53 protein-coding genes and 1 pseudogene (2 of these 54 only partly in view) are annotated in these 55,302 nt (G+C 68.5%); 26 read left to right on the top strand and 28 right to left on the bottom strand.

What is annotated here, in order from left to right; translation table 11 throughout:
- Together PO78_RS09910 and ompR are read right to left on the bottom strand one after the other, a co-directional pair.
- A pseudogene (locus tag PO78_RS09910) lies at positions 1–101 on the bottom strand (ATP-binding protein); it reaches 1,316 nt to the left of the window's first position.
- On the bottom strand, positions 101–874 hold the full coding sequence (gene ompR / locus PO78_RS09905) for an osmolarity response regulator transcription factor OmpR (RefSeq protein ID WP_004322133.1): 774 nt from the start codon (positions 872–874) through the stop codon (positions 101–103). Before ompR ends, PO78_RS09910 begins: the two are co-directional and overlap by 1 nt.
- 237 nt (positions 875–1,111) lie before the next feature.
- On the opposite strand from ompR, the gene PO78_RS09900 reads away from it, so the two are divergent.
- From PO78_RS09900 to PO78_RS09885, 4 genes are all read left to right on the top strand, one after another.
- On the top strand, positions 1,112–1,474 hold the full coding sequence (locus tag PO78_RS09900) for a hypothetical protein (RefSeq protein ID WP_012585450.1): 363 nt from the start codon (positions 1,112–1,114) through the stop codon (positions 1,472–1,474).
- A 132-nt stretch (positions 1,475–1,606) separates the two neighbouring features.
- Entirely contained in the window at positions 1,607–2,299 is a 693-nt protein-coding gene (gene tsaB, locus PO78_RS09895; RefSeq protein WP_043743444.1) for a tRNA (adenosine(37)-N6)-threonylcarbamoyltransferase complex dimerization subunit type 1 TsaB, read from the top strand.
- Complete coding sequence (gene rimI, locus PO78_RS09890) at positions 2,299–2,745, top strand: ribosomal protein S18-alanine N-acetyltransferase (protein WP_004322136.1); 447 nt, start codon at positions 2,299–2,301, stop codon at positions 2,743–2,745. The genes tsaB and rimI overlap by 1 nt, the downstream gene beginning before the upstream one ends.
- Positions 2,745–3,659, top strand: coding sequence for a uracil-DNA glycosylase (locus PO78_RS09885; protein ID WP_043743443.1), 915 nt, complete (start codon positions 2,745–2,747; stop codon positions 3,657–3,659). The genes rimI and PO78_RS09885 overlap by 1 nt, the downstream gene beginning before the upstream one ends.
- A 48-nt stretch (positions 3,660–3,707) precedes the next feature.
- Here PO78_RS09885 and lplT read toward each other — a convergent pair whose 3' ends face one another.
- Entirely contained in the window at positions 3,708–4,958 is a 1,251-nt protein-coding gene (lplT, locus tag PO78_RS09880) for a lysophospholipid transporter LplT (protein ID WP_004322141.1), read from the bottom strand.
- A 217-nt stretch (positions 4,959–5,175) separates the two neighbouring features.
- Here lplT and PO78_RS09875 point away from each other — a divergent pair, with 217 nt between their 5' ends.
- Positions 5,176–6,087, top strand: a complete 912-nt coding sequence (locus tag PO78_RS09875) for a LysR family transcriptional regulator (RefSeq protein WP_012585449.1) — start codon at positions 5,176–5,178, stop codon at positions 6,085–6,087.
- A 61-nt stretch (positions 6,088–6,148) separates the two neighbouring features.
- The gene (gene radA, locus PO78_RS09870; protein ID WP_004322149.1) at positions 6,149–7,567 is read left to right on the top strand and encodes a DNA repair protein RadA; all 1,419 of its coding nucleotides are present in this window, start codon (positions 6,149–6,151) and stop codon (positions 7,565–7,567) included.
- A 228-nt stretch (positions 7,568–7,795) separates the two neighbouring features.
- On the opposite strand, the gene PO78_RS09865 is transcribed toward radA, so the two are convergent.
- From PO78_RS09865 to PO78_RS09840, 6 genes are all read right to left on the bottom strand, one after another.
- Positions 7,796–8,239 (bottom strand): hydrogenase maturation protease, encoded by a 444-nt coding sequence (locus PO78_RS09865; RefSeq protein WP_004322151.1) that lies wholly within the window; start codon positions 8,237–8,239, stop codon positions 7,796–7,798.
- A complete protein-coding gene (locus tag PO78_RS09860) occupies positions 8,236–9,702 on the bottom strand; it encodes a Ni/Fe hydrogenase subunit alpha (protein WP_012585448.1) in 1,467 nt (488 codons plus the stop codon). Before PO78_RS09860 ends, PO78_RS09865 begins: the two co-directional genes overlap by 4 nt.
- A gap of 108 nt (positions 9,703–9,810) precedes the next feature.
- On the bottom strand, positions 9,811–10,392 hold the full coding sequence (locus PO78_RS09855) for an NADP oxidoreductase (protein WP_012585447.1): 582 nt from the start codon (positions 10,390–10,392) through the stop codon (positions 9,811–9,813).
- Positions 10,389–11,120 (bottom strand): 2Fe-2S iron-sulfur cluster-binding protein, encoded by a 732-nt coding sequence (locus tag PO78_RS09850; RefSeq protein WP_004302164.1) that lies wholly within the window; start codon positions 11,118–11,120, stop codon positions 10,389–10,391. The genes PO78_RS09855 and PO78_RS09850 overlap by 4 nt, the downstream gene beginning before the upstream one ends.
- A complete protein-coding gene (locus PO78_RS09845) occupies positions 11,117–13,000 on the bottom strand; it encodes an NAD(P)H-dependent oxidoreductase subunit E (RefSeq protein ID WP_004302162.1) in 1,884 nt (627 codons plus the stop codon). The genes PO78_RS09850 and PO78_RS09845 overlap by 4 nt, the downstream gene beginning before the upstream one ends.
- A 154-nt stretch (positions 13,001–13,154) precedes the next feature.
- Positions 13,155–15,629: a glycogen/starch/alpha-glucan phosphorylase gene (locus PO78_RS09840; RefSeq protein ID WP_043743442.1), complete on the bottom strand. Its 2,475-nt coding sequence runs from the start codon at positions 15,627–15,629 to the stop codon at positions 13,155–13,157.
- Positions 15,630–15,898: 269 nt separating this feature from the next.
- Here PO78_RS09840 and PO78_RS09835 point away from each other — a divergent pair, with 269 nt between their 5' ends.
- On the top strand, positions 15,899–16,483 hold the full coding sequence (locus PO78_RS09835; protein ID WP_082047722.1) for a class I SAM-dependent methyltransferase: 585 nt from the start codon (positions 15,899–15,901) through the stop codon (positions 16,481–16,483).
- Positions 16,484–16,696: 213 nt separating this feature from the next.
- On the opposite strand, the gene mnmH is transcribed toward PO78_RS09835, so the two are convergent.
- Positions 16,697–17,749 (bottom strand): tRNA 2-selenouridine(34) synthase MnmH, encoded by a 1,053-nt coding sequence (gene mnmH, locus PO78_RS09830; protein WP_040828618.1) that lies wholly within the window; start codon positions 17,747–17,749, stop codon positions 16,697–16,699.
- A 59-nt stretch (positions 17,750–17,808) separates the two neighbouring features.
- Between mnmH and selD the strand changes: the two genes are divergently transcribed.
- A complete protein-coding gene (gene selD, locus PO78_RS09825) occupies positions 17,809–18,849 on the top strand; it encodes a selenide, water dikinase SelD (RefSeq protein WP_012585443.1) in 1,041 nt (346 codons plus the stop codon).
- 262 nt (positions 18,850–19,111) lie between these two features.
- Here selD and PO78_RS09820 read toward each other — a convergent pair whose 3' ends face one another.
- Positions 19,112–19,747, bottom strand: coding sequence for an arylesterase (locus tag PO78_RS09820; RefSeq protein ID WP_004302151.1), 636 nt, complete (start codon positions 19,745–19,747; stop codon positions 19,112–19,114).
- On the opposite strand from PO78_RS09820, the gene PO78_RS09815 reads away from it, so the two are divergent.
- Positions 19,731–20,435 (top strand): ABC transporter ATP-binding protein, encoded by a 705-nt coding sequence (locus PO78_RS09815; RefSeq protein ID WP_043743441.1) that lies wholly within the window; start codon positions 19,731–19,733, stop codon positions 20,433–20,435. The two genes, PO78_RS09820 and PO78_RS09815, sit on opposite strands and share 17 nt — an antisense overlap.
- Positions 20,436–20,686: 251 nt before the next feature.
- Here the strand turns inward: PO78_RS09815 and serB are convergent, their stop codons facing one another.
- The 4 genes from serB to PO78_RS09795 all read right to left on the bottom strand — a co-directional run bounded on the left by serB (position 20,687) and on the right by PO78_RS09795 (position 23,498).
- A complete protein-coding gene (gene serB / locus PO78_RS09810) occupies positions 20,687–21,532 on the bottom strand; it encodes a phosphoserine phosphatase SerB (protein ID WP_004302146.1) in 846 nt (281 codons plus the stop codon).
- Positions 21,529–22,605: a 3-deoxy-7-phosphoheptulonate synthase gene (locus PO78_RS09805; RefSeq protein WP_004302143.1), complete on the bottom strand. Its 1,077-nt coding sequence runs from the start codon at positions 22,603–22,605 to the stop codon at positions 21,529–21,531. The genes serB and PO78_RS09805 overlap by 4 nt, the downstream gene beginning before the upstream one ends.
- A gap of 142 nt (positions 22,606–22,747) precedes the next feature.
- Positions 22,748–23,131, bottom strand: a complete 384-nt coding sequence (locus PO78_RS09800; protein ID WP_004302141.1) for a cupin domain-containing protein — start codon at positions 23,129–23,131, stop codon at positions 22,748–22,750.
- A 130-nt stretch (positions 23,132–23,261) separates the two neighbouring features.
- Positions 23,262–23,498, bottom strand: a complete 237-nt coding sequence (locus tag PO78_RS09795) for a hypothetical protein (protein WP_004302138.1) — start codon at positions 23,496–23,498, stop codon at positions 23,262–23,264.
- 168 nt (positions 23,499–23,666) lie between these two features.
- On the opposite strand from PO78_RS09795, the gene PO78_RS09790 reads away from it, so the two are divergent.
- From PO78_RS09790 to PO78_RS09770, 5 genes are all read left to right on the top strand, one after another.
- On the top strand, positions 23,667–24,350 hold the full coding sequence (locus PO78_RS09790; protein WP_004302136.1) for an SDR family oxidoreductase: 684 nt from the start codon (positions 23,667–23,669) through the stop codon (positions 24,348–24,350).
- A 362-nt stretch (positions 24,351–24,712) separates the two neighbouring features.
- The gene (locus PO78_RS09785) at positions 24,713–27,727 is read left to right on the top strand and encodes an EAL domain-containing protein (protein WP_197068757.1); all 3,015 of its coding nucleotides are present in this window, start codon (positions 24,713–24,715) and stop codon (positions 27,725–27,727) included.
- The gene (locus PO78_RS09780; RefSeq protein ID WP_004302132.1) at positions 27,727–29,055 is read left to right on the top strand and encodes an ABC transporter substrate-binding protein; all 1,329 of its coding nucleotides are present in this window, start codon (positions 27,727–27,729) and stop codon (positions 29,053–29,055) included. The genes PO78_RS09785 and PO78_RS09780 overlap by 1 nt, the downstream gene beginning before the upstream one ends.
- Positions 29,056–29,172: 117 nt before the next feature.
- A complete protein-coding gene (locus PO78_RS09775; protein WP_004302131.1) occupies positions 29,173–29,772 on the top strand; it encodes a DNA-3-methyladenine glycosylase I in 600 nt (199 codons plus the stop codon).
- A 138-nt stretch (positions 29,773–29,910) separates the two neighbouring features.
- Positions 29,911–31,323: an aminotransferase-like domain-containing protein gene (locus PO78_RS09770; protein ID WP_043743440.1), complete on the top strand. Its 1,413-nt coding sequence runs from the start codon at positions 29,911–29,913 to the stop codon at positions 31,321–31,323.
- On the opposite strand, the gene PO78_RS09765 is transcribed toward PO78_RS09770, so the two are convergent.
- A complete protein-coding gene (locus tag PO78_RS09765) occupies positions 31,318–31,626 on the bottom strand; it encodes a hypothetical protein (RefSeq protein WP_040828613.1) in 309 nt (102 codons plus the stop codon). The genes PO78_RS09770 and PO78_RS09765 overlap by 6 nt on opposite strands.
- A 2-nt stretch (positions 31,627–31,628) precedes the next feature.
- The gene (locus tag PO78_RS09760; protein WP_040828616.1) at positions 31,629–32,222 is read right to left on the bottom strand and encodes a cytochrome c oxidase subunit 3 family protein; all 594 of its coding nucleotides are present in this window, start codon (positions 32,220–32,222) and stop codon (positions 31,629–31,631) included.
- 213 nt (positions 32,223–32,435) lie between these two features.
- Between PO78_RS09760 and ccoG the strand changes: the two genes are divergently transcribed.
- Complete coding sequence (gene ccoG / locus PO78_RS09755; RefSeq protein WP_004302122.1) at positions 32,436–33,833, top strand: cytochrome c oxidase accessory protein CcoG; 1,398 nt, start codon at positions 32,436–32,438, stop codon at positions 33,831–33,833.
- 44 nt (positions 33,834–33,877) lie between these two features.
- Here ccoG and PO78_RS09750 read toward each other — a convergent pair whose 3' ends face one another.
- The 8 genes from PO78_RS09750 to amrB form a co-directional block, all read right to left on the bottom strand.
- Positions 33,878–35,215, bottom strand: a complete 1,338-nt coding sequence (locus tag PO78_RS09750) for a M48 family metalloprotease (RefSeq protein ID WP_004302120.1) — start codon at positions 35,213–35,215, stop codon at positions 33,878–33,880.
- 295 nt (positions 35,216–35,510) lie between these two features.
- Entirely contained in the window at positions 35,511–36,476 is a 966-nt protein-coding gene (corA, locus tag PO78_RS09745; RefSeq protein WP_004302118.1) for a magnesium/cobalt transporter CorA, read from the bottom strand.
- A 29-nt stretch (positions 36,477–36,505) separates the two neighbouring features.
- Positions 36,506–39,979: a transcription-repair coupling factor gene (gene mfd, locus PO78_RS09740; RefSeq protein ID WP_012585425.1), complete on the bottom strand. Its 3,474-nt coding sequence runs from the start codon at positions 39,977–39,979 to the stop codon at positions 36,506–36,508.
- Positions 39,980–40,137: 158 nt separating this feature from the next.
- Entirely contained in the window at positions 40,138–40,770 is a 633-nt protein-coding gene (locus PO78_RS09735) for a putative metalloprotease CJM1_0395 family protein (protein ID WP_043743437.1), read from the bottom strand.
- A 20-nt stretch (positions 40,771–40,790) separates the two neighbouring features.
- On the bottom strand, positions 40,791–41,447 hold the full coding sequence (locus tag PO78_RS09730; protein ID WP_043743435.1) for a phosphoribosyltransferase: 657 nt from the start codon (positions 41,445–41,447) through the stop codon (positions 40,791–40,793).
- 18 nt (positions 41,448–41,465) lie between these two features.
- Positions 41,466–42,590 (bottom strand): AmmeMemoRadiSam system radical SAM enzyme, encoded by a 1,125-nt coding sequence (gene amrS / locus PO78_RS09725; RefSeq protein WP_004302110.1) that lies wholly within the window; start codon positions 42,588–42,590, stop codon positions 41,466–41,468.
- Positions 42,587–43,153 carry an AmmeMemoRadiSam system protein A gene (gene amrA / locus PO78_RS09720; RefSeq protein ID WP_012585423.1) on the bottom strand — a complete coding sequence of 189 codons (567 nt, stop codon included), beginning with the start codon at positions 43,151–43,153 and terminating at the stop codon, positions 42,587–42,589. The genes amrS and amrA overlap by 4 nt, the downstream gene beginning before the upstream one ends.
- Complete coding sequence (gene amrB / locus PO78_RS09715; protein ID WP_004302104.1) at positions 43,140–43,964, bottom strand: AmmeMemoRadiSam system protein B; 825 nt, start codon at positions 43,962–43,964, stop codon at positions 43,140–43,142. Before amrB ends, amrA begins: the two co-directional genes overlap by 14 nt.
- Positions 43,965–44,093: 129 nt before the next feature.
- On the opposite strand from amrB, the gene ispD reads away from it, so the two are divergent.
- The 3 genes from ispD to thpR are packed head-to-tail and all read left to right on the top strand — an operon-like array spanning position 44,094 to position 45,848.
- Positions 44,094–44,804, top strand: a complete 711-nt coding sequence (gene ispD, locus PO78_RS09710; RefSeq protein ID WP_187283002.1) for a 2-C-methyl-D-erythritol 4-phosphate cytidylyltransferase — start codon at positions 44,094–44,096, stop codon at positions 44,802–44,804.
- Entirely contained in the window at positions 44,801–45,295 is a 495-nt protein-coding gene (ispF, locus tag PO78_RS09705; RefSeq protein WP_004302101.1) for a 2-C-methyl-D-erythritol 2,4-cyclodiphosphate synthase, read from the top strand. Before ispD ends, ispF begins: the two co-directional genes overlap by 4 nt.
- On the top strand, positions 45,288–45,848 hold the full coding sequence (gene thpR / locus PO78_RS09700; RefSeq protein ID WP_004302100.1) for an RNA 2',3'-cyclic phosphodiesterase: 561 nt from the start codon (positions 45,288–45,290) through the stop codon (positions 45,846–45,848). The genes ispF and thpR overlap by 8 nt, the downstream gene beginning before the upstream one ends.
- A gap of 231 nt (positions 45,849–46,079) precedes the next feature.
- Here the strand turns inward: thpR and PO78_RS09695 are convergent, their stop codons facing one another.
- The 3 genes from PO78_RS09695 to PO78_RS09685 all read right to left on the bottom strand — a co-directional run bounded on the left by PO78_RS09695 (position 46,080) and on the right by PO78_RS09685 (position 47,966).
- Positions 46,080–46,520 (bottom strand): host attachment protein, encoded by a 441-nt coding sequence (locus tag PO78_RS09695; RefSeq protein WP_004302099.1) that lies wholly within the window; start codon positions 46,518–46,520, stop codon positions 46,080–46,082.
- A gap of 206 nt (positions 46,521–46,726) precedes the next feature.
- On the bottom strand, positions 46,727–47,191 hold the full coding sequence (locus tag PO78_RS09690; protein WP_004302098.1) for a flavodoxin family protein: 465 nt from the start codon (positions 47,189–47,191) through the stop codon (positions 46,727–46,729).
- A 1-nt stretch (position 47,192) separates the two neighbouring features.
- Positions 47,193–47,966 (bottom strand): zinc-dependent peptidase, encoded by a 774-nt coding sequence (locus PO78_RS09685; protein WP_004302097.1) that lies wholly within the window; start codon positions 47,964–47,966, stop codon positions 47,193–47,195.
- A gap of 203 nt (positions 47,967–48,169) precedes the next feature.
- Here PO78_RS09685 and cysE point away from each other — a divergent pair, with 203 nt between their 5' ends.
- The 8 genes from cysE to hscA all read left to right on the top strand — a co-directional run.
- Positions 48,170–48,937 (top strand): serine O-acetyltransferase, encoded by a 768-nt coding sequence (cysE, locus tag PO78_RS09680; RefSeq protein WP_004302095.1) that lies wholly within the window; start codon positions 48,170–48,172, stop codon positions 48,935–48,937.
- A 206-nt stretch (positions 48,938–49,143) separates the two neighbouring features.
- A complete protein-coding gene (gene iscR / locus PO78_RS09675) occupies positions 49,144–49,626 on the top strand; it encodes a Fe-S cluster assembly transcriptional regulator IscR (RefSeq protein ID WP_004302094.1) in 483 nt (160 codons plus the stop codon).
- Positions 49,627–49,634: 8 nt separating this feature from the next.
- Positions 49,635–50,798 carry a cysteine desulfurase family protein gene (locus PO78_RS09670; protein WP_012585421.1) on the top strand — a complete coding sequence of 388 codons (1,164 nt, stop codon included), beginning with the start codon at positions 49,635–49,637 and terminating at the stop codon, positions 50,796–50,798.
- Between the two features lie 57 nt (positions 50,799–50,855).
- Positions 50,856–52,067: an IscS subfamily cysteine desulfurase gene (locus tag PO78_RS09665; RefSeq protein WP_004315116.1), complete on the top strand. Its 1,212-nt coding sequence runs from the start codon at positions 50,856–50,858 to the stop codon at positions 52,065–52,067.
- Positions 52,068–52,133: 66 nt separating this feature from the next.
- Complete coding sequence (gene iscU, locus PO78_RS09660; protein WP_004315115.1) at positions 52,134–52,517, top strand: Fe-S cluster assembly scaffold IscU; 384 nt, start codon at positions 52,134–52,136, stop codon at positions 52,515–52,517.
- Between the two features lie 26 nt (positions 52,518–52,543).
- Positions 52,544–52,867 carry an iron-sulfur cluster assembly protein IscA gene (iscA, locus tag PO78_RS09655; RefSeq protein ID WP_004315114.1) on the top strand — a complete coding sequence of 108 codons (324 nt, stop codon included), beginning with the start codon at positions 52,544–52,546 and terminating at the stop codon, positions 52,865–52,867.
- Between the two features lie 10 nt (positions 52,868–52,877).
- Positions 52,878–53,411, top strand: a complete 534-nt coding sequence (gene hscB, locus PO78_RS09650; protein ID WP_004315113.1) for a Fe-S protein assembly co-chaperone HscB — start codon at positions 52,878–52,880, stop codon at positions 53,409–53,411.
- Positions 53,412–53,438: 27 nt separating this feature from the next.
- Positions 53,439–55,302 carry the 5' portion of a Fe-S protein assembly chaperone HscA gene (gene hscA, locus PO78_RS09645; RefSeq protein ID WP_012585420.1) on the top strand. It continues 5 nt past the right edge of the window, so only the first 1,864 of its 1,869 coding nucleotides appear in the window; it begins with the start codon at positions 53,439–53,441; its stop codon lies beyond the right edge, outside the window.

Here is a 55,302-nt window from a genome sequence, read left to right as displayed (position 1 = left end):
ATCAGCAGCAGCGCGACGAGCAGGAAGGTCTGCCAGAGCAGGGTGCTCGGCAGCAGGCGGGGCCGCGCCGGCCCGCCCGCTGCCTCGACCGTGCCCGCCATCAGTCCTCGCCGCCGGCCGGGGTGTCCGGCTGCCCGCCGTTGTCCTCGCCGCCCTTTTGCTCATCGGGCACGAAGACGTAGCCGAAACCCCACACGGTCTGGATGTAGCGCGGCTTGGCGGGATCGTCCTCGACCAGCTTGCGCAGGCGCGAGACCTGGACGTCGATCGCCCGGTCGAACACACCGTACTCGCGCCCGCGCGCGAGTTCCATCAACTTGTCGCGGGACAGCGGCTGGCGCGGGTGGGTTAGCAGCACCTTGAGCAGCGAGAATTCGCCGGTGGTGAGCTGAATCTCCTCGCCATCGCGGACAAGCACGCGGGTGCCCAGGTTCACCTTGACCCGGCCAAACGCGACGATCTCGTCCTCGGGGGTGGGCGCGCCCGGCAGGGTGTGGGGCTGGCGACGCATCACCGCCTGGATACGCGCCACCAGCTCACGCGGGTTGAAGGGCTTCGCGACGTAGTCGTCGGCGCCCATCTCCAGCCCGACGATGCGATCCACGTCGTCACCCTTGGCGGTGAGCATGATGACCGGGATCTGGTTCTCGGCCGCGCGCAGCCGGCGACAGATCGACAGCCCGTCCTCGCCGGGCAGCATCAGGTCGAGCACGATCAGGTCGTAATGCTCGCGGTGCAGGGCGCGATCCATCATCGGCGCATCGCCGACGGCCTTCACCGAAAAGCCTTGTTCCTGAAGGTATCGGGACAGCAACTCGCGCAGGCGCGCGTCGTCATCCACCACGAGAATGCGATAGCGGTTTTTCTGGTTCATGAACGGAATGCTAGCCTGACTCGCGGCAGGGTGCCAGCCTTCCCGGGGCCGGTCGCGGGGGGCTCCCGGTAAGCCTTCGTAAGGCGGGGACGGAGAGGCAATATCGGCTTACAAAGCAGTCGCGATCAGGCCCGCGAAGGCTTTGCGCACCGGGCGGTTTGCCGTAAGGTGCGGTCATCGCTTTCCTGCGTCGGTTCCGTGCCTCCTCGAGGCCGTAGGGGCCGACGTCGTGCTCTCATGACCCCTTTCCGCGTTTCCCGCGCCTTCCGGCATCCCGCGCAGCACCTTGCCTGCCGGCCGTGCGTGCGCGCTTACCTCGTTTGCGGCTTGCTGGCGTTCTTCGTCTTCGCGCCCACCACGGCCAGCGCGCAGCTACGCTTCATCGTCGGTGGAGAGGAGCAGGCGCAACGCTTGCGTCCGGCGGGAGCAGAGGACCGGCAGGAATGGCGCGACACCCTGAGCGACCAGCGCAACGAGCGCGAGGGCGCGCGCGAGCGCCGGCGCATGAGCGAGGAGGAGCGCAGCGACCTGCGGCGCCACATGCGCGACGCCGCGCGCGGCGCCTACCGCGAGGAATCGGGGCGCAAGCCGCAGCGCTGAGCACTCGGCAATCCGGCAGTCGGGATACCCGCACCCGCATGCGGTCGCGGTCTTCGTTCGCCCCTGTCGATGCCGCCGCGTGACAACCGCGGCCGCAACGAACCGGCGCGCTCCCGGTAGAATGGCGGCCCCATGAACATCCTCTCCATCGAAACCGCCACCGAACACGGCAGCGTCGCGTTGCTGCATGGTGACGAGCTGCTCGTCCGCCGCATCCAGGGCGCGGCCAATCACTCCGAGGCGGTGCTGCGCGACCTGCGCGAACTCCTTGCCGAGACCGGGCTCGCCGTGGCGCGGCTGGACGCGGTCGCCTTCGGCGCCGGTCCCGGTGCCTTCACCGGGCTGCGGCTGGCTTGCGGTGTCGCGCAAGGCATCGCGCTGGCAGCGGATCTCGGCGTGGCCGTGGTCGGCAGCCTGCAGGCGCTCGCGCTCCAGGTCGGCGCGCCGCGGGTGCTGGCGGCCACCGATGCGCGCATGGGCGAGATCTACTGGGCGAGTTTCGTGACCGACACCGAAGGGGTGCCGCAGCCGCAGGGCATGCCGCGCTGTTGCGCGCCGCTGGATCTCGAGCTGCCCTCCGGCCAGTGGAGCGCTGCCGGGTCGGCCTTCCGCGCCTGGCCGGAGGAACTCGAGGCGCGCACTGCAGGGCGTCTCGTCGCCTGCCAGCCCGACCTTCACCCGCGTGCGGAAGAGATTGCCCGCCTCGGGGCGATCCAGGCGCGCGAAGGCGGGCTGGTGGCCCCCGAGCAGGCCGCGCCGCTCTACGTGCGCGACAAGGTCGCCTTCACCACCGCCGAGCGACTCGCGCGCGGAGGGCGTGCCTGATGCTGGCGCTGGCCTTTGCGCCGATGGGCGAGGGAGACCTCGACTGGGTCGGCGCGCGCGAGGCGGAGCTCCATGCCCATCCCTGGTCGCGCGGCAATTTCGCCGACTCGCTGGCCAGCGGCTACGACGCCTGGATCCTGTCCTGCGACGGTGTCCCTTCCGGCTACGCGGTCGTGATGAACGTGCTCGACGAAGCGCATCTGCTCGACATCGGCATCGTCGGCGAGCTGCAGGGCAGGGGGCTGGGCAAGCGCTTCCTCGACTGGCTGGCCGAAGGGGCGAAGACGCGCGGCGCGCGGGATTTCTACCTCGAGGTGCGGCCTTCCAACGCCGCGGCGCTGCGCCTCTACGCGCGCAGCGGCTTCGTCGAGATCGGTCGCCGGCGCGGGTATTACCCCGCGGCGGGTGGGCGCGAGGACGCGATCGTGATGAGGCGGGCGCTGTGATGTCGCCGCGCCTGTCCTCCCGCCGCGACGCGGTGCTGCGCGAGATGGGGCTCGGCCCGATCTGGCGCCTGCGCACGCGGAAGGCGGAGGTCTCCGAAGCGGATGATGCGGAGCGTGAAGCGGCCGAGCCTGCATCGACCGAAACCGACGCGACCGCCTCGCCCCGGGTCGAGGTGCCGCGTACGCCGAATCCTCCCCCAGCCGCACCGGCCCGGGCTGCCGGACCGCGATCGAGCGTTGCGTTCCAAGCCGGCCCGCACCGTGCCGCGCGCCCCCAGCCCGCGGACGCTTCGACGCCCGCAGCCGTTCGCATTGCGCCTGCGGCGCCGGATCCGGCTCGCGGCGCCCGCATCTCCACGCTCGAATGGGACGCGCTCGAAGCCGAGATCCGCGATTGCAAGGCCTGTGGGCTGTGCGAGCGCCGCAAGCAGGCCGTGCCCGGCGTGGGCGACCGCCAGGCACGCTGGATGCTGGTGGGCGAGGCGCCGGGCGCGGAGGAGGACCAGCGTGGCGAGCCCTTCGTCGGCCAGGCCGGGCGCCTGCTCGACAACATGCTCGCGGCGATCGGGCTGAAGCGCGGAGAAGACGTCTATATCGCAAATGCGGTCAAGTGCCGACCGCCACACAACCGCACTCCAGAACGCGGCGAGATCGCCGCCTGCCAGCCGTATCTCGATCGCCAGATCGCGCTCGTGCAGCCGCAGCTGCTGGTCGCGCTCGGCCGTCCGGCCGCCCAGGCCCTGCTCGATCGCGAGATCGCAATCTCGGCCGCGCGCGGCAAGCGCTTCGAGCGCGCGGGCACTCCGGTCGTGGTCACCTACCATCCGGCCTATCTGCTGCGCAATCCGCAGGACAAGGCCAAGGCATGGGAAGACCTCTGCTTCGCGCGCCGGCTGATCGCCGAGACGGGGTGAAGGCGGTGGCGGGGTGCCGGGCGGGCCGGGGGCGAAGGCCGCCCGGCCTCAGTGCGGGCGATCCTCGAGCAGCGCCACGTTGTCGAATTCGCGCTGGTTGGCTTCGTGGCGGCGCTTCACCAGCAGCATGGTGCCGGCGACAAAGAGCCCGAACAGCACGATCACGGTGTTGATCGACAGGCCGAGCACGATCAGCAGCGCATAGGTGCCGGTCATCATCAGGATCGACAGGTTCTCGTTGAAGTTCTGCACGGCGATCGAGTGCCCGGCGCCCATCAGGATGTGGCCGCGGTGCTGCAGCAGGGCGTTCATCGGCACCACGAAGAAGCCTGCCAGCCCGCCCACGATCACCATCAGCGCCATCGCGACCCAGGCCTCGGTGACGCCGACCATGATCATCACTCCGAGGCCCATGGCGATGCCGAGCGGGATCACGTTCACCGCGCGCCGGAGCGTGATGTAGCGCGCCGCCAGCACCGCGCCGGTGGCCACGCCGAGCGCCACCACGCCCTGCAGCATCGAGGCCTGCGACAGGTTCATGCCCAGGTTGTGCTCGGCCCACTTGATCACGATGAACTGCAGCGTCGCGCCTGCGCCCCAGAACAGCGTGGTGACCGCGAGCGAGATCTGCCCGAGCTTGTCGCGCCAGAGCAGGCGCAGGCAGTGGTTGAAGTCGTGCAGCAGGTAGAGCGGATTGCTCTTGAGCGGCTTGTGGTCCACCCCGGTGTCGGGGATGTACATGTTGAAGATCGCCGCCACCAGGTACAGGGTGCCGACCACCAGCACCGCCGCGCCGAAGGCCGAGCCGGCGCCGGGCAGGCCCAGCCCCATCAGCCAGGTGGAGACGTCGCCACGGATCATGATCCCGCCGATCACGGTGCCGACGATGATCGCCGCCACCGTGAGGCCCTCGATCCAGCCGTTGGCCACCACCAGCAGGCGGTGGGGCAGATACTCGGTGAGGATGCCGTACTTCGCCGGCGAGTAGGCCGCCGCGCCCAGTCCGATCACCGCGTAGGCGAAGAGTGGATGCGTACCCAGGAAAAGCATCAGGCAGCCGCCGATCTTGATCGTGTTGCTGATCAGCATCACTCGCCACTTGGGCATCGAATCGGCGAAGGCGCCGACGAAGGCGGCGAGCGCGACGTAGGAGACGGTGAAGAAGAGCTTGAGCAGCGGCTCGTATTCGGAGGGGGCCGCCATGTCCCGGAGCATGGCGATGGCGATGATCAGCAAGGCGTTGTCGGCCAGCGCGGAGAAGAACTGCGCTGCCATGATGATGTAGAAGCCGAGCGGCATCGTCGGGTCGCGGCGGAAGGTCGAAGCGCGGTTTATATCACGAAGCGGATTGCCCTGTGATGATCTCGCGCAGCGCTTGTGCGAGGGCGCGCAGATGCCCGTATGGCAACGGTTTGAGGCCGCAGCGAGCAGGTTCTCGGGATGAACGCGCAGGGATCCACCTGAATGCGCCGGTTTGTGCTTTAATTCACGTAAATAAAACGTACTTATCCACGCCATGGCAGATCGCAGACTCCAGGTTTTCCACGCGGTTGCGAAGCACGGCTCGTTCACCCGAGCCGCGGAACACCTCCACATGACGCAACCGGCCGTCACCTTCCAGATCAAGCAGCTCGAGGAACACTTCGACACCCGCCTGCTCGATCGCGGGCACGGCAAGATCACGCTCACCGCCGCGGGCGAGCTCGTGCTCGCCTACGCCGAGCGCATCCTCGGTCTGTCGGCCGAGCTCGACTCGCGCGTCTCCGAACTCACCGACGAGCTCGCCGGCCAGCTGCGCATCGGCACCAGCACGACGATCGCCGCCTACTGGCTGCCGCAGGTGCTGGAGAGCTTCAAGCGCCGCTACCCCGGCGTGCTGCCGCGCGTGGTGGTCGGAACCTCCAAGCTCACCGAGGATCGCGTCGCCGCGCGCGATCTCGACCTCGGCCTCATCGAGATCGCCACCGAGCAGCCCAGCATCGAACGCCGCAGCGCCGCGCGCGACGACCTCCTGGTGATCTGCAGCCCCGGCCACCCGCTGGCGAAGTTCAAGGAGCTCACCGCCCGCGACCTGGTCGGCCACCCCTTCATCGACCGCGACCCTGGCAACGGCATCCGCCAGATCGCCGACGAGTTCTTCGAGGCCGCCGGCATCGCCGGCAGCCAGATCACCCTGTGCGCCGAACTCGGCAGCCTCGCCGCGGTCAAGCAGCTCGCGGCCGCGGGCCTCGGCTTCGCGATCGCCTCCGGGCGCGCGATCCGGCGCGACGTGGAAGAGGGCAGGCTGGTGGCGATCCCGCTGCAGCCGCGGCTGCACACCCCGCTCGAGGTCATCCTGCCACGCGACAAGTTCCGCTCGCGCCTGATCAACGCCTTCGCCGACCACGTCTGCGAGGAGTTCGCCCGCATCGCGACCGAGCAGGACTGATTCCCCGCAAGTTTTTGCTCCGGCCGCGGCCGGGGCCCTGACGCAGTTACGGAAGACCCTGATGGCACGGCAGAAATCCGCTTTCGTCTGCACCGAATGCGGTGCGCAGGCCGTGCGCTGGCAAGGCCAGTGCCCGCAGTGCCAGGCCTGGAACACCCTTGTCGAAACCGTGCTCGAGCCCGCAGCGCCGGCTGCGGGCAGCCGCTTCGCCGCGCTCGCCGGCGAGACCAGCCGGCTGCAGCCCCTGTCCGCGCTCGAACCCCGCGAAGAACCCCGCCAGCCCACCGGTCTCGACGAGTTCGACCGCGTGCTCGGTGGCGGCCTGGTCGCCGGCGGCGTGGTGCTGATCGGCGGCGACCCGGGTATCGGAAAATCCACCCTGCTGCTGCAGGCGCTCTCCAACCTGGCCGCGACGAGTGCGTCGGCTGGCAGCGAGGGCGCGACGGGCAAGGGCACCAAGGCGGGCGGCGTCATCTACGTCAGCGGCGAGGAGTCGGGCGAGCAGGTCGCGCTGCGTGCCCAGCGCCTGCAGTTACCGCAGTCGCCCCTGCAGATGCTCGCCGAGATCAACCTCGAACGCATCCTCCACACCCTGCGCGAGGCGCGCCCGCGCGTGGCGGTCATCGACTCGATCCAGACCGTCTATTCCGAGACCCTGCAGTCCGCCCCCGGCTCGGTCGCCCAAGTGCGCGAATGCGCCGCCCAGCTCACCCGCTTTGCCAAGCAGAGCGGAACCAGCCTGATCCTGGTCGGCCACGTCACCAAGGACGGCACGCTCGCCGGCCCGCGCGTGCTCGAGCACATCGTAGACACCGTGCTGTACTTCGAGGGCGACACGCACTCCAGCTTCCGCCTGATCCGCGCCTTCAAGAACCGCTTCGGCGCGGTCAACGAGCTCGGCGTGTTCGCCATGACCGAGCGCGGCCTGCGCGGTGTGTCCAATCCCTCCGCGATCTTCCTGTCGCAGCACTCGCAGCAGGTCGCCGGCAGCTGCGTGCTGATCACCCAGGAGGGCACGCGCCCGCTGCTGGTCGAGGTGCAGGCCTTGGTCGATTCGTCGCAGAGCCCCAACCCGCGCCGGCTGTCGGTGGGCCTGGAGCAGAACCGCCTGGCGATGCTGCTCGCGGTCATGCACCGTCACGCCGGCGTGGTCTGCTTCGACCAGGACGTTTTCGTGAATGCGGTCGGCGGCGTCAAGATCACCGAGCCGGCCGCCGACCTCGCGATCCTGTTCGCGATCGTCTCCTCGCTGCGCGACCGCCCGCTTCGGCGCGGCCTCGCGGTGTTCGGCGAGGTCGGTCTCGCCGGCGAGATCCGGCCCGCACCGCGTGGCCAGGAGCGCCTGAAGGAAGCCGCCAAGCTCGGCTTCGACACCGCCATCGTTCCGCGCGCCAATGCGCCGAAGCATCCGATCGAGGGCCTGAAGGTGATCGCGGTCGAGCGCGTGGAGGAGGCCCTGGAGCAGTTGCGCGGGTTGTAAGCGGGAAGGTAAGTCGCATCCCTGTACGAGCGCCGCCAGGCGCGAATGCAGCGTCGACCGTCCCACCCACGTCGATTCCCCGCACGCAGGAATCGCGGCTCGCGCCGCTCCCACACGACACCCGCAAGCGCGCCGTTTCTTGCAGGAGCGCCGCCAGGCGCGAATGCGGCGTCGGCCGTCCCACCCACGTCGATAATGAGTCCGCCGAGTTCGCGGCTTGCGCCGCTTCTACAGGTCGGGGAGCCAGGCCGTGAAGGCCGCGATGGCGGCGCGCAGGTTGGCGTTGGCGGAGGGGGCTGGCGCGGTGCCGAGCTCCCATGAGTCACCGCGGATGGCGAGCAACCAACTGGGCGGCGCGGGCCGGCCCTCGAGGTCCTCGAACACCTGTAGCACGCTCTGCGGCGAGACCGAGTGGGTGGTGAAGCTGTCGTCGCGGGCCGCTGCGATCGGCTGGAATTCGAAAGGCGGCCGTGCCGTACCGGATGCATCGACGAACAGGATCCGGCTACGGCGACGCAGATCCAGCGCATGCTCGACCTGGAGCTGGAAATCGGTCAGGCACTCGATCCCCGGCAGCTTCATCGCCTCGACCGCCTCCACGAACAGCGGCCCGAGCGCGTCGTCGCCGCGGCTCGGATTTCCCCATCCGAAGACCAGCACCGGCGCGCTCATGCCTTGTATTTCCGGTCCAGCTCCGTGCCCTCGGCATCCACCAGCGTGACCTCCAGCGGCATCTGCCCGAGCGCGTGGGTGGCGCAGGACAGGCAGGGGTCGAAGGCGCGGATGGCGACCTCGATGTGGTTGAGCAGTCCCTCGGTGATCTCCTGGCCGTGGAGGTATTGCTTCGCGACCTCGCGCACCGCCGTGTTCATCGCCTGGTTGTTGTTGGTGGTGGAGACGATCAGGTTGGCCATGGTGACGAGGTCGTCGTCGCCCACCTGGTAGTGGTGGAAGAGGGTGCCGCGCGGGGCCTCGATCACGCCCACACCCTCGCGCCGGCGCTCGCCGCTCGTCATGAGCTCGGTGCCGGAGAGGTCGTCGTCGTGAAGCAGGTCCTTGATGGTCTCGGCGGCGAAGAGCATCTCGATCATGCGCGCCCAGTGGAAGGCCAGGCTGCCGTGCAGCGGCTTGCCGCCGGCGTACGCGACGAGTTCGCGGCGCTCGTGCTCGGCAAACGGCGTGGGGATGCTGTCGCAGTTCTGCACGCGCGCGAGCGGGCCGACCTTGTACCAGCCCGCCTCCGGGCCCATCGACGTGAAGTAGGGAAACTTCATGTAGCTCCAGGGCTTGACCTCCTCGGTGATGAGGCGGTCGTAAGTCTGGTAGTCCACCTGGTCGAAGAGGATCCTGCCGTCGGCGTCCCTGGCGCGCAGCACGCCGTGGTAGAGGTCGAGGCTGCCGTCGGGCGCGACCAGGCCCATGAAGCTCGAGCGCACGGTGCCGAAGTGGTCGTAGAGCGCGCGGTCCTGCTGGTGGAGTTCCTTGATGATGCGCACCGCGTCGCGGCTCCAGGCGATCATCTGGTAGGCATCGGCGAGCAGGAGCTTGCGTTCGTCGGCGCTCAGCGCGCGATTGACGCCCCCCGGTACCGCGCCGGTGCCATGCACGCGCTTGCCGGCGGTGAGGCGGATCACCTCCTGGCCGAACTTGCGCAGCAGGATGCCTTTCTTCGCGATGTCGGGATATTGCTGTGCCACGCCGACGATGTTGCGCCGACCGAGCTCGGAGCCGAAGCCGAACAGCAGGTCGGGCGAGGACAGGTGGAAGAAGTGCAGCGCGTGCGACTGCAGGATCTGGCCGTAGTGCATCAGGCGGCGCATCTTGTCGGCGGTCGGCGTGACGCGTGCGGCGCCGACGACGAGGTCGAGCGCCTTGCTCGCGGCGAGGTGGTGCGACACCGGGCAGATGCCGCACAGGCGCTGCACCATCACCGGCACTTCCCAGTACGGCCGCCCCTGGATGAAGCGCTCGAAGCCGCGGAACTCCACGATGTGCAGGCGCACCTGGTGCACCTTGTTGTCCTCGTCGAGCAGGATGGTGACCTTGCCGTGGCCTTCCACGCGCGAGACGGGGTCGATTGCGATACGGCGCAAGGTATCGCTGGCGACTGTGGCGGTTTCGAGTTGAAAGCTCATTTGGATATCGTCGTCAGTGAGAGGCTCGCGGCTTGCGCCACTCCTGCCGAAAAGCGAGGTGCTCGAGCTTCCTGCAGGAGCGGCGCGAGCCGCGAGCCTTTCGGGGTTTCAGTCATAGTGCAGCAGCCCATGTCCCAGGCTCGGGTCCTTGCCTTCGATCAACTGGGTCAGGAAGGCCCAGATCGCGTCGCCCGATGGCGGGCAGCCAGGCAAGAAGTAATCGATCCTCACCACCTCATGCACCGGATGGACCTGGTTGAGCGGCAGCGGCAGCTCGGGGTCGTCGGGAATGCGGCTGCCCTCGGCGAGACCGTGGCCGGTTCGATAGACCTCCTGCAGGAGGTCGGCGAGCTCGAGGTGATTGCGCTGTGCAGGCAGCCCGCCGTTGACCGCGCACGCGCCGAGCGCGATCAGCACCTTGCAGTTGGCGCGGAATTCGCGCAGCACATGCACGTTCTCGGCGTTGCACACCCCGCCCTCGATGAGGCCGATGTCGCAGGGGCCGCAGTGCTTGATGTCGGTGAGCGGCGAGCGGTCGAACTCGACGAGTTCGAGCAGCGGCAGCAGGCGCTCGTCGATGTCGAGAAAGGACATGTGGCAGCCGAAGCAGCCCGCGAGCGAGACGGTGGCGACCTTGAGCTTGCGTGGCGCGCCGCCAGCGTCGATCTTTGCGATGTCGATGTCCATCATCGAGCCTCCTCGATGCCGGCACCGGCCTTGCCTTCGGGGCTGGTGCTCGCGCTGATCGGCCGGCGGTCGTAGGTCCGCTGCCCGATCGGCACGGCGAAGCCCACCCGTTTACTGAGGATCACGCCCACCGGACAGACCGCGGCGGCGCGGTCGGTGACGGCGAAGTCGGTGTCGGCGAGCCGCCCCGTGTCGCTGTTGACCACCAGGTGCGACTGCGTGCCGCGGCCGGCGAGCGCGAACACGTTCTTGCCGTCGACATCGCGGCTGGCGCGCACGCACAGCTCGCACAGGATGCAGCGGTTGAACTCGAGCAGCACGTCGGGGTGCGAGGCGTCCACCGGGCGATCGGGGTAGAAGTGGTCGAAATGCGGCGTCAGCATGCCCATCTCGTAGGCGGTGGCTTGCAGTGCGCAGTCGCCGCTCTTCTCGCACGAAGGGCAGAAGTGGTTGCCTTCGACGAAGAGCAGCTGCAGCAGCGTGCGGCGCTTGGCGTCGAGCTCTGCCGTGCGGTTCTCCACCTCCTGGCCGGCGGCGGCGCGCACCGTGCAGGACGTGGCGAAGCGCCCGCCGATCTTCACCGTGCACAGCTTGCACGAGCCGTGCGCGGCAAAGTCGGGGTGCCAGCACAGGTGCGGGATGTACTTGCCCGCGGCGGCGGCGGCCTGCATCACGGTCTGGCCGGGGGTGAAGGGGATGTCCTCGCCGTCGAGCAGGAAGGAATCGTTCATGGCTGCAGATCCTTTGCCGAGGCGGCCTCGGCGGAGGAGGGGACGGACTGCGCGGCGCCCGCTGTGGTGGCGCCCTGCGCATGGGGGCGCTCCTCGACCAGGGCCTCGTGGTTGTCGCCGAGGTGGGCGCCGGGGTCGTCGCGGCCGGTCATCCGGCGCGCCTGCGACAGCGCCGCGTCGAGGTCGAAGGCGGGCTCGTAGTCGGGCGAGTGCAGGCGGCGCTCGAAGGCGGGGCGGAACTTGGCCAGCATGTCGTCGATCGCGATCGTCGCCGTGTTGCCCAGGCCGCAGTGGCTGGCGCCCTGCATCAGGCGGTGCATCTTCGCGATCTCGTCGAGGTCGTAGGGCGAGCCGTGGTCGGCGGCGAGCTTGTCCAGCAGGCGGGCGTTGACCGCGGTGCCGACGCGGCAGGGCGTGCAGAAGCCGCAGCTCTCGTGGGCGAAGAAGTGGGCGAAGTTGTGCGCCACCTCGAACATGTCGCGGGAACGGTCGAACACCATGATCGAGCCGCCGGTGGCGACATCCTCGAAGGCGATGCGACGACCGAACTCGTCGGCAGCCAGGCAATGCCCGGCCGCGCCGGCGCTCGTCACCGCCTGCGTGTCGCGCGCGCCGGCGGCCTCGAGCACCTCGGCCACGGTGACACCGAAGGGAAACTCGTAGATGCCCGGGCGCTCGACGTCGCCCGACACCGACAGCAGCTTGGTGCCGGTCGAGGCCGGGGTGCCGATGGCGTGGAACCAGTCGCCGCCGCGCACCGCGATCAGCGCGGCGAGGGCGAGCGTCTCGACGTTGTTCACCGTGGTCGGCTGCCCGCGATAGCCGTTGGTGACCGGGAAGGGCGGGCGGATGCGCGGCTTGCCCGGCTTGCCTTCGAGCGACTCGATCAGCGCGGATTCCTCGCCGCAGATGTAGGCGCCGGCGCCGAGGTGGATCTCGATGTCGAAGGAGAAGCCGCGGCCCAGGATGTTGCGCCCGAGCAGGTTCTGTTCGCGGCGCTGGGCGAGGCGTGTTTCCAGGCGGTCGAGCAGGTAGCGGTATTCGCCGCGCAGGTAGATGAAGCCCTTGTTGGCGCCGATCGCCATGCCGGCGATGCACATGCCGTCGACCACCAGGTCGAAGTAGCTCGACAGCAGCACGCGGTCCTTGAAGGTGCCGGGCTCGCCCTCGTCGGCGTTGCAGATCACGTAGTGCGCGTCGCCCCAGGCGTCGCGGCACGAGCGCCACTTGATGTCGCTGCCGAAACCCGCGCCGCCGCGGCCGCGCAGTCCGGAGCGCTCGATCTCCCACAGCAGCCCGGTGGGGCCGCGCTCGAGCGCCGCGGCGAGCGCCGCACCCGGCGCCAGGCCATGGTCGAGCAGCACGTCGCGGCGGCGGAGCTTGTCCTCGACATGGAACCACTCCGGCGGCCAGTCGCCCACCGGCACCCGGCGGCGGATCAGGTGCGCCATCTCGTCGATGCGCTCGAGCGTGAGGCGGGTGATCGTGCGCCCGTTGGCCAGCAGCGCCGGCCCCTGGTCGCACATGCCGGTGCACGAGGTGGTCGACACTCTCGCCAGGCCGTCCTCCGACACCTTGCCCGGCTGCAGCCAGAGCTTGTCGCACAGCGTCTGCATCAGCGCCTGGTTGCCGAGCATGCGGTCGGTGATGTTGTCGGAGAACAGGATGCGGTATTCGCCCGCCGGCCGGGTGTGCAGGAAGCTGTAGAAGCTCGCGGTGCTCTCGACGCGGGCGCGCGGGATGCCGAGCGCGCCCGCCAGCGCGGAGAGCGTGGCCGGCGGCAGCCAGCCGTCACGGGCCTGGAGCTCGATCAGGATCTGCAGCAACTGCAGCGGATCGCGCCGGTGACGCTCCAGGATGGTTTCGAGTTCTGCCGTCATCGCCGCAAGCTCCCTGTGATTGCGTGCCCCTGCCGCGCGATTATCGCCCGCCGCACTCCGCGACGCTCATGGAAAGCGTGCGCGGGGCCGATGCATTGCACTTATTCGTGCCGATCGCGCCGCGGGCGGCTCCCATGCCGCCGCCCGCGTGCCTTCATAGCCCGCCCGGGCTGCCGATGCGCAGCGGCTCGGTGTGCCAGATCGTGCGCGCGTACTCGGCGATGGTGCGGTCGGACGAGAACGCCCCCATGCCGGCGATGTTGAGCAGGCTGCAGCGGCTCCATTGCAGCGGATCGCGGTAGCGCGCGTCGGCCTGGTCCTGGGCGTCGAGATAGCTGGCGTAGTCGGCCAGCAGCAGGTAGTGGTCGCCCCAGTTCACCAGGGTGTCGAAGATCGCCTGGTATCGCCCCGGCTCGTCCGGGCTGAAGAGGCCCGCCCGGATCGCGTCGAGCGCCGCGGCCAGGCGCGCGTCGCGCTCGTAGTACTGGCGCGGCTGGTAGCCGCCGTTGCGGATCTGCGCGACCTCGGCTGCGGTGTGGCCGAAGATGAAGATGTTGTCCTCGCCGACCTGCTCGCGGATCTCGACGTTGGCGCCGTCCAGCGTGCCGATGGTGAGCGCGCCGTTGAGTGCGAGCTTCATGTTGCCGGTGCCCGAGGCCTCGGTGCCGGCGGTGGAGATCTGCTCGGAGAGGTCTGCGGCCGGAATGATGAGCTCGGCCAGGCTGACGCTGAAGTTGGGCACGAAGACCACCTTGAGGCGCTCGCCGACGCGCGCATCGGCGTTGATGACCGCAGCCACGTCGTTGATGAGGCGGATCACCAGCTTGGCCATGCGATAGGCCGAGGCCGCCTTGCCGGAGAAGATCGCCACCCGCGGCACGTGTTCGCCGTTCGGCTCGGCGAGGATGCGTTGGTAGCGGCTCACCAGGTGCAGCACGTTGAGCAGCTGGCGCTTGTACTCGTGGATGCGCTTGACGTGAACATCGAAGAGCGCGGCCGGATCGACGTGGAGCCCGCAGTGCTGGCCGATCCACTGCGCCAGACGCAGCTTGTTGGCCTGCTTGACCGCGCGCAGCGTGTGCAGGAAGTCGGCGTCGTCGGCGTGCGCGCGCAGGCCCTGGAGCTGCTCGAGGTCGCGCCGCCAGGCTGGACCGATGCGGCTGTCGATCAGCGCCGCCAGCCCTGGGTTGGCGTGCGCCAGCCAGCGCCGCGGCGTCACGCCGTTGGTCTTGTTGTTGAAGCGCTGCGGCCAGGCGCGCGCGAAGTCGGCGAAGATCGACTCGCGCATCAGCGCCGAATGCAGCGCCGAAACGCCATTGACCGAGTGCGAGGCGACGATCGCGAGGTAGGCCATGCGCACGCGGCGCTCGCCCTGTTCATCGATCAGCGACATGCGGCGCATGCGCTCGACGTCGGGCCCGAGCTCGGCGTTGAGCTCGGCGAGGAAGTGCGCGTTGATGTCGAAGATCATGCGCAGGTGGCGCGGCAGCACGCAGCCGAGCATCTCCAGCGGCCAGGTCTCGAGCGCCTCGTGCATCAGGGTGTGGTTGGTGTAGGAGAACACCCGCCGGCACAACGCCCAGGCGCGCGCCCATTCCAGCCCGTGCTCGTCGACCAGCAGGCGCATCAGCTCGGGCACCGCGAGCACCGGGTGGGTGTCGTTGAGGTGGATGCTGACCTTGTCGGGCAGGGCGTCGAAGTCGGTGTGGCCGACAAGGTAGCGGCGCAGGATGTCCTGCAGGCTGGCGGAGACGAAGAAATACTCCTGGCGCAGGCGCAGCTCGCGGCCCTCGAGGGTGGAGTCGTCCGGGTAGAGCACGCGTGAGACGTTCTCGGAGTGGTTCTTGCTCTCCACCGCGCCGAAATAGTTGCCGCGGTTGAAGGCCGACAGGTCGATCTCCTCGGTGGCGCGTGCCGACCACAGGCGCAGGGTGTTGGTCACCTCGGTGCCATAGCCGGGGATGATCGAGTCGTAGGCCATCGCCAGCACGTCGTCGGTGCCCACCCAATGCACGCGCCCGCCATCCTCCTGCAGGTGGCCGCCGAAGCGGATGCGCATGCGGATCTCGGGGCGGGGGAACTCCCACGGGTTGCCGTGCGTGAGCCAGTAGTCGGGCACCTCGACCTGTTGCCCGTCGACGATCTGCTGGCGGAACATGCCGTAGTCGTAGCGGATGCCGTAGCCGAAGCCGGGCACGCCGAGCGTGGCCATGGAGTCGAGAAAGCAGGCGGCGAGGCGACCGAGGCCGCCGTTGCCGAGCGCGGCGTCGGGCTCGAGCTCGGGCAGGCTGTCGGGGTCGATGTCGAGCAAGCGCAGCGCCTCGCGCACCGGGCCGGCGAGTTCGAGGGCGAGCATGGCGTTGCCCAGGCTGCGGCCGATGAGGAACTCCATCGACAGGTAATAGACGCGCTTGACGTCCTGCGCGTAGCTCGCCCGTGTGGTCTTCATCCAGCGCTCGACCAGGTGGTCGCGCACGGTGTAGGCGACTGCGTGCAGCCAGTCTTCCGGCAGCGCCGACTCGGGGTTCTTGCCGATCTGGTACATCAGCTTGTTGGCGATCGCGCGCTTGAGCGACTCGACGTCGGTGCTGGGGCGGTCGTACTGGAGGGTGAACTGGGCAAGATCCATGGTGACGTCGGTGAAGGTCCGGTAATCGGGTGGCGCGGCCGCGGCCGGCGTGGTGACGTGGCGAAATTCGCTAGTTTAGGCCTTTCGCCTGCAATGGCGCTCGATCGCCCGCCCGTGCCTGTGCGTCGGTCCCGGGCATGGGGCGCGCGGGCAGCGCGAGGTGGGAGGGCAAGCCTGCGACGCACGGCATGCCGTGCGTCGCTAGAATGCGGTGGCCACGCCCGGTCTTGCCGCGCCCCCGCGACGAGGCTTGCATCCAAGGAGCCCCCATGTCTTCCGATCCCGTCCCCGAACCCCGCCGTCACCCCAGCCTGCAAGGTGCCGGCGGCGCTCCCTCCGATTGGGTACGGCGCTTCACCGCGCTGCTCGCGGACGGCGCGCGCGTGCTCGACTTCGCCGCGGGGGGCGGCCGGCATGCGCGCTGGCTTGCGGCGCGCGGCTGCAGCGTCACCGCGGTCGATCGGGACGCCGCGGCGCTGGCGACGCTGGATGGGGTGGCGGGGATCGCGACGCGAGTACTCGAGCTCGAGGGTGCGGACTGGCCACTCGGCGGCGAGCGCTTCGACGCCGTGGTGGTCGCCAATTACCTGTATCGGCCGCGCCTGGCGGAGCTTTTCGAGCTGGTGCGCCCGGGCGGCGTGCTGATCTACGAGACCTTCATGCTCGGCAACGAGCGCTTCGGCAAGCCCTCGAACCCCGATTTCCTGCTCCGTCCGCGCGAACTGCTCGACTGCCTTCCGGAGGGCTGGAGCGTGGTGGCCTTCGAGCAGGGCGAGATCGAGCGTCCGGCGATGATCCAGCGCCTGTGCGCGACCCGCGGCGCATCGCCGGGCCGCCTGCCACAATCCGTCTAGGCTTGGCGGCCACCTGGGCGAAGATGCGACGGTGTCCGCCCCTCGGCCGGAGAGATCGCGACCTGCGTCGCCGCAACGGGCCGACCCGATCGCGACTCGCGTCGCTCCCACCGGCCGATGCGGACGTCGGCGCCACAGGGAACGCGCCGGTTCTTCGAGGAAACGCGCGTCCCGATTGGGGTGGCGGGGCTGCTCGGGCTCGCCCCGGACACTTCACTCCGCAGCTTCGGCGAGAATGCGACCGGCCAGCGCGCGCACCCCGGCCGCGCTCAGGTCGGCGCTCTCCACCCGCAGCGCGTCGGCGTAGTGCACGTAGTTGTGATTCTGCGAACGATGGTAAAGCGGGTCGTAGTGCTGGTCGATCAGCTCGGCGAACAGCTCGGGGAGCGCGTGTGCGGCGGCGAGCGATTTCCAGCGCTCGAGCGTCTCGCGGCTCTGGTGCTCGCGCAGGCGGTGCAGCTTGTCCTGCAGCGCGCCCACGTCGTCGCCGAGGTAGGCGTAGTCGCGCACCAGAAACTCGAGGCGGGCCGCGCGCGTGGCGTCGATCAGGATGCAGGGCGCGCGCCGCATCGCCAGGATCAGCGCCTCGGGCACGAAGACCAGGCCGATCTTGCGGCTCTCGGCCTCGACATACACCGGGCGCGCCGGATCGAGCCGGCGCAGGCGATCCCACAGCAGGGTCTCGAAGCGCTTCTGCGCCGGCTGCGGACGGTCGGGCAGGGCGCCGAGCACCGAGCCCTTGTGCGCGGCGAGGTCCTCCAGGTCGAGCACCTGCGCCCCTTGTGCCGCGAGCGCCTCGAGCACGCGCGTCTTCGCGCTGCCGGTCGGGCCGCACACGATGCGCAACGCCAGCGTGGGTACGATGCGCTCGATCTCGGCGATCACCAGGTGGCGGAAGGCCTTGTAGCCGCCCTCGAGCTGGCAGGCGTCCCAGCCCACCATGCGCAGCCAGGTGGTGAAGGAGCCGCTGCGCTGGCCGCCGCGCCAGCAGTAGATGAGGGGGCGCCAGTTCTTGGGCTTGTCCTGCAGCGTGGCGAGCATGTGGCGCGAGATGTTGGCGGCCACCAGCGCGCCGCCGAGGCGGCGGGCGTCGAAGGCCGACTGCTGCTTGTACATCGTGCCGACGACGATGCGCTCGTCGTTGTCGAGCACCGGCAGGTTGATCGCGCCGGGAATGTGGTCTTCGGCGAACTCGGCGGGCGTGCGCGCGTCGATGATCTCGTCAAAGCCGGACAGCTGTGCTACGGTCGCGACGCCTTTTTGCATGATGTTGACACGACGCGCGGCGCCCACTTGCGCCGCGCGTCGCTTTCTCTCCCGGAAACATGAACGAAATCAGACTGACCGAATTCTCCCACGGCGGCGGCTGCGGCTGCAAAATCGCCCCCGCCGTGCTCGCCGAGCTGCTCGCCACCATGCCCGCCGGCCTCGTGCCACCCGAGCTGCTGGTGGGGACCGACACCGCCGACGACGCCGCCGTCTACAAGCTCAACGATCGCCAGGCCATCGTCGCCACCACCGACTTCTTCACCCCGATCGTGGACAACCCGCGCGACTTCGGCCGCATCGCCGCCACCAACGCGCTCTCCGACGTCTATGCGATGGGCGCCCAGCCCATCCTGGCGCTGGCGATCGTCGGCATGCCGCTCGACAAGCTGCCGCCCGCGGTGATCGGCGAGATCCTCAAGGGCGGCGCCGAGGTCTGCCGCGACGCGGGCATCCCGGTCGCCGGCGGGCACTCGATCGACGTGCTCGAGCCGATCTACGGTCTGGTCGGCCTCGGCGTGGTCGACCCCGCGCGCGTGCGCACCAACGCCGGCGCCAAGGCGGGCGACGTGCTCATCCTCACCAAGCCGCTCGGCATCGGCATCCTTTCGGCGGGCTTGAAGAAGGGCCGGCTGTCGGCAGACGGTTACGCGCAGATGATCCGCTGGACGACGACGCTCAACCGTGTCGGCGCCAGGCTCGCCGACCTCGACGGCGTGCACGCGGTGACCGACGTCACCGGCTTCGGCCTCGCGGGGCACCTGCTGGAGATGTGCCGCGGCGCGTCGCTGACCGGCGCGGTGCGCTTCGATGCGCTGCCGGTGATCGAGGAGGCGCGCGCCCTGGTCCGGGACGGCGTCGCCACCGGCGCGTCGACGCGCAACTGGGCGAGCTACGGTGCCAGCGTGGAGCTGCCGGTGGACGCCCCGGAGTGGCAGCGCAAGCTCGTCACCGACCCGCAGACCTCCGGCGGCCTGCTGATCGCCTGCGCGCCGGAAGCCGTCGAGGCCGTGCAGGCCGCGGTGCGCGCCGAGCAGGGCGAGGCGGGGACGATCGTCGGCGAGATGAAGGCGGGCGCAGCGCGGGTGGTGGTGGGGTAGGCGCGACGGGCGTTTCCGGGGAGGGGCGGTCGTCCGGCATCGGGCGCCGTGCTCCCCTGCCTTCGGCCGCGGCGCGCGACCGGGCAGTGCGATCGCGACTGGCGTCGCTCCTACAGCCAGCCCTCGGTGTTTCGGTTCTTCGTAGGAGCGACGCGAGTCGCGATCGGCCGATCGTGCCGGGACGGGCGTCGGTCGGGTCCCGTGCGCCACGATCGCGCCTCGCAGCGCTCCTGCGGCTGAATTCCCCCCGGCGCTTCGAGCCTCACTTGCGCGCCGCCTTCGTCTCCTTCGCGGCAAGCAGCGGGCGAAGGCCGGCCCATACCGTGTCGACGATGCGCGGCTGCGCCTCGGCGGCCGGGTGGATGCCGTCGGGCAGGAAGAGCTCGGGGCGGTCGGCGAAGCCGTCCATCAGGAAGGGCACGAGCGGCACCTTCTTCTCCGCGGCCACGTTGGCGAAGACCTCTGCGAAGCGTTGCGTGTAGGCCGGACCATAGTTTGGCGGCATGCGCATGCCGATCAGCAGGACGCGCGCGCCCGCCGCGTGCGCAGCGTCGATCATCGCGGCCAGGTTGTCCGCGAGCAGCTGCGGCTTGAGTCCGCGCAGGCCGTCGTTGGCGCCGAGCTCCAGGATCACCAGCGTGGGCGCATGTTCGGCCAGGGCGGCGGGCAGGCGGGTGAGGCCACCCGACGAGGTCTCGCCGGATACACTGGCGTTGACCACGACATGGCGGAACCCTTCGGCCTGCAGACGCGTCTGCAACAAGGTGGGCCATTCCTGGCCCCTTTCCAGACCGTAGCCGGCCGACAGGCTGTCGCCCCATACCAGGATGGTGTCGGCGCGGGCGACGGCGCCGAAAAGGAACATGAACGCGAAGGGAATGATGAAACGCAACGGCATCGAGCTCTCCAATCCGGTCATCGAGGTCGATGACCTGTGCAAGCAGGTCGCGCTGGCCGACGGCCAGGGCGAGCTGCGGATTTTGCAGGACATCCGCTTTGCCGTGGGTGCGGGCGAGTCGGTGGCGATTGTGGGCGCCTCCGGCTCCGGCAAATCGACCCTGCTGGGATTGCTCGCCGGGTTGGACGTTCCCGCGCACGGCACGGTGCGGGTGCAGGGCCGCGACCTCTTCGCGCTCGACGAGGACGCGCGCGCAGCGCTGCGCGGCGAGGCGATCGGCTTCGTGTTCCAGTCCTTCCAGCTGCTGCCGGCGCTCACCGCGCTGGAGAACGTGATGCTGCCGCTGGAGCTCGCCGGCGTGGGCGACGCGCGCGCGATCGCCACCCAATGGCTGCAGCGCGTCGGCCTGGGCAGCCGGCTCACGCATTATCCCAAGCACCTGTCGGGCGGCGAGCAACAACGCGTGGCGCTGGCGCGCGCCTTCGCGCCCGATCCCCGGGTGCTGCTCGCCGACGAGCCCACCGGCAACCTCGACGCCGAGACGGGGAGGGCGATCATCGAGCTGATGTTCGCGCTCAACCGCGAGCAGGGCACCACGCTGATCCTGGTGACCCACGACGAGTCCCTCGCCCGCCGCTGCGGCCGCGTGCTACGCATGGACGCCGGCCGCCTCAGCGAGGCCCCGTAGGAGCGACGCCAGTCGCGATCGGGCGGTGGGGTGGCGATGACGCGGCGGTGGAGGCGCGGGGGCCGGAATCGCGACTTGCGTCGCTCCTACAAAACCGGCGCGGGTCGGGGGTGGCCGGGGCGGTGCCGCGCGCCGTGGGAGCGACGCGAGTCGCGATCGGGCGGCGCGGTGGCGATGACGCGTCGGTGGAGGTGCGGGGGCCGGAATCGCGACTGGCGTCGCTCCTACGAAAACGGGGGCCGCGTGCGGCTTCAGCTTTCGCCGCCAGGGCCGAACAGGTCGAGGATGCCGTCCAGGCCGGTGTGGTCGAGGCAGCAGTGGGCGACGTCGCGCAGCACCGGCTTGGCGTGGAAGGCGACACCGAAGCCGGCCGCGCGCAGCATGGGGATGTCGTTGGCGCCGTCGCCGGCGGCGATCACCTGCTCGGGCCTTAGGCCCAACTCGTCGCGCGCCTGCTCCAGGTGCGCGGCCTTGGCCTCGCCGTCCACGATGTCCCCGAGCACCTTTCCGGTCAGCTTTCCGTCATACACCTCGAGCTGGTTCGCCCACGCATAGTCGAAGCCCAGCCGCGACTTCAGCCGCTCGGTGAAATACGTGAAGCCGCCCGACACCAGCATCGTGCGGATACCCGCGCGCTGCAACCCCTGCAGCAGGCGCTCCGCCCCGGGGTTGAGCTGCAGGCGGTGATCGAAGACCTCGGCGAGCGCGCTCTCGGGCAGGCCGGCGAGCAGGGCCACGCGCCGCGTCAGGGACTCGCGGAAGTCGATCTCGCCCTGCATCGCGGCCTCCGTGATCGCCGCCACCTCGCGTTTGAAGCCCTGCATGTCGGCGATCTCGTCGATGCACTCGATGTTGATCAGGGTCGAGTCCATGTCGGTCACGAAGAGGCCGAAATCGCGCAGCTGGCGGCCCTCGGGCAGCCACACGTGGTCGAGCCCCCCGGCCGCGCACGCGGCCACCAGACCTTCGACCGGCTTCGCGCCGACGAGGCGGAAGGAGCGCGTGGTGATCTGCTCGATCGCGCTCGCCTCCGACACCTTGGCGACGTTCTTGAGCGCGACGCTGTCGACGTCCTCGGCCAGCACGACGAGGTTCATGCGCGCCGCTCCCGCTTCGGCAGCACGTCGCGCAGCACGGCGGCGGACTTGCGGATCATGTCCTCGGTCGTCGCCCAATCGACACAGGCATCGGTGACCGAACAGCCGTACTTGAGCTGCGACAGGTCGGCCGGAATCGGCTGGTTGCCGGCTTCGATATTGCTCTCGATCATCAGGCCGACGATCGACTGGTTGCCCTCGCGGATCTGATGCATCACGTCCTTCATCACCAGGGGCTGGTATTCGGGCTTCTTCCACGAGTTGGCGTGCGAGCAATCGACCACGATGTTCTTCGCCAGCTTGGCCTTCGCGAGCGCCTGCTCGGCCAGCGACACCGACACCGTGTCGTAGTTGGGCCGGCCGCCGCCGCCGCGCAGCACCACGTGGCCGTAACGGTTGCCGCGCGTGCGGGTAACCGCCGACTGGCCCTGGCTGTTGATGCCGAGGAAGCTGTGCGGACTGCCGGCCGAAATGATCGCGTTGATCGCCACCTCGAGGTCGCCATCGGTGGCGTTCTTGAAGCCGACCGGCGTCGACAGGCCCGAGGCCATCTCGCGATGGGTCTGCGACTCGGAGGTGCGCGCGCCGATCGCGGTCCAGGCGATGAGGTCGCCGTAATACTGCGGTGCGATCGGGTCGAGCGCCTCGGTGGCCGTGGGCAGGCCGAGCTCGCACACGTCGAGGAGGAATTTGCGCGCACGCTCCATGCCCACGTCGATGCGGAAGGAGTCGTCCATGAACGGATCGTTGATGTAGCCCTTCCACCCGGTCGAGGTGCGCGGCTTCTCGAAATACACCCGCATCACCAGCAGCAGCACGTCGGAGACCTCGTCGGCGAGCGCCTTCAGCCGTCGCGCATAATCCAGCCCGGCCACTGGGTCATGGATCGAGCACGGCCCGACCACCACGAACACGCGCGGATCCTTGCGATCGAGGATGTCCATCACCGCCTTGCGCCCGGCCACCACCGCAGCCGCGGCGCGCTCGGTCAGCGGCACGCGCGCCTTCACCTCGTCCGGCGAGGGCATGTGGTCGAAGGCGAGGACGTTGAGGTTTTCGGTCTGGGTGGGCATTGCGGGCACTCCGATTGCTGCCTGGAAAGCCTGCAATTGTAACGCCCGTGCCGGGGCATGTCCGCGGAGATTTGCGCGGCGCAAGGGATTGGCCGGCACGCATCGAAGCCGCGCCGCATGCTCGAGCCGCCGCGCCGAGCCCCTACCCGGCAACGTAGGGCTGAACCTGGTCCTGCTCTGCCGGATGGTTGCGGGCCACCACCGCGCGCGCCGCTTCAGTGGCGCTGAGATTGATCGCCTCGTGGGGAACCCCCGCCGGAACGAACAGGAACTCCCCCGCCGCGCTGATCACCTCGTTTTCCAGCTTCGCGCCCCAGCGCGTCAGGACCCTGCCTTCGAGCACATAGATTCCGGTTTCGTAGCCGACGTGGACATGCGGCTCCGACCGGGCCCCGGGCGGGATCGTCACCAGATGCATGCTCAGCCCGCTTGCCCCGACCGTCTGCCCCGAGATCCCGATGAAATACGGCAGCCGCTGACGCGTCAGGACTTCACGGTCCGGTCGTATCGCTTGCACTTGCTTCATGTCGATCTCCTCCGCGCGGGGACGATCCCTTGGAAGTGGGTGTGGCGCATGTTGTGGATGCCTTTCCGCCGTGAAGATTCCGATGTCGCGCTCCCGCGCGCTGCCGTCCTCATCCACCGCCGGCGACAGATCACGAGGGCCGCACCGCATCGACGACCACGAAGGCGCCTTCGCCCCGACCGGGGCGCGCCGGCTCGATGTGCCCGTTCTCCGCGAGCGGCCGGGCCAGCGTCTGCGCCCACGACCGCAGGGAAAAGCCCGCATCCGGCAGCAGGCGCTCCACTTCGCACAAGGTGGTGACGACGAGCGCGAGATCGAAACGGTGCCGGTGTGTCGAAATCGTGGCGGCGGCGTGCGCCTGTGTCACATCGATCCCTCTCGATGCAGTTTAGACGTCTTCATCTAGGATGGAACGTAGGGGCCGGAATCGCGCTCGCGCAGGAGAAGACTGCCGGCTGCCGGGCCGCCGCTTCGCCGATGATCATGCCGCGCCCCGTGGGGAGGCTGCCCCGCCCAGCAGCCGAGGAGAACCGACATGCATGCGATTTCATTGAGCGGCCGCAGGGTGCTGGTCACGCAGGCCGACGCGTTCATGGGCCCGGCGCTGTGCGACGCCTTCCGCGCCGCCGGCGCCGAAGTCGTCCCCGATCGAAGCGCGCTGCTGGAGCGGGGGGCAGGGCGCGCGGTCATCGAGGCGGCCGGCCGGATCGACGTGCTGGTCCTCAACCTGGCCATTCCCGCGCCGAGCACGCCCGTCCATCAGGTGTCGGGCGGCGAATGGGAGACCACCTTCGCCGCCCTGGTCCATCCCATGCGGGAGATGGTCGCCGCCGTCCTGCCGCAGATGATCGAACGCAAGGCGGGCAAGATCCTCCTGATGGGCAGCGCCGCCGCCCTGCGCGGGATGGCCCTGCGCTCGAGCTACGCCGCCGCGCGCGGCGCGCAACTGGCCTACATCCAGGCGGTGGGCGTCGAGGCCGCGGCGCATGGCGTCCAGGTCAACGCCATTGCGCAGAATTTCGTCGAGAACCCCACCTACTTCCCGCCCGAGGTCCAGGCCACGCCGGCGTTCAAGGACCGCCTGAAGTGGCAGGTGCCGCTTGGGCGCCTGGTCACGGCGGACGAGGACGCCAGCTTTGCGGTCTATCTGTGCAGCGAGGCGGCGAACTGCTTCGTGGGGCAGGTGTTTCCGGTGTGCGGGGGTTGGGTGAACCGGTGAGGGGAAGGGTCTTCCGTATCGGCGTATGCGCTCGGTCCCGCGCGTGGAAAGCGTGTGGAGCCAGGTGGAGCCGCCGTCAGGGAAAGGACGAGACGGGCGCTGACGGCCGCATTGGATGCCAAGCTGGCAGGCGATGAACGGGCAGATGCTGGATGCAGCCTCCGTTCGCAGCAGGCGACACCAAACCTTCACGTCTCCTACCGTCCCGGCCTTGGCCCGCATCCGTCGGCGGCGACGCCTCGATTCCCTGTGAATTTTGTTGCAATTTGTCAGAAATAGTATTTCTCGATACATGCCAAGAAATCTATTATGAGTTCATGCTGAGGGTGGCGTGTCGAGGATGGAGCTTCCAGGCTCATCGGGTGCTCGTCCTGGAGGAAGTGATGATTTCGGTGCGGATGCTCCTTCTTGGAAGGAGTCTTTCCAGGTTGCTCGCCGTGGCGCTCGCGACGCTTTCTTTCGGCGTCCAGGCTGACGGCGGCAAGCTGCGGGTGGTCACCGACAACAACTACCCGCCGTACGTGTTTCCTGGTCCGGACGGAAGCCCGCAGGGGTATGTCGTCGATCTGTGGAAGCTGTGGGAGGAGAAGACCGGCGCCTCGGTCGCTTTGCAGGCCATGCAATGGGCGGACGCGCAGCGGGCCATCCTCGACGGCCGTGCCGACGTGATCGATATGATCTTCCGCACACCGGTCCGCGAGCAGCTCTACGACTTCTCCCAGCCCTACGCCACGCTCCCGGTGTCGATCTTTGTCGACCCTTCGATCAACGGGATTGTCGACGCCGGATCCATGCAGGGCTTCGCCGTCGCGGTGCAGAGGGGTGATGCCTGCATCGACAGGCTGACCACGCTCGGTGTCACCAATCTGGTTCCTTATGCGAGCTACGAGGCGGTCCTGGCTGCGGCGCGGGACGGCGACATCAAGATGTTCTGCATGGATGAGAAGCCGGCCAACTACTACCTCTACTTGTACCGCGATCAGGTGAAGTTCACCCGCGCATTCACCCTGTACGAAGGCCAGTTCCATTGGGCGGTCGCGAAGGGCGACGCGGGCACCTTTGCCCGCGTTCAGGAAGGCATGGCGCGGATCACGCCTGCCGAACTCGAAGCGCTGAGCAAGAAGTGGCTTGCGAAGCCGCTCGAGTTCCGGAGCTATCTTCGCATCATCCTCATGGTTGCGGGGATCGCTCTGGCCGTGCTCGCCGTGGCGATGCTCTGGATCCGCTTCCTTCGGGGACTGGTGTATGCGAGGACCGCCGAGATCCACCAAAAGAACGAGGCATTGGAGCAAGCAGCACGCGAGCTCGTGGTCGAGAAGGCGCAACTGCGCGCCATCTTCGATAGCAGCCCGGATGGCATGGCGCTCAAGGACCGCAATGGAGTCTACGTCGACTGCAATGCCGTGCTCGCACGTGGCTTCGGCCTGGCGCGAGCACAGATCATCGGTCGCAGCGACGACCAGTTGTTCGAGGACAAGGACTTCGTCGCCACCGTCCGGAAGAACGACGCGGAGGTCCTTGGCCAAGGAGCGAGTCATCGGTACGAAAGGCGGTTCGAGGCCGCTGACGGAACCGCCTACGAACTGGAGATCGTGAAGGTGCCAGTACGCTTGGCGGCCGATGGCGCGATCGACGGCGTGCTCGTCGTCGCGCACGACCTGACCGCGCGCCGCCGTGCGGAAAGTGAATTGCGCATCGCAGCGGCGGCGTTCGAGAGCCAGGATGGCATGATGATCACCAACGGCCGCGGGGTGATCGAACGCATCAACTCGGCATTCACACGCATGAGCGGCTATCCGGCGGAGGAGGTTGTCGGCTGCACGCCGCGCTTCCTCAAGTCGGATGTGCACGATCCGGACTTCTACTCGGCCATGTGGGGTGCCGTAGCGCGCAAGGGCTACTGGGCCGGCGAGATCGTGAATCGGCATCGTGACGGCGGCCTGTTCATCACCCGGCTGTCGATCACCGCAGTGTGCGACACGCAGGGGCGGCCGCTTCACCATGTGTGCAGCTACCAGGATATTTCGGCCGAGAGGCAGGCGCGGGAGCTGGCAGAGCGTCTCAAGCTTTACGATCAGCTCACCAACCTGCCCAACCGCAGCCTGCTCGAAGACCGTATCACCCATGCCCTGGCCAACAGCGCCGAACGCGGTGAACTCGGTGCTGTGATGATGCTGGACCTCGATCTGTTCCAGAAGGTGAACGACTCGTGGGGCCACGGGGTGGGAGACCGGCTGCTGACCGAGATGGTGCGGCGCATGCAGGGCGTTGCGGACAACGGCGAGACGCTGGGCCGCTTTTCGGGCGACAGCTTCGTGCTGATGCTCGAGAACCTTGGGCACGATCGCCAGGCGGCCGCGGGACGCGCCCAGGACCTTGCTGAGGCGGTCAGGCAGGCGATCGCGGTGCCGATGACGATCGAGGGACGTCGGATCTCGAGCACCGCAACGATTGGCGTGACGCTTTTCCGGGGGCGGGAAGCTTCGCCGGAAACCTTGCTGCGCCAAGCCGAACTGGCGATGTACAAGGGCAAGAATATGGGCCGCAACGTGGTCCGCTTCTTCGAGGACGCGATGCAGTCGGAACTCGACCGCCGCAACCTGCTGGAAGAGGAACTGCGCGAGGCCATCGAGAACCATCAACTCGTACTTCACTATCAGGTGCAGGTCGATGCCGAGGGTCTCCCGATCGGTGCGGAGGCACTCATCCGCTGGATCCATCCGGTGCGGGGTCTGGTGCCTCCGTTTGTGTTCATTCCGCTGGCAGAGGAAACCGGGCTGATCGAGCCGATCGGCCGCTGGGTGCTTGCCACGGCATGCCAGCAGCTCGCACAGTGGTCGTATGACGATCTTTTCAGTCGGCTCACCCTTGCTGTCAACGTGAGTCCGCCGCAATTCAAGGCGGCGAGTTTCGTTCAGGATGTATTCGATGAACTCGAACGCGCGGGCGTCCCCGCCAGAACGTTGAAGCTGGAGGTGACCGAGAGCCTTGCAATCGATGATTTCGATGCGTCGGTGGACAAGCTTCGACAGCTACGGGCTCGCGGCGTGAGGATCTCTCTGGACGATTTCGGCACCGGCAACTCCTCGCTCAACTACCTGACGAAGCTGCCGCTCTCGCAGCTGAAGATCGACAAGTCCTTTGTAGACGAGCTGCCGGCCAGCCATCGCGACGCTATGGTGGCCCAGACGATCATTGCCATGGGGCAGGGCTTGGAACTCGACGTGATTGCCGAGGGGGTGGAGACCCGTGCGCAGCATGAATATCTCGTCGCCCAGGGCTGTCATGCTTTCCAGGGCTACCTGTTCGGCAAGCCCTTGCCCGTGGACGCCTTCGAGGCGGCAGTGCGCGAGCGCGCGAGCTCGCAGGTGTCGTGATGAAATCCCGGTCTAGCTGCCTCGCCTTGTGTTTCGTTCTCGCGGCTCTGACGCTGTTCGTGGCCCTGCCTGTGCGTGCCGGCGCCTTGGTGATCGCGACCGTCGACAGCGCCCACATGCGTCGCCTGCAAACCCTCAGCAGCGAGTTCGAGAAGGCCAATCCGGAGATTCGCATCCGGTGGGTCGTTCTCGAGGAGTCCGAGCTGAGGCGGGTGGCAAGTGCCGACGTCGAGACGCGAGACGGCCTATTCGACGTGATTACCATCGGAATCTTCAAAGCACCGATCTGGGCTGCCAGCGGATGGATCAAACCCTTGCGGTCGCCGGACGATTTCGACGTGGACGATCTGCTGCCGACCGTCCGCAAAGCGCTTTCCTACCAGCAAGAGCTGTATGCCGCGCCCATCTACGGCGAGAGCTCCATGCTCATGTACCGCAAGGATCTGCTGAAAAAGGCGGGCCTCACCATGCCCGACAGGCCGACCTGGACCGAGGTTGCCGCGTTTGCCGCGAAGCTCCACGACCCTGCGAATGGCGTGCATGGAATCTGTTTGCGTGGCCGCCCGGGCTGGATCGAGAACATGGCGCTGGTGAGCACCATGGTCAATTCGTTTGGCGGCCAATGGTTCGATGCGGGCTGGCGACCCCAGCTGGACAGTCTGCCGTGGAAAAAGGCGGTCGGGCTGTATGCGGAACTCCTGAATCGATATGGACCGCCCGATGCGGCTTCACTGGGCTACGGGGAGAACCTCTCGCTGTTTGCGTCGGGCAGATGCGCTCAATGGGTCGGGCCGACGGTCGCTGCGGAAGTCCTCACGAACCCAGAGTCGAGTGCAGTCGCCGGTGAGGTCGGCTTCGCAGCCGCTCCGTACGAGGTGACGGCCAAGGGTGCGCAATGGCTGTGGGCTTGGGCGCTGGCGATCCCGAGCAGCATCGACCCCGTTCGGGAGGCTGACGCTCGGAAGTTCATCCACTGGGTGGCTTCACGCGACTACGTCGAGCTCGTTGCGGCCCGGCAGGGTTGGCGGGCCGTGCCGACGGGTACCCGCAGATCGACCTATGCTCGGCCGGAGTTTCAGCGCAAGGCGCCCTGGGCTGTGCATGAGCTCGAAGCGATGCTCAATGCAGATCCGGAAAACGCCACCCTGCCACCAAGCCCTTACCCGGGCATTCAGTTCGCGGCGATCCCCGAGTTCATCCTCATTGGCGACGAAGTCGGTAACCTGATCGCCGAAGCGCTCGCCGGACGCCTGAGCGTGGAGGAGGCGCTGGCGCGCGGGCAGGATGCAGCACAACGTCGGATGGTTCGTGGAGGCTACCCCCGGTAACCGGGATGGGGACAGGATCCCCATCGCCGCCGCCAAATCTGCCTCGAACCGGTAGACTAAGCCCTTCGCGCTTCGCGATCGCATAGCGTTTTCCGCACCCCCCGACCGGAGTTCCCCATGTCCGAGCGCTGCGCCTGGTGCGGCACCGATCCGCTCTACGTCGCCTACCACGATACCGAGTGGGGCGTGCCCAATCACGACGACCGCCACCTCTTCGAGATGCTCGTGCTCGAGGGCGCGCAGGCGGGGCTGAGCTGGATCACCATCCTGCGCAAGCGCGAGCACTACCGCCGCGCCTTCGACGGCTTCGACGCCGAGCGTGTCGCGCGCTATGGCGAGGCGGACCTTGCGCGCCTGCTCGCCGACGCGGGCATCGTGCGCAACCGGCTGAAGATCGAGTCGGCGGTGGCGAACGCGCGCGCGACGCTGGCGGCGCAGGAGCGCTTCGGGTCGCTGGACGCGCTGCTGTGGCGCTTTGCCGAGGGTTCGGCGCCGACCGCGCCGCCGCGCAGCCTGGCGGAAATTCCGGCGCAGACGGCGGCGTCGCAGGCGATGAGCCGCGAGCTGAAGCGGCTGGGCTTCCGCTTCGTGGGGCCGACGGTGTGCTACGCCTTCATGCAGGCGGTGGGGATGGTCAACGACCATGTGGACGGCTGCTTCCGCCAGCGCGAGATCGCGGCGGGGCGCTGCGCGACTTCACCAGCCCCCAGGCCTTGAGCCGGTTGCAGGAATACCTCGCGGCGTTGCCCTGCTGGCTCGGGCACAGCCAGGCGGCATCGCCTGCTTGCGAAGCGGCAGCGATCGAAGTGATCCATGGCAAGGCCGGGTTCGCTGCGCATCGCTAGGATCGTCCCCATGAGCCTCTACCAGGATTTTGCCGACCGGACCGCACAGCGGATCGCCGAGGGTGTCTTGCGCCCGGGCGACAAACTGCTCTCCGTCCGCCAGGCCTGCAAGACCCTCGGCATCAGCCCGATCACGGTCACCCGGGCCTACCACCTGCTCGAGAGCCGAGGCCTGATCGAGGCGCGGCCGAAGTCGGGCTACTTCGTGCGCGCCCGGCTTGGCAGCAGACTGCCCGAGCCGGAGATGACCCATCCAGCGGGCGGCTCCACGGCGCTCGAGGTCAGCGACTTCATCTTCCAGATCCTCGACAGCGTGCGGAATCCCGCCATCGTGCCGTTGGGGTCGAGCTTTCCCGACGCGCGCCTCTACCCGCTCGACAAGCTCGGGCGCTTCCTCGCGGCGGCGGCGCGTCACCTGGATCCGCTGGCAACGGTCACCGACCTTCCCCCGGGCAACGACGAACTGCGCCGACAACTCGCGCTGCGTTACCTGGCCCATGGCGCCTCGGTTTCGCCGCAGGAGATCGTCGTCACGTCGGGTGCGATGGAAGGGCTCAACCTCTGCCTGCAGGCCCTGACCCGACCCGGCGACCTGATCGCCGTCGAGTCGCCCACCTTCTATGCGGGGCTGCAGGCCAGCGAACGCCTGGGACTCGAGGTCATCGAGATCCCGAGCCACCCGCGCGAAGGGGTGAGCCTGGATGCGCTGGCCGATGCGCTGCGCCATCATCCGATCAAGGCCTGCCTGTTCATGTTGAACTTCGCGAACCCGACGGGAAGTCGCGTCCCGGACGACAACAAGCGTGCGCTGGTCGAGCTTCTCCACCAGCATCAGGTCCCGCTGATCGAAGACGATGTCTACGCCGAGTTGTATTTCGGACCCGAGGCGCCGCGATGCAGCAAGGCGATGGACACGGAGGGTCTGGTGCTGCACGTGTCCTCGTTTTCGAAGTGCCTCGCGCCCGGATACCGCTTGGGTTGGGTCGCGGCGGGGCGTTACGCCAAGGAGGTGCAGCGGCAGAAATACTCGACCAGCCTGGCGACGGCGGTCCCCATGCAGATCGCGCTGACCGACTACCTGAAGCATGGCGGCTTCGACAATCACCTGCGCCACTTGCGCCGGCAACTTGCGCGCCAGGAAGCGCAACTCCTGGCCGGCATCGAAGAACACTTTCCCCCCGGTATCCGCCTGGCCCGTCCGGACGGCGGCTATTTTCTCTGGCTGGAACTGCCGCCTCGGATCGATACGCTGCGGCTGCACGAAGAGGCGCTCGCGCAGGGGGTCAGCATCGCACCGGGGCCGATCTTTTCCGCCAAGCGCGAGTTCTCCAATTATCTGCGGCTCAACTTCGGCCATCCCGCGACCCCTCGCCAGGATCAGGCACTGGCGACGCTGGGCAGGCTGATCAAGCGGCAGCTATAGGCTCGCAAGGCGGGCGAAGCGATCGCCGAAGAAGGTCGTCAGCACGATCGCGATCGGCGTGAAGGCGATGAAGAAGCGCAGCACGTTGCGAAGGAAGGGGTGAGCCAGTTCCGCCTCGATGAAGTGGCGTGCGACCAGGTAGCCCTTGATCCAGATGATTGCAGCCACGGTCAACTGAACGGCTTGCGGCCCCCCGAGACCGTTGCCGAGTTGCGGGCTGGCGAGGGTCAGCCCCACCAGGGCCAGCCAGGTCAGGACCAGAGGCCGGAGTGAAGTGGCGGGTTTGCGCTCAATGGATTCCATGATCAGGCCAGGACGTAGAAGAAGGGGAAGATGACCAGCCAGATGATGTCGGTCGCGTGCCAGTAGCTGGCGAGCGCTTCCAGACCGCTGTGCTCGTCGGCCGTATAGATCCCGAATGAATGACGCGTCAGAACCCACAGGATGCCGAGGATGCCCCAGAAGGCATGCACCATATGGGTGAAGGTCAGGTAGTAATAGACGGTGAAGAAGATGCCCGACTCGCCGTCGATACCGTGCGCGAGGTTCCACTGGATCTCGAGGTATTTCGCCACTGGATAGCCCAGCGCCGCGACCAGGCCAGCGATCAGCCAGGCGATCGATTCACGTCTGCGCCCGGCACGCAGGCTCGTCACCGAGCACGCGATGAGAAAACTGCTGCTCACCATCAGCAAGGTGATCACCACGCCGGCGGTCTGCGAGAGCCGCTCCGCCCCGCTGTGAAAGGCGTCGGGAAAGTGCGCACGGGCGACGAAGTAGACAATGAACAGCACCAGGAACTCGACGAACTCGCAGCAGATTCCGACCCAGATGCCCTTGTTGCCGGGCACCCTGCCGGTATTGGGGCTCGCCTCACCTCCTGTGGTGGGCAAACTCATCGTATTGGCGATCACGGTGCTTCACTCCTGATTCGATGCCGTGATTGTGGCCGCCCGCAACTGCGTGGACAGGAACAGTCGGATGGATAGTCGGCAGGCACAGCGAAGCCTTTGCTCAAAATCTGTACCTATTCCAAATCGTAGGATCTGAATCTGCTCCTGCACCAACCGCGGTGATGTACTTCCGGCCATCGTCAGAGCCGGAGTACATCCATGAACCCACCCGTCAGCAAGGTGCGCGAAGCCAAGCTGGAGTTCTATCGCAAGAAGGGAAAGATCCACGCCAAAGCGGTGCAGGGCCGTTTCAACAGCCTGCGCTGGGCGATGGTCTGGCTTACCCAGATTGTGTTCTATGGCGCGTGCTGGCTGCCGTGGACGACGGAAGCCGGCACGCGGCAGGCGATTTTGCTCGACATCGTCGACGAGAAGCTCTATCTCTTCGACCTCGTCCTGTGGCCGCAGGATGCGCTGCTGCTCGCCATCGTCCTGATCCTCGCGGCAACCGCACTCTTCTTCACCACCGCCATCGCAGGGCGCCTGTTCTGCGGCTTTGCCTGTCCGCAGACGGTCTATACGTCGATCTTCGTGTGGATCGAAGGCAAGGTCGAGGGCGATCACCTCACGCGCCTGCGCCTCGACCAGAGCCCGATGTCGGCGCGCAAGCTGCTGATCAAGTCGGTCAAGCACGGCATCTGGGCGCTGGTGGCTGCGTGGACCGCGATCACCTTCGTTGGCTACTTCACACCGATCCGGGAACTGCTGCCAGCGATCGCCAGCTTCCAGACGGGCCCCTGGGAAACCTTCTGGCTGCTCTTCTACGCGACCTTCACCTATCTGCAGGCGGGGCTGGCGCGCGAGGCCGTATGCCAGCACATGTGTCCGTACTCGCGCTTCCAGGGTGTGATGATCGATTCGGATACGGCTAACGTCAGCTACGACGCCACGCGTGGAGAACCCCGTGGGACCTTGCGCCAGGCGGGCAACAAGGGAGACTGCATCGACTGCGGAATCTGCGTACAGGTGTGTCCGACCGGCATCGACATCCGCGACGGCCTGCAATACCAGTGCATCAACTGCGGCCTGTGTATCGACGGTTGCGACGAGGTCATGGACAGGATCGGCGCGCCGCGCGGCCTGATCCGTTTCGCGAGCGAGCGCGAGCTTGCCGGCCAGCCCAAAACCGCTGCGGGCTGGTCGCGGCCACGGACCCTGGTCTATGGCGGCCTGCTGCTCGTGTTCACGGCGCTGGGTGCGTGGACGCTGAACGAGCGCGTGCTGCTGCGGGTGGAGGTGCACCGTGATCGCGGGGCCCTGATGCAGGAAACCACCGACGGCCGGATCGAGAACAGCTACACCCTCAAGCTCATCAACATGGAAGAGGCGACCCGACGGTTCCGCATCGGCGTGGGCGGCCTGCCGGGGCTGCGGATCGAGGGAGCCACCGAGTTCGCGGTCGAGCCGGGGCGCGTCCGCACCGTCACGCTCACGCTGTCATCTCCGCTCGAGGGTATGCCGTCCGGCGTGCAGCCGATCGTGTTCGAGACGGTGGCGCTGCACGACGCAAGCCTTGCGGTGCGTGAGAAGGGCACCTTCATCCTGCCCTTCCGTTGAAATGGTGGCTCGCAGACGCGGGATCGCGGCGGGCTGCTCCTGCGCTACTTCACCATCCCCCAGGCCTTGAGCCGGTTGTACGAGTACTGCGCGGCGTTGCCCTGCTGGCTCTGGCGCAGGTAGGCGGCGTAGTGCTGGGCGGCGGCCTGGCGGTTGCCCATGCCTTCGAGCGAGATGCCCTTCAGGAAGGTGATGCCGGCGTCGCCGGGGAGCAGGCGGTCGAAGCGGTCGAGGTTCTGGTAGGCGCGGCCGGCGTCGCGCTGCTGCAGGGCGAGCACGCCGGCGAGCTTGTAGGCCTGCGCCTCCTGCGGGTAGATCTCGCGCGCGTTGTCGGCGTAGTCCACCGCCTTCGCGGTCTGGCCCTGGGCCTGCAGGCACTGGGCCATGCGCAGGTTGCTGGCGTAGTCGCGCGGGGTCCTGGCCAGCGCGGTCTGGAATTCGGCCTGCGCCTTGGGGTACTGCCTGGCGGCCATCGCGGTTTCGCCGTTCTTGCAGGCGTCGATGGTGGGGCGGATGCGGCGCAGGCTGGCGGTGCTGTCCATGAAGCGCTCGCGGCGGACGTCCAGGCTGTTGCTGATGCGGTAGCGCGAGTCGGCCGCGGCCTGCGCGGCCTGCATGCGCTCGCTGCTCATCGGGTGGGTGGAGAACATCGTCTGCAGCAGCGAGGGGGCGGATTTTTCCTCGGCAACCAGCAACTGGTGCAAGCGCACCATGCCGGTCGCCGGGTAGCCGGCCTTGACGAGATATTCCTGCCCGAGCGCATCGGCCTCGCGCTCGTGCTCGCGCGAGTAGCCGGCGAGCAGGGCGCTGGCGCCGATCTGTCCGCCCATGCTCATCAGCCCGCCCCAGTCGGAGCTCTGTGCCGCCACGTTGAGCCCGGCGAGCGCCGCCTGCGCGACCAGGTTCTGGCCCTGGCGCTGGGCGGCGTGGCGGGCGTTGACGTGGCCGAGCTCGTGGCCGAGCAGGGCGGCGAGCTGGGCCTCGTCGTCGAGGTCGGCGAGGATGCCGCGCGTCACGCCCATCGCGCCGCCGGGGAAGGTGTAGGCGTTGACGTAGTTGGCGTTGAGCACGCGGTAGGAGTAGGGCATCTGCGGACGGTGGGTGAGCGTGCCCATGCGCTGGCCGATGCCGGCGACGTAGCGGTTGACCGCCTCGTCCTGGATGGCGCCGAGGTCCTGCGAGAACTGGTGCGGCGCGACCTGGGCGTCGGTCTGCTTCTCCTGCGCCTCGCTCATGCCGACGAGGATGGTCTCGCCGGTGACCGGGGAGGTGGCGCAGCCCGACAGGCCGGCCGCCGCGCCCGCGCCGAGCAGCCACAGCGCCTGGCGGCGGGTGATGCGGTTGCGTTCGAGGCTGCGGGCGAGGTCGTCGAAGAAGCTCATGGCATTCGCTCGTCGAAGGACATGCGGGGATTGTAGCGGCGCGGAGGAAAGGTCTGGGGCAGGGCAGGGGCGATGGGCGTCGATGGGGACCGAGGCGCTGCAATCGCGACTTGCGTCGCTCCTACGGCACGCCAAGCGGTGATTTGGAAGAGCGACGCGAGTCGCGATCGGCCGGCGTGCCGGGGATTTGTAGGAGTGACGCGAGTCGCGATCGGGCGGTGGAGCGGGAAGGGGTGTCGGCGGGACGGAGCGGCGGCAATCGCGACTTGCGTCGCTCCTACGCATCGGCTGCGCGCTACAGCCACCTTGCCTTGCGGAAGCGCCACCACAGGAAGGTGCTGGCGCTGACGATGATGCCGAGGCCGGCGAAGTAGCCGTACTCCCACTCCAGCTCGGGCATGTGGTTGAAGTTCATGCCCCAGATCCCCGCGAAGGCGGTGGCCACCGCGAAGATGCCGGCCCAGGCCGCGAGGCGCTTGCTGACCTCGGTCTGGTCGATGGTGACCAGCGAGATGTTCACCTGGATCGCGGTGCCGATGGTCTCGCGGACACTGTCGAGCGAGGCGTCGATACGGGCGAGGTGGTCATACACGTCGCGGAAGTAGTGCCGGCTCTTGGCGCAGACCTCGGGCACACGCCCGCTGTGCAGCTTGCCGGCGGCCTCCATCAGCGGCAGCACGGCGTGCTTGAGCAGGGTGACCTTGCGCTTGAGGCGATAGAGGCGGCGCATGTTGGTGTTGCCCGCACCCTTGGTGAAGATGCGCTCCTCGAGCGCCTCGACCTCGGTCTCGAGCTTGTCGATGAGCGGGAAGTAGCCGTCGACCACCGCGTCCATGAGCGCGTACAGCACGTAGCCCGGGCCCTTGGCGAGCATCTTCGGCTCGCGCTCGCAGCGTGCGCGCACGCCGAGGAAGTCGCGGGCGTGGTTGTTGCGCACCGACAGGATGTAGTTGGTCCCGACGAAGACGTGCACCTCGCCGACCTCGAGCTTGCCCTCGCGCTCCTCGATCAGGTGCATGACGACGAAGAGCTCGTCGTCGTACTCCTCGACCTTGGGGCGCTGGTGGCGGTGGTTGGCGTCCTCGACGGCGAGCTCGTGGAGGCCGAACTCCTCCTTCATCACCGCGAGTTCCTCGGCGGTGGCGTCCTTGAGCGCGACCCAGACGAAGGTCTCGGGTTGCTGGATGTACTCGCTGATGTCCTCGACCGGGATGTCGGCGAGCTTGCGGCCGTGCTGGTAGGCGATGCAGTTGATGAGCATGGTCGTGGGTCGCTTGCGCCTTCGCCGGATCAGGCCTTCACCGCCTCGAGCAGGTCCTTCACCGCCTTCACGCGCTCCTTGAGGTTGGGCAGGCTGGCACGGCGCACGAGCTTCTCGGGGCCGGCCATCTTGGTGCTGCGGTCCTTCTGGATCAGGAAGATGACTTTGACCGGGTCGATCGGCGCGTCCTTGGCGAACTGCACGCTGATCTGCGCATCGGACGCATCGAGCTTGTGCACCCCGTAGTCCTTCACCAGCATGCGCAGGCGGTGGGTCTCGATCAGCGCGGCGGTCTGCGCCGGGAGCTCGCCGAAGCGGTCGATGAGCTCTTCCTGCAGCGCACGCAAATCTTCTTCCATCTCGCAGTTGGCCAGGCGCTTGTACAGCGTCAGGCGCTCCTGCACGTCGGGGCAGTAGTCGGTGGGCAGCAGCGCCGGGGTGTGCAGGTTGATCTCGGAGACGACCTCCAGCGGCTGCGACAGGTCGGGCTCCTTGCCGGCCTGCAGATCCTTGACCGCACGCTTGAGCATCTCGGTGTACAGGCTGAAGCCGACCTGCTGGATCTCGCCCGACTGGTTCTCGCCCAGCACCTCGCCGGCGCCGCGGATCTCGAGGTCGTGCATCGCCAGGTAGAAGCCGGAGCCGAGGTCTTCCATCATCGCAATGGCTTCGAGCCTTTTCTGCGCCTGCGCGCTGGGCTTGGCGCCCGGCTGGGTCAGCAGGTAGGCGTAGGCCTGGTGGTGGCTGCGCCCGACGCGGCCGCGCAGCTGGTGCAGCTGCGCCAGGCCGAAGCGGTCGGCGCGGTTGATGATGATGGTGTTGGCGGTGGGGATGTTGATGCCGGTCTCGATGATGGTGGTGCACAGCAGCAGGTTGGCGCGCTGCTGGGTGAAGTCGCGCATCACGCGTTCGAGCTCGCGCTCGGGCAATTGCCCGTGGCCGACGACGATGCGCGCCTCGGGCAGCAGCTCCTCGAGGTCGTCCTTCATGTTGTCGATGGTGTCGACCTCGTTGTGCAGGAAGTAAACCTGGCCGCCGCGCTTGAACTCGCGCAGCACCGCCTCGCGGATCAGGCCGCGACTGGAGGGCTGGACGAAGGTCTTGATCGCCAGGCGCTTCTGCGGCGCGGTGGCGATCACCGAGAACTCGCGCAGGCCCTCCATCGCCAGGCCCAGGGTGCGCGGGATCGGCGTGGCGGTCAGGGTCAGGATGTCGACCTCGGAGCGCAATTGCTTCAAGGCCTCCTTCTGGCGCACGCCGAAGCGGTGCTCCTCGTCGATGATCACCAGGCCGAGGCGCTTGAAGATCACGTCCTTCTGCAGCAAACGGTGGGTGCCGATGATGATGTCGACCTTGCCCTCCGCGAGGAGCTGCAGGGCCTCGGCCTGCTCCTTGGCCGACTTGAAGCGCGACAGCTCGGCGAGCTTGATCGGCCAGTCGGCGAAGCGGTCGGCGAAGGTCTGGTAGTGCTGCTCGGCGAGCAGGGTGGTCGGGCACAGCACCACCACCTGCTTGCCGTCGGCCACCGCGATGAAGGCGGCGCGCAGCGCGACCTCGGTCTTGCCGAAGCCGACGTCGCCGCACACCAGGCGGTCCATCGGGCGGCCGGATTTCATGTCGGCCACCACCGCGTCGATGGCGGCCTGCTGGTCGGGCGTGGTCTCGAAGCCGAAGGCCTCGGCGAAGGCTTCGAGGTCATGCTGCTTGAAGTCGAAGCGGTGGCCGGGGCGGGCAGCGCGCTGGGCATAGAGCGCGAGCAGTTCGGCGGCGGTGTCGCGCACCTGCATCGCGGCTTTCTTCTTGGCCTTCTCCCACTGGCCGGAGCCGAGGCGGTGCAGGTCGACCGCCTCGGGGTCGGCGCCGGCGTAGCGGGTGATCACGTGCAGCTGCGACACCGGCACATAGAGCTTGTCGCCGCCGTTGTACTCCAGATGCAGGAACTCGGTGTCGCCCTCGCCGAGGTTCATGTGGAGGAGGCCCAGGTAGCGGCCGATGCCGTGCGAGACGTGCACCACCGGGTCGCCGATCTTGAGCTCGGAAAGGTCGCGCAGCCAGCCTTCCATGGTGGCGGCCTTGCGCGCGTCGCGGCGCACGCGGCTGCGCGCGGTGGCGGCGTAGAGCTCGGTCTCGGTCAGCACCGCGAGCCTTGCAGCCGGTAGAACGAAGCCGCGCGCGAGCGGGGCGACGCCAAGCGCGAGGCGGGCGTCGGAATCCAGGAAGGCGCCGAAATCGGCCGTGGCCTCGGGGCGCACGTCGTACTCGGCGAAGAACTCGGCCATGGTCTCGCGCCGGCCGGGCGAGTCCGACAGCAGCAGCACGCGACCGTCGAAGCCGTCGAGGAAGGCCTTGAGCTTGTGCAGCGGGTCGGTGGCCTTGCGCTCGACCGCGACCTCGGGCGGGGGCAGGGCGAGCGCGTCGGTGCGGGCGGCCGCGGGCTCGGCGCCCGCCTTGGCGCCCACTTCGGCCCCGATCGCCAGGCGCGGCAGGTTCTTCAGCGCGATGAAGAAGGCCTCGTCGGTCAGGAAGAGCTGCTCGGGTGCCAGCACCGGGCGGCTGCGGTCGCCCTTCAACAGGTCGTGGCGCGAGCGCGTGTCCTTCCAGAACTCGGCGATCGCCGCCGGCACGTCGCGGTGCAGCAGCACCGGCGTCTCGGCGGGCAGGTAGTCCAGCAGCGTCGCGGTCTCGTCGAAGAACAGCGGCAGGTAGTACTCGATGCCGGCGGGGGCGATGCCGTTGGAGACGTCCTTGTAGATCGACGCGCGCGTCGGGTCGCCCTCGAAGGTCTCGCGGAAGCGGCTGCGAAAGCGCGTGCGCCCCTTGTCGTCGAGCGGGAACTCGCGCGCCGGCAGCAGACGGATCTCCTTGGTGGGATACACCGTGCGCTGGGTGTCGGGGTCGAAGGTCTTGATGCTCTCGACCTCGTCGTCGAAGAGGTCGATACGGAAGGGCAGCGGCGAACCCATCGGGAACAGGTCCACCAGCCCGCCGCGCACCGAGAACTCGCCCGGGCTCACCACCTGGGTGACGTGCGCATAGCCTGCGAGCGCCATCTGCGCCTTGAACTGCTCGACGTCGAGCTTCTCGCCCTGTTTGAGGAAAAAGGTGTACGCGGCAAGAAAACCCGGCGGCGCCATGCGGTACAGCGCGGTGGAGGCGGGCACCAGCACGATGTCGGTCTCGCCGCGGCTGATGGCGTAGAGCGTCGACAGCCGCTCGGAGATCAGGTCCTGGTGGGGCGAGAAGCTGTCGTAGGGCAGGGTCTCCCAGTCGGGCAGCAGGTGCGCGCGCAGGCCGGGTGCGACCCAGGCGATCTCGTCCTGCAGGCGCTGGGCGTCGAGCGGGTTGGCCGTGATCACCACCAGCATGCGGCCGCGGCTGGCGAGCTGGGCGATGGCGAGGGCGTCTGCCGAGCCGGCGAGCGGCTCGAGTTCGAGCCGGCCGCCGGGCTTGGGCAGCTTGACCGTGGCGAGCCGGGAGAGGAGGGCGTCGAGGGAGAGGGACATCGTGGTTTCTCGAGCGTCGTCTGCGGACTGCGACCCTCCGTCACCGTGGCGGAGGCGGGCAGCATGGCGGTAGGGACGCGGGGCCGGCAAAGAGAGAATTATCGTTCATCCCGGCCCGCCAGCGCACGGCGTGATCGCTCGAACGCGGAGCGGAAGGCTCAGGCGGTGGCTGAAAGGGTGGGCCCCTGGCCTGGAGCGAGCGCTGCCGAATAGGCCTGCGCCGCTCGCATGCCGCGATAGCCGGGGCCATCGCGCGTGGCCGCCGCCTCGGTGCCCGCGCCGCCTTGCTCGAATTCGCGGCGGGCGATCTCCATGCGCGCATCGCTTGCCATGCGGGAAGCCTGCGCGGCGACCTGGCGGTCCTGGCCCGACGGCTCGGCGGGGGCGAGGGCTGCGGCGCGGATGCGCTCGGCCTTGGAGAGGGACTCCTCGGGGCTGCGGCCCGGCGAGGTATCGATCCCGACCTCGCCGCCGATCGCGTAGCGCTGGCCGTCCGGGCCGGTCTGATAGGTGTAGCTGGCGCCCCGGGTCACCAGGCCGGCGCCCGCGGCGACATGGGCCATCTCGTGGGCACGGACCTCGCGGTCGCGTTCCGCGAGCTCGGCGACCTGGCGCTGTTCGGCCTCGGAGAGCGTGTCGGCCGCCCCCGCTCCTGCCTCTTGCGCCTTGCCGCCGGCCCCCGTCGTCGCCGGCCCGCCGGAGGCGCCGGCAGGGCGGGCGGCATTCATCGCCGTGCCCTGGCGCCACGCCGCGTCACCGCCACCGAGCGAGGAAATCGACATTGCGGACATGAAGCGGGCGCGCTCCGATCCTATTCCACCCGCGTGCGCTCGGCCGCGGCGAGGTGCTGTTCGAGCCAGCTCGTCACCGCCCGCGCCTGCAGGATCTCCTGCTGGCGGGCGTCACCGGTGTCGGGCAGGGCGAGCCAGTGGCGCGCCCCCCCGAGCAGGGAAAAGGCTTTCTCCAGGATCGCGCTCTCCGGGGCGCCGGGGCTGACGATGAAGCGCACCGGGCAGCGCAGCTGGCGCAAGGGCTCGGCACCCGCGAGGTCGGCGCGGCCGTCGACACAGGCGATCGCCGCGAAGGTCTCCGGCGCCTTGACCGCCGCGCGGATCGCGGCGGCGCAGCCGGTGTCCTGCGTGACGAGGCCGAGCTGCAGCCCGGCGAGCGGCGGCTGGTGGGCGATCCACTCGACCGCCGCGAGGATGCGCTCGGTCAGGCGGGCGATGTTGTACGACGCATCGGGGTCGCGCAGCGCCTCCTGCCGGGTCAGCAGGTCGACCCGGAGAGTGGCGAAGCCGCGCGACTGCAGGGCGACATCGACCGGCCGGGGCCCGCAGTCGAGCGCAGGGTGTCCGCTCGACTGCGGGAGGATGGCGAGCCCGCGCACGTCCGGCGCGTGTGCAAGCAGGCCGTCGAGCCACGCGCCCTGTGCGGGGATGCTGATGAGGGTGTTTCGAAGTTTCACGTTGGGGGTCGAATGCGCTCAGGTGCCGTGACGGTGGATGGCGACCGGGATGCGGCGCGCGCCGAAGGCGTCGCCGACCGCGGCGCCCACTGCAGCGAAGCGACCGGCGAGCACGCTGCCGCAGTGCGGACAGTGGCCATCGTTGCCGAGGGCGTAGCGTCGGATCTCGTACCAGTCGCGCACGATCAGGGGCTCGCCGCAGCTCGCGCAACGGGTCGTGTCGCCTTCGATGTCGTGCACGTTGCCGGTGTAGACGTGCTTCAGGCCGGCGTCGAGGGCGATGCGGCGCGCGCGCGCGAGCGTGGCGGGCGGCGTGGGCGGCAGCTCGTCCATCTTGAAGTCGGGGTGGAAGGCGCTGAAGTGCAGCGGCACCTCGGCGCCCAGCTCCTTGCGCACCCAGTTCGCCAGCGCGGTGACCTCGCTGTCGGAGTCGTTGTGGCCGGGGATCAGCAGGGTGGTGAGTTCGACCCACACGTCGGTCTCGTGGCGCAGCCATACCAGGGTGTCGAGCACGGGCTGCAGATGGGCGCCGCACAGCTTGACGTAGAAGTCGTCGGTGAAGCCCTTGAGATCGACGTTGGCCGCATCCATGCGCGAGAAGAAATCGCGCCGCGCGCACTCGGAGATGTAGCCGGCGGTCACCGCCACGGTCTTCAGCCCGCGCGCATGGCAGGCGTCGGCCACGTCCATCGCGTACTCGGCGAAGATCACCGGGTCGTTGTAGGTGAAGGCGACGCTGTGGCAGCCCCAGCGCAGCGCGGTCTCGGCGATTTCCGCGGGCGAGGCCTCGTCCATCAGGGTGTCGAGGTCGCGCGACTTGGAGATGTCCCAGTTCTGGCAGAACTTGCACGCCAGGTTGCAGCCGGCGGTGCCGAAGGAGAACACCTTGCTGCCCGGGTAGAAGTGGGCGAGCGGCTTCTTCTCGATCGGGTCGATGCAGAAGCCCGAGCTGCGTCCATAGGTGGTGAGCAGCATGTCGTCGCCCTCGCGCATGCGCACGAAGCAGGCCCCGCGCTGGCCGGGGTGCAGCTTGCACAGGCGCGGACACAGGTCGCACTGGTAGCGACCGTCGTCGATGCGGTGCCAGTAGCGCGCGGGATGGCGGCTGCCGACCTCGGCGGCTGGCGCGGGCTTCGTGTTCATGAGGGCTCCCGTTCGGTCTCCTTGAACTTTTCCACGTGATAGCGCGCGGCCATCAGCTCGACGACCTCGCGGTTGGTGGGCAGACCGGCCTTGTGCTTGAGCGCGGCGAGGAACTGGCGCGGCTCGGGCAGCTGCTCCCACACCTGGGGCAGGAAGGTGGCGCTGTGGCAGCCGGAGAAGATGATCAGCCCGTCCTCGCCGGGGCGCAGCTGGGCGAGCAGCTCTTCCTCGCCGAAGAAGTCGAGGAACTCCGGTTCGGACAGGATGGAGACCTCGATCGCCACCGCGCCGAGCTCCTCGGGCGCGAGCGGCTCGAAGCGCGAGTCCTCGAAGGCCGCCGCGAGCGCGTTGTGGATCACGTCCTCGCCGAGCTCGCGCGAGCGCCGCAGACTGCCGATGCAGCCGCGCAGCTCGCCGTCCTTGGCGAGGGTGATGAAGGTCGCGCCCTTCTCGTTCAGGCGGGGATCGTCCGGGATGACCGGGGCGGGGCCGCGGCCGAGGCGGTGGGCGATCGCGGTGCGCGCGAGCGCGAGCAGGGTGGTACCGAAATCAGTGTCGGGCATGGCTTGGGGGTTCCGCTTCACAAAAGGCGATGCTGGTGTAGCCGACGACGCGCGAGCGGTCGCCCGCGGTGTCGCCGGAGTTGCGCAGGTCCAGCAGGTGGGCCTGCAGGTCGTGCTTGCGGGCGGCGAGCAGCAGCCCGTTGATCGGGGTGGCGCCGCAGGCCTGCTCGTGGTCGAGACCGGGGCGCAGTTCGAGCACCTGGTCCACCGCTGCGCGGTCGGACCATTGCGCCTCGCGGTAGCTCAAGTAATGCGAGAGGTCCGAGCTGATCAGGATCAGGGTCTCGGGGCCGCCCCACAGGCGCTCGATCAGGCTGGCGGTGGCTTCGGGCGAGGCGTCGCCGACCAGCACCGGGACGATCTCGAAGCGCTCGAGACAGACCTGCAGGAAGGGCAACTGCACCTCGAGGCAGTGCTCGAGCGCGTGCGGGCGATCGTCGACCAGGACATCGTCGCGCGCCTGCAGGGCCTCCCAGTCGCCGCGTGCGACCGGGACCTCGCCGAGCGGGGTGGCGAAGCGCTGCGCTGCCGGCAGCGAGAAGCCGCGCACTGCCACGCGATGCGTGGGGCCGAGCATGACGACGCGGCGGATGCGCTCGCGCAGCGGTGCGAGCAGCGCATAGGCGCTCGCCGCCACCGGCCCGGAGTACATGTAGCCCGCGTGCGGCACGATGATCGCCTTGGGCGCGGGCGCCGACTCGAAGGCGACCGCGGTGGAGAGCATCTCGGCGAGCTGGGTGCGCAGCACGCGCTCGTCGCGAGGATAAAACTGCCCGGCCACGGCTGCCGGGCGGATCGAAGCGAGTGCCATGGAGGAATCCTGCGGGGATGTCATCGTTGGAACAGATTCCATTATAGGCAGCCCGGCCGGGATCGTCCCGCATCGAAACCCGTGCTTGCACAAGCCCGCGCGGCGGGCGGCGCGGCTAGAATGCGCGCCATGCAGATCAGCCACCCACGCCACTTCGCCATCGTGCCCGCCGCAGGCAGCGGCTCGCGCATGGCCGCCGCGCGTCCCAAGCAGTATCTGTCGCTGCTCGGTCGCCCCCTGATCCATCATGCGCTTTCGGTGCTGTGCGCCGCGCCTGCGATCGACGCGGTGTTCGTCGTGCTCTCGGTGGACGACACGGAGTGGGCAACGCACGACTGGAGCGCGCTCGGCCCCAAGCTGCGCCCGCTCTTCTGCGGTGGCGCCACGCGCGCCGACAGCGTGCTCGGCGGCCTGCGCGCAATCGCCGGCGAGGCGGCGGCTGGGGACTGGGTGCTGGTGCACGACGCCGCGCGCCCCTGCCTGGCGCCCTGGCATGTCGACAAGCTCGTACGCGAGCTCGCCCACGACGAGGTCGGCGGCTTGCTGGCAGTCCCGGTGGCCGACACCCTCAAGCGTGCCGACGAGCACCGCCATGTGTGCGAGACCGTGCCGCGCGACAGCCTGTGGCAGGCGCAGACGCCGCAGATGTTCCGCTACGCCATGCTGCGACGCGCGCTCGAAGGCGCGCGCGAGGTCACCGACGAGGCGAGCGCGATCGAGGCCGCCGGCCTGCGTCCGCGCCTGGTGCAGGGCGACGCCACCAACCTGAAGGTCACCTATCCGCTCGACCTGCACCTGGCCGAGTGGATCCTCGAGAACCGTGAGGGCCACAACGCATGAGCATCCCCTTTCGCATCGGCCAGGGCTTCGACGTGCACGCCCTGGTCCCCGGCCGGCCGCTGATCGTCGGCGGCGTCGACATTCCCTTCGGGCATGGACTGCTCGGCCACTCGGATGCCGACGTGCTGTTGCATGCGGTGACGGACGCGCTGCTCGGCGCCGCCGGCCTGGGCGATATCGGCCGGCTCTTCCCGGATACCGACCCGGCCCACGCCGGCGCAGACAGCCGCGTGCTGCTGCGCGAGGCCTTCGCGCGCGTGCGCGCAGCGGGCTGGGAGGTCGTGAACCTCGATGCCACGCTGATCTGCAAGGCGCCGCGCATCCTGCCGCACGCCCCGGCGATGGTGGCCAACCTGGCCGCCGACCTGGAGATGGACGCGACGGCGATCAACATCAAGGGCAAGACCACCGAGAAGCTCGGCTTCACCGGACGTGGCGAAGGCATCGCCGCGCAGGTGGTCGCGCTGATCGCGCGCGCGGAGCATGGCTGAAGCTGCAGCGGACGCGGGGAGGGCGCCGAATCTGCGGCTCTTCTTCGCGCTGTGGCCGGATGCCGCCACCCGCGCCGGGCTGCATGCGCGTGCACGGGCGCTGCATTCCGAGTGCGGCGGTCGCGCGATGCGTCGTGACACCATCCACCTGACCCTGGCCTTCCTCGGCGAAACGCCTGTGCGGCAGGTGGAGCGATTGCGCGCGGTGGCCGCGGGCGTCCAGGGGGAGGGCTTCGCGCTCGACCTCGATCGCGTCGGCAGCTGGCATCGCAACCGGATCCTGTGGACCGGTCCGTCGATGGTGCCGCCAGCGCTGGCCGCGCTCGCGCAGGATCTGGAAGGACGGCTGCGCGCGGACGGCTGCGCACTCGAGGCGCGTGCCTTCTCCCCGCATGTCACCCTCGTGCGCAACGCCCACGCTGCGCCCCGCGAGGCGCAGCTCGCACCTCTGCGATGGACGGTCGGCAGCTTCGTCCTGGTCGCCTCCGAGCGCAGCGCCGCCGGTGCGCACTACCGCACGATCGGGCGCTGGCCGTTGAAGCGGCGTGGGTGATTCGATCGGGCGGAGCCGAAAGCGAACGGGGCGCAATGCGCCCCGTCCTCGATCGGGTCACGTCTCGCGTGCCCGGGGTCTCCGTGGTGGAGACGATGTCTTCATCGTGTGTACTGCATCCGTCAGGAAAGCTGCATCCTCGGGGGTTCGGTCAAGCACATCCTCCTTGGCTCGGGCAGGTGCCCTCGGCCATTGGCTGATCGGATCTGGAGCCTTCGTGAACGTCCTCCCTCAGAGAAAGATCGTCGAGCCGAGGCGTTCCCCCAGCTCGTCCTGCGTCGACTTGGTGTAATCCTTTTCGAAGCGGTCTGTGACCATCTGCGCGGTGGGGCCGTCGATGACCGCGTTGAGCAGGCCCATGAAGGCGGGTGGAGCGACCAGGATCGCACGCTTGAATGCATTCGAGGTGCGTCCATGGTAGAGCGTCTGGGCAATCTCCTGTGCGAACACTTTGGCCTCGTGCTGCTTGGGCAGGGTCTGCGGCTGCATCGAGCCGCCACCGGTGCCGTTCGAGCCATTCGCGCCCGAGCGGTCCGAGACCAAGTCGCCATTCTTTTGTCTGCTTTCCGGGTGGATCAGTTCCTTGACCAGCGTGAGCCCCTTGTTCGGGCCCAGGTTGGCGTACAGCTTCGCCAGGCTGGCGTTGGCAACCAGAATCCAGGTGATGGCCATAAGCAATCCTCCGTTCGATTAAAGACCGGGTGCCCTGCGCAGTGGGCACGATCGAAGCTTAGGTCACGCGAACCGACTCCGCCACGACCATCGTTACCGCTTCGTGAAAACCGATCCCGATTGACGCAAACGTGAACTTACCCGACGTGCTCGCCGCGACCGCGTCCCTGCGGCATCGCACGCCCGACGCCTCGCCCCTCGCACGCTCAGAACACCCCCATCGCCAACCCGGCCGCCATCGCCTCGCCGAGCTCGCGCGCGCGCTCCAGGTCGGCGGGGGTGATCTCGCGCCGCACGATCAGGGCCTCGGCGACCGTCTTCCAGCCGTAGCCGTTGGCGATGCGGCCGATCTCGCGCACTGCGCCGGTGCCGTCGTTGCCGGCGCTGACGAAGACCGCATAGGGCAGGCCGACGAGTTTGCCCTCGCAGGGGTAGTAGGTGCGATCGAAGAAGTCCTTGAGCGCGCCCGACATGTAGCCGAAGTTTTCCGGCGTACCGAGCAGCAGGCCGTCGCACGCGAGCAGGTCGGCGGTGCCGGCGTCGAAGGCGCGCAGCAACCGCGTCTCGGTCTCGCTCACGCGTAGCGCCCCCTCGAGCACCGCGGTGGCGAGCCGGCCCGTGTTGCCGCTCTGGGTGTGATGGACGATCAGCAGGCGTTTGGGCGCGCTCATGTCAGCCTCCGGCAGCGGCCGCCGCGCGGGCGGCGGGGTCCATTCCGTAGAAGTGCACGAGTTGATCGTAGACCGCAGGAAAGCGCCTGTGCAGCACGAGCGGATCCTCGAAGAACACCTCGGAGACCACCGCGAAGAACTCGCCCGGGTGCTCGGCGCCATAAGGGTCGATCGTGGTGTCGATGCCGCGGTCGACCTCGGCGCAGAACGCCTCGTAGGCCTCGCCGAAGGCCTTGGCCCAGTCCCGGCGAGACATGCCGGGGCGCAGGCGGGGCAGGCCGTCCACGTCGCCGTTCTCCATGTCGAGCTTGTGGGCGAACTCGTGAATGACCACGTTCACGCCCGCCGGAGCGTCGTTCCCGGGAAACCAGGACAGCAGCACCGGCCCGCCGGCCCAGGCCTCGCCCAGCACCTCGTCCTCGTATTCGTGCAGCACGCCGGCCTCGTCGACGATGCGGCGCGGGATCAGGAAGTCGCCCGGATAGACGATCACTCCCACCCAGCCCTCGTAAGCCTGCAGGCCGATGTGAAGTACCGGCAGGCAGGCCTGCAGCGCGATCGCCAGCAGCATGTCGTCGTCGAGTTCCAGCCCCTGCGCACCATGGAACTCCTTGCACCCGAGGAAGGCGAGCGCCATCTCGCGCAGACGCAACCGATCGTCGGGAACGAGGTGGTCGAGGAAGGGCAGCCTCGCTTCGACCCGCCGCCACTGCGACTCGTCGACCAGGGGGCGGGCGGGCGGGATGCCGAGCAGGCGGCGGAAGAGCTGGAGCATGAGCGCAGGTCCGGAGTGATCCCGCGCGATCATTGCCCGCCCGCGCCACGCGTGCAAGCCGCGTCTTGCGGGTGGAGCGGTCGCAGCGCGGGCTTTCGGCGGGGCGCTATAGTCGATTAAAATTCTCGGGAATTGAATGCGTGGCGCCCGCTCGACGCGGTCCGCCGTGTTTTTTCCACCGCACATCCGGGAGTCCTTCCATCATGTTCAGCCGCCTCCGAGAAGATCTGGCCAGCGTCCGCGAGCGCGACCCCGCCGCGCGCTCCACGCTCGAGGTGCTGACCTGTTATCCCGGCATCCACGCGCTGATGTTCCACCGCCTCGCTCACGGCGCCTGGCGCCGCGGCTGGTTCTGGGCGGGGCGCTTCGCGAGTCACGTCGGCCGGCTGCTCACCGGGATCGAGATCCACCCGGGAGCGAAGATCGGCCGCCGCGTGTTCATCGACCACGGCATGGGCGTCGTGATCGGCGAAACCGCGGAGATCGGCGACGACTGCACGATCTACCAGGGCGTCACCCTCGGCGGGACCTCCCTCTACCGCGGCACCAAGCGCCATCCCACCCTGGGGCGTGGCGTGGTGGTGGGGGCGGGCGCCAAGGTGCTCGGCGGCTTCACGGTAGGTGACGGCGCCAAGGTCGGCTCCAACGCGGTGGTGGTGAAGCCCGTGCCCGCCGGCGCGACCGCCGTCGGCAATCCGGCTCGCATTCTCGACTCGGACAAGGATAGCGAGCGCGACGCCGCGCGCGAGCAGAAGGCCGAGCAGTTCGGCTTCAGCGCCTACGGCGTGACCCGCGACATGGACGACCCGGTCGCCAAGGCGCTGCACGGCCTGCTCGACCATTCCGTTGAGACCGACCGCCGCCTGCAGGCCATCCTGGCCCGTCTCGAGGCCGCGGGGATCAAGCTCGACGACACGGTCGCCCCGAGCGACCATTTCGACCCGGGCCGGCTGTCGCGGATGGTGGATTGATTCGCACGCCTGCGGTGCCGGACGATCGAGCGCCGTGTTCGCGGCTGGCGCCGCGGCTGCAACGGCGCCCCTCGCGCCTTGCAGCGCAAGACTCGTCTCCCGATTAGTTGACCGTTTTTGTCGGGATCCATATACTCGACAAAAATGATGGGATATTCGGCGGCCCCCGGCACGCGCGAGCCCGGACAGCCTTCGAGGAGAGCCTCATGCGACTTACGACCAAGGGACGGTTTGCGGTGACCGCGATGATCGACCTGGCTGCCCGCCAGGGGGACGGGCCCGTCACGCTGGCGGGCATCGCCGAGCGCCAGAGCATCTCGCTGTCCTACCTCGAGCAGCTCTTCGGCAAGCTGCGCAGGCACAAGCTGGTCAACAGCGTGCGCGGTCCCGGCGGCGGCTACCGACTGGCGCGGGCGATGGACGAGATCACCGTGGCCGACATCATCATCGCGGTCGACGAGCCGATGGACGCCACCCAGTGCGGCGGCAAGGAAAACTGCCACGACGATCACGTGTGCATGACCCACCACCTGTGGTCCAACCTCAACCAGCGCATCTACGCCTACCTCGACTCGGTGAGCCTGGAGGCGCTGGTCAAGCACCAGGTACGGCCCGACGCCGACATGACGGTGCTCAAGAGCGTGCGGCGGCGCAGCCGCATGCCGGTGCACGAGATCGCCGCGGTCTGAGGTCGCGCATGAACTTCGCTCCCATCTACCTCGACTGGAACGCGACCACGCCGCTCGATCCGGCGGTGCGCGAGGCCATGCTGCCCTGGCTCGGCGCCGCCGAGCCGGCGCGCTTCGGCAACGCCTCCAGCCGCCACGAATACGGCCGCCAGGCGCGTGCCGCGGTGGACGAGGCGCGCGCGCGGGTGGCCGCGGCGGTCGGCGCGCACGCGACCGAGGTGATCTTCACCAGCGGCGGCTCGGAAGCCAACAATCTCTTCCTCAAGGGCGCCGCGCCCAACCGCGAGCCGGGCGTGGTGGCGGTGAGTGCGATCGAGCACCCCTGCGTGCGCGAGCCGGCCCGCCAGCTGCGGCGCGCGGGCTGGACGCTGCGCGAGATCGCGGTCGATGCGCAGGGCGTGATCGACCCCGCCGACTGGAGCGCGGTGCTGGAAGCCCGCCCGGGCCTGGTGTCGGTGATGCTGGCCAACAACGAGACCGGCGTGCTGCAGGACGTCGCCGCACTGGCGCGCGCGGCGCGCGCCGCCGGCGCCTGGTTCCACACCGACGCGGTGCAGGCGCTGGGCAAGGTGGCGGTGGATTTCCGCGCGCTCGGCGTGCATGCGATGACGCTGTCCGCGCACAAGATCGGCGGTCCGCTCGGCGCGGGTGCGCTGGTGCTGGACAAGCGCGTCGAGCTCGCGCCGCTGATCGCCGGCGGCGGCCAGGAGCGCGGGTTGCGCTCGGGGACCGAGAACGTGGCCGCGATCGTCGGCTTCGGCGTGGCTTGCGAGCGCGCGGTCGCGCGGCGCGAAGGCGAGGGCGTGCGCCTGGCCGCCCTGCGCGACGAACTCTGTGCCGCGCTCGCCGGGCGCGGCGCGCGGATCTTCTCGGCGGCTGCCCCGCGCCTGCCGAATACCGTATTCTTCGCGGTCGAGGACATCGACGGCGAGACCCTGGTCGGCCGCCTCGACCGTGCAGGCTTCGCGTGCGCGAGCGGCTCGGCGTGCTCGAGCGCGAACCCCGAACCGTCCCGCACCCTGCTGGCGATGGGCGTGGAGCGCGGGCTGGCGCGCGCCGCGGTGCGTGTGAGCCTCGGTCGCGACACGCGCGCGGACGACGTGCGCAGCTTCATCGAAACCTTCGTCCGGGTGACGGACGAACTCAAGAACCTGGCCTCGATCGGGGCCTGAACCGGCCACGCTGGCCATTCACCGAACTCGCTAACGAAGAAAGTGCGGAGAGACACAATGCTGAAGTTCCCCATCTACCTCGACTACTCGGCGACGACTCCGGTCGATCCGCGCGTGGCGGCAAAGATGATCCCCTGGCTGACCGAGCATTTCGGCAACCCGGCGAGCCGCTCGCACGCCTACGGCTGGGAGGCCGAGAAGGCGGTCGAGGATGCGCGCGAACAGGTCGCCGCACTGGTCAATGCCGACGCCAAGGAGATCATCTGGACCTCGGGCGCGACCGAATCGAACAACCTCGCCATCAAGGGGGCGGCGCACTTCTACCAGGGCAAGGGCAAGCACCTGATCACCGTGAAGACCGAGCACAAGGCGGTGCTCGACACCGTGCGCGAGCTCGAGCGCGAGGGTTTCGAGGCCACCTATCTCGACGTGCAGGAGAACGGGCTGATCGACCTCGAGGTGTTGAAGGCGGCGATCCGTCCCGACACCATCGTGGTCTCGGTGATGTTCGTGAACAACGAAGTCGGCGTGGTGCAGCCGATCGCCGAAATCGGCGAGATCTGCCGTGAGAAGGGCATCGTGTTCCACGTAGATGCGGCGCAGGCCACCGGCAAGGTCGATATCGACCTCGACAGGCTCAAGGTCGACCTGATGAGCTTCTGTGCGCACAAGACCTACGGCCCGAAGGGCATCGGCGCACTGTACGTGCGCCGCAAGCCGCGCGTCCGCCTGGAAGCGCAGATGCACGGCGGCGGCCACGAGCGCGGCCTGCGCTCGGGCACGCTCGCCACCCACCAGATCGTCGGCATGGGCGAGTCCTTCCGCATCGCGCGCGAGGAGATGGCCGAGGAGAACGCCCGCGTCGGCAAGCTGCGCGACCGCCTGCTCGCCGGCCTCACCGACCTCGAGGCCACCTTCGTGAACGGCGATCTCGCGCAGCGCGTGCCGCACAACCTCAACATTTCCTTCGCCTACGTCGAAGGCGAGTCGCTGATCATGGCGGTCAAGGACATTGCGGTGTCCTCCGGCTCGGCCTGTACCTCGGCCAGCCTGGAACCATCCTACGTGCTGCGCGCGCTCGGCCGCAACGACGAGCTCGCGCACAGCTCGATCCGCTTCACCATCGGCCGCTTCACCACCGAGGAAGAGATCGACTACACGATCAAGCTCCTGCACGACAAGATCGGCAAGCTGCGCGAGCTCTCGCCGCTGTGGGAGATGTACAAGGACGGCGTCGACCTCGACGCGGTGCAGTGGGCAGCCCACTGAACTTTAGTGCAGAAGATGATGTAAATTGCAGGTGAAGCGATTCACCGCCCCAGCAGGAGAAAAAACATGGCATACAGCGAAAAGGTCCTCGACCACTACGAAAACCCCCGCAACGTCGGCTCCTTCGGCAAGGAAGAAGAAGGCGTGGCCACCGGCATGGTCGGCGCGCCCGCCTGTGGCGACGTCATGAAGCTGCAGATCAAGGTCGGCAAGGACGGCGTGATCGAAGACGCGAAGTTCAAGACCTACGGCTGCGGCTCGGCGATCGCCTCGAGCTCTCTGGTCACCGAGTGGGTCAAGGGCAAGACCCTCGACCAGGCGCTCGACATCAAGAACACCCAGATCGCCGAAGAGCTTGCGCTGCCGCCGGTCAAGATCCACTGCTCGATCCTCGCCGAAGATGCGATCAAGGCCGCCGTGGCGGACTATAAAAAGAAGCATGAGGCCTGAGCGGCCTTCGTCGAAGAGGAGGAAACATGGCTGTCACGCTATCTGAATCGGCTGCGCGCCACGTCTCGAACTTCATCGCCAAGCGCGGCAAGGGCTTCGGCATCCGTCTGGGCGTGAAGACCTCGGGCTGTTCGGGCATGGCCTACAAGCTCGAGTTCGTCGACCAGACGGAAGACGAGGACGAGGTCTTCGAGAGCCACGGCGTCAAGGTCGTCATCGACCCCAAGAGCCTGGCCTATCTCGACGGCACCGAGCTCGACTTCGTCAAGGAGGGCCTCAACGAGGGCTTCAAGTTCAACAACCCGAACGTCAAGGACCAGTGCGGGTGCGGCGAGAGCTTCAACGTCTGAGCCGGACCCGATGAGCATCGACCTGACGCAGGACTACTTCGCCCTCTTCGGCCTCCCGCGCCGCTATGCCCTCGACGAAGGCGCGCTCGAAGCCGCCTGGCACGAGCTGCAGGGGCGCGTGCATCCCGACCGCCACGCGCACCTGTCCGACTTCGAGAAGCGGCGCTCGATGCAGTGGGCGACGCGGGTCAATGAAGGCTTTCGCGTGCTGCGCAAGCCGCTCGCGCGCGCCCAGTACCTGCTCGAGCTCGCCGGCGTCGACGCCGCGCTCGAGACCAACACCGCGATGTCCCCCGAGTTCCTGATGGAGCAGATGGAGTGGCGCGAGGCGGTGGAGGAGGCGCGCGAGGCGGCCGAGGTCTCCGAGCTCGAAGATCTGCACAGGCGCCTGCTCGGGCATGCGCGCGAGGTGCGCGGGCATCTCGCCGCGCAGCTCGACGAGCACCAGGACTACGAGGCCGCGGCCGACACCGTGCGTCGGCTGATGTTCATCGAGAAGCTCCAGCAGGAAATCGACGAAGCGCTGCTCGCGCTCGAAAACTAGAACTCGAAAAGGCACGGAACAGCACCGATGGCTCTGTTGCAAATCACCGAACCCGGCATGTCCACCGAGCCGCACCAGCACCGGCTCGCCGTCGGCATCGACCTCGGGACCACCAATTCGCTCGTCGCCACCGTGCGCAACGGCATCGCGATCTGCCTGCCCGACGAGGCCGGCCGCACCATGCTGCCCTCGGCCGTGCGCTATCACGCCGATGGCGGCATCGAGGTCGGTCTGGGTGCGCTCAAGGCGCAGGCGGTCGATCCGCGCAACACCATCGTCTCGGTCAAGCGCTTCATGGGCCGCGGCCTCAAGGACGTCACCCACATCGAGGCGATGCCCTACGACTTCGAGGACAGCCCCGGGATGGTGCGGCTGCGCACGGTGCAGGGCGTCAAGAGCCCGGTGGAGGTCTCCGCCGAGATCCTGCGCCGCCTGCGCGAACGCGCCGAGGCCAGCCTCGGCGGCGCGCTGGTCGGCGCGGTGATCACCGTGCCGGCCTACTTCGACGACGCCCAGCGCCAGGCCACCAAGGACGCGGCGCGCCTGGCCGGGCTCGACGTGCTGCGCCTGCTCAACGAACCGACCGCCGCCGCGGTGGCCTACGGCCTCGACAACGCGGCCGAGGGCGTCTACGCGGTGTACGACCTGGGCGGGGGCACCTTCGACCTCTCCATCCTCAAGCTCTCGCGCGGCGTGTTCGAGGTGCTGTCGACCAACGGCGACGCCGCGCTCGGCGGCGACGACTTCGATCATCGCCTGTTCTGCTGGATCCTCGACCGCGCCAAGATCTCGCCGCCCTCGCTGGAAGACGCGCGCCGCCTGCAGATGAAGGCGCGCGAGGCCAAGGAGCTGTTGACGAGCTGTGACGAGGCCCCGGTGCATGTGCGCCTGGCCTCGGGCGAAGAGGTCGACCTCGTGGTGACCCGCGAGGAGTTTGCCGAGATGACCACGCATCTGGTCCAGAAGACCCTGGCCCCGGTGCGCAAGGCCTTGCGCGACGCCGGCCTCGCGCCCGACGAGATCAAGGGTGTGGTGATGGTGGGGGGCGCGACCCGCATGCCCCACGTCCAGCGCGCGGTCGCGAACTACTTCGGCCAGGAGCCCCTGACCAACCTCGACCCCGACAAGGTCGTCGCACTGGGCGCGGCGATGCAGGCAAACGTGCTCGCAGGCAACCGCGCCGACCAGGACGACTGGCTGCTGCTCGACGTCATCCCGCTCTCGCTCGGCCTCGAGACCATGGGCGGCCTGGTCGAGAAGGTCGTGCCGCGCAACGCCACGCTGCCGATCGCGCGCGCGCAGGAATTCACCACCTTCAAGGACGGCCAGACCGCGATGGCCTTCCATGTCGTGCAGGGCGAGCGCGAGCTCGTCTCCGACTGCCGCTCGCTCGCGCGCTTCGAGCTGCGCGGCATTCCCCCCATGGTGGCGGGCGCGGCGCGCATCCGCGTGACCTTCCAGGTCGATGCCGACGGCCTGCTGGCGGTGTCGGCGCGCGAGATGTCCTCGGGCGTCGAGGCCAGCGTGCTGGTCAAGCCCTCGTACGGCTTGTCGGACGACGAGATCGCCGAGATGTTGCGCTCGGGCGTGGATCACGCCGGCGACGACATGGCCGCGCGCGCGCTGCGCGAGCAGCAGGTCGAGGCCGACCGTGTCGTCGAAGCCACCGAGCAGGCGCTCGGCCACGACGGCCACCTGCTCTCCGCCGTCGAGTCCGCCGAAATCCGCAGCGTGATCGCGCGCCTGCGCGAGCTGCGCGCCGGCACCGACAACCGTGCCATCAAGGCCGGCATCGACGCGCTCGCGCGCGCCACCGACACCTTCGCCGCGCGCCGCATGGACAACAGCATTCGCAGCGCGCTGACCGGCCACAAGGTCGACGAACTCCCCA

Origin of the sequence: Thauera sp. SWB20, from assembly GCF_000831325.1 — a bacterium.
Lineage (GTDB): Bacteria > Pseudomonadota > Gammaproteobacteria > Burkholderiales > Rhodocyclaceae > Thauera > Thauera aminoaromatica.
The sequence above is the reverse complement of the archived record's forward strand: the minus strand, read 5'-3'. Positions and strand labels throughout refer to the sequence as shown.

Coding starts and splice junctions, on each gene's coding strand:
- PO78_RS09850 (WP_004302164.1), bottom strand. CDS start 11,120: ATGAACGATTCCTTCCTGCTCGACGGCGAGGACATCCCCTTCACCCCC.
- PO78_RS09695 (WP_004302099.1), bottom strand. CDS start 46,520: ATGGCCATCACCTGGATTCTGGTTGCCAACGCCAGCCTGGCGAAGCTG.
- PO78_RS09665 (WP_004315116.1), top strand. CDS start 50,856: ATGCTGAAGTTCCCCATCTACCTCGACTACTCGGCGACGACTCCGGTC.
- PO78_RS09800 (WP_004302141.1), bottom strand. CDS start 23,131: ATGAAGCAAGTGCAAGCGATACGACCGGACCGTGAAGTCCTGACGCGT.
- PO78_RS09765 (WP_040828613.1), bottom strand. CDS start 31,626: ATGGAATCCATTGAGCGCAAACCCGCCACTTCACTCCGGCCTCTGGTC.
- PO78_RS09805 (WP_004302143.1), bottom strand. CDS start 22,605: ATGCCCACCCAGACCGAAAACCTCAACGTCCTCGCCTTCGACCACATG.
- PO78_RS09835 (WP_082047722.1), top strand. CDS start 15,899: ATGTCTTCCGATCCCGTCCCCGAACCCCGCCGTCACCCCAGCCTGCAA.
- PO78_RS09855 (WP_012585447.1), bottom strand. CDS start 10,392: ATGATGGACATCGACATCGCAAAGATCGACGCTGGCGGCGCGCCACGC.
- ispF (WP_004302101.1), top strand. CDS start 44,801: ATGAGCATCCCCTTTCGCATCGGCCAGGGCTTCGACGTGCACGCCCTG.
- radA (WP_004322149.1), top strand. CDS start 6,149: ATGGCACGGCAGAAATCCGCTTTCGTCTGCACCGAATGCGGTGCGCAG.
- PO78_RS09735 (WP_043743437.1), bottom strand. CDS start 40,770: ATGTCCGCAATGTCGATTTCCTCGCTCGGTGGCGGTGACGCGGCGTGG.
- rimI (WP_004322136.1), top strand. CDS start 2,299: ATGCTGGCGCTGGCCTTTGCGCCGATGGGCGAGGGAGACCTCGACTGG.
- PO78_RS09820 (WP_004302151.1), bottom strand. CDS start 19,747: ATGCCGTTGCGTTTCATCATTCCCTTCGCGTTCATGTTCCTTTTCGGC.
- amrA (WP_012585423.1), bottom strand. CDS start 43,153: ATGCCCGACACTGATTTCGGTACCACCCTGCTCGCGCTCGCGCGCACC.
- mfd (WP_012585425.1), bottom strand. CDS start 39,979: ATGTCCCTCTCCCTCGACGCCCTCCTCTCCCGGCTCGCCACGGTCAAG.
- mnmH (WP_040828618.1), bottom strand. CDS start 17,749: ATGCAAAAAGGCGTCGCGACCGTAGCACAGCTGTCCGGCTTTGACGAG.
- thpR (WP_004302100.1), top strand. CDS start 45,288: ATGGCTGAAGCTGCAGCGGACGCGGGGAGGGCGCCGAATCTGCGGCTC.
- tsaB (WP_043743444.1), top strand. CDS start 1,607: ATGAACATCCTCTCCATCGAAACCGCCACCGAACACGGCAGCGTCGCG.
- lplT (WP_004322141.1), bottom strand. CDS start 4,958: ATGCCGCTCGGCTTCTACATCATCATGGCAGCGCAGTTCTTCTCCGCG.
- PO78_RS09750 (WP_004302120.1), bottom strand. CDS start 35,215: ATGAGCTTCTTCGACGACCTCGCCCGCAGCCTCGAACGCAACCGCATC.
- PO78_RS09670 (WP_012585421.1), top strand. CDS start 49,635: ATGAACTTCGCTCCCATCTACCTCGACTGGAACGCGACCACGCCGCTC.
- PO78_RS09900 (WP_012585450.1), top strand. CDS start 1,112: ATGACCCCTTTCCGCGTTTCCCGCGCCTTCCGGCATCCCGCGCAGCAC.
- iscA (WP_004315114.1), top strand. CDS start 52,544: ATGGCTGTCACGCTATCTGAATCGGCTGCGCGCCACGTCTCGAACTTC.
- corA (WP_004302118.1), bottom strand. CDS start 36,476: ATGCTCATCAACTGCATCGCCTACCAGCACGGCCGCAAGCTCGCCGAC.
- PO78_RS09770 (WP_043743440.1), top strand. CDS start 29,911: ATGAGCCTCTACCAGGATTTTGCCGACCGGACCGCACAGCGGATCGCC.
- amrS (WP_004302110.1), bottom strand. CDS start 42,590: ATGAACACGAAGCCCGCGCCAGCCGCCGAGGTCGGCAGCCGCCATCCC.
- amrB (WP_004302104.1), bottom strand. CDS start 43,964: ATGGCACTCGCTTCGATCCGCCCGGCAGCCGTGGCCGGGCAGTTTTAT.
- PO78_RS09815 (WP_043743441.1), top strand. CDS start 19,731: ATGAAACGCAACGGCATCGAGCTCTCCAATCCGGTCATCGAGGTCGAT.
- PO78_RS09840 (WP_043743442.1), bottom strand. CDS start 15,629: ATGGATCTTGCCCAGTTCACCCTCCAGTACGACCGCCCCAGCACCGAC.
- hscB (WP_004315113.1), top strand. CDS start 52,878: ATGAGCATCGACCTGACGCAGGACTACTTCGCCCTCTTCGGCCTCCCG.
- PO78_RS09860 (WP_012585448.1), bottom strand. CDS start 9,702: ATGAGCTTTCAACTCGAAACCGCCACAGTCGCCAGCGATACCTTGCGC.
- cysE (WP_004302095.1), top strand. CDS start 48,170: ATGTTCAGCCGCCTCCGAGAAGATCTGGCCAGCGTCCGCGAGCGCGAC.
- PO78_RS09865 (WP_004322151.1), bottom strand. CDS start 8,239: ATGAGCGCGCCGGTGCTGGTCTTCGGATGGGGAAATCCGAGCCGCGGC.
- serB (WP_004302146.1), bottom strand. CDS start 21,532: ATGAACCTCGTCGTGCTGGCCGAGGACGTCGACAGCGTCGCGCTCAAG.
- ccoG (WP_004302122.1), top strand. CDS start 32,436: ATGAACCCACCCGTCAGCAAGGTGCGCGAAGCCAAGCTGGAGTTCTAT.
- PO78_RS09875 (WP_012585449.1), top strand. CDS start 5,176: ATGGCAGATCGCAGACTCCAGGTTTTCCACGCGGTTGCGAAGCACGGC.
- ispD (WP_187283002.1), top strand. CDS start 44,094: ATGCAGATCAGCCACCCACGCCACTTCGCCATCGTGCCCGCCGCAGGC.
- PO78_RS09780 (WP_004302132.1), top strand. CDS start 27,727: ATGAAATCCCGGTCTAGCTGCCTCGCCTTGTGTTTCGTTCTCGCGGCT.
- PO78_RS09775 (WP_004302131.1), top strand. CDS start 29,173: ATGTCCGAGCGCTGCGCCTGGTGCGGCACCGATCCGCTCTACGTCGCC.
- iscU (WP_004315115.1), top strand. CDS start 52,134: ATGGCATACAGCGAAAAGGTCCTCGACCACTACGAAAACCCCCGCAAC.
- PO78_RS09885 (WP_043743443.1), top strand. CDS start 2,745: ATGTCGCCGCGCCTGTCCTCCCGCCGCGACGCGGTGCTGCGCGAGATG.
- PO78_RS09790 (WP_004302136.1), top strand. CDS start 23,667: ATGCATGCGATTTCATTGAGCGGCCGCAGGGTGCTGGTCACGCAGGCC.
- PO78_RS09760 (WP_040828616.1), bottom strand. CDS start 32,222: ATGAGTTTGCCCACCACAGGAGGTGAGGCGAGCCCCAATACCGGCAGG.
- PO78_RS09845 (WP_004302162.1), bottom strand. CDS start 13,000: ATGACGGCAGAACTCGAAACCATCCTGGAGCGTCACCGGCGCGATCCG.
- PO78_RS09690 (WP_004302098.1), bottom strand. CDS start 47,191: ATGAGCGCGCCCAAACGCCTGCTGATCGTCCATCACACCCAGAGCGGC.
- PO78_RS09685 (WP_004302097.1), bottom strand. CDS start 47,966: ATGCTCCAGCTCTTCCGCCGCCTGCTCGGCATCCCGCCCGCCCGCCCC.
- selD (WP_012585443.1), top strand. CDS start 17,809: ATGAACGAAATCAGACTGACCGAATTCTCCCACGGCGGCGGCTGCGGC.
- iscR (WP_004302094.1), top strand. CDS start 49,144: ATGCGACTTACGACCAAGGGACGGTTTGCGGTGACCGCGATGATCGAC.
- ompR (WP_004322133.1), bottom strand. CDS start 874: ATGAACCAGAAAAACCGCTATCGCATTCTCGTGGTGGATGACGACGCG.